The 57,671-nt window shown below is 32.4% G+C and carries 59 protein-coding genes and 2 tRNA genes (2 of these 61 running past the window's edge); 23 read left to right on the forward strand and 38 right to left on the reverse strand.

The features are described from left to right. Together K6T82_RS21085 and K6T82_RS21090 are read right to left on the reverse strand one after the other, a co-directional pair. On the reverse strand, nucleotides 1–310 hold the 5' portion of the coding sequence (locus K6T82_RS21085) for a hypothetical protein (protein WP_223710345.1). The gene continues 110 nt to the left of window position 1, outside the view; only the first 310 of its 420 coding nucleotides appear in the window; the start codon lies at nucleotides 308–310; the stop codon falls past the left edge of the window. A 27-nt stretch (nucleotides 311–337) separates the two neighbouring features. Beyond that, a complete protein-coding gene (locus K6T82_RS21090) occupies nucleotides 338–928 on the reverse strand; it encodes a thymidine kinase (RefSeq protein ID WP_095928508.1) in 591 nt (196 codons plus the stop codon). A 236-nt stretch (nucleotides 929–1,164) separates the two neighbouring features. Between K6T82_RS21090 and K6T82_RS21095 the strand changes: the two genes are divergently transcribed. The 9 genes from K6T82_RS21095 to K6T82_RS21135 all read left to right on the forward strand — a co-directional run bounded on the left by K6T82_RS21095 (nucleotide 1,165) and on the right by K6T82_RS21135 (nucleotide 10,254). Next, nucleotides 1,165–2,259, forward strand: a complete 1,095-nt coding sequence (locus tag K6T82_RS21095) for a hypothetical protein (protein ID WP_223710347.1) — start codon at nucleotides 1,165–1,167, stop codon at nucleotides 2,257–2,259. Between the two features lie 130 nt (nucleotides 2,260–2,389). After that, the gene (rsmI, locus tag K6T82_RS21100; protein WP_223710349.1) at nucleotides 2,390–3,112 is read left to right on the forward strand and encodes a 16S rRNA (cytidine(1402)-2'-O)-methyltransferase; all 723 of its coding nucleotides are present in this window, start codon (nucleotides 2,390–2,392) and stop codon (nucleotides 3,110–3,112) included. Between the two features lie 90 nt (nucleotides 3,113–3,202). After that, nucleotides 3,203–3,547 (forward strand): HopJ type III effector protein, encoded by a 345-nt coding sequence (locus K6T82_RS21105; RefSeq protein WP_008465164.1) that lies wholly within the window; start codon nucleotides 3,203–3,205, stop codon nucleotides 3,545–3,547. Between the two features lie 276 nt (nucleotides 3,548–3,823). Next, nucleotides 3,824–5,527 carry a single-stranded-DNA-specific exonuclease RecJ gene (recJ, locus tag K6T82_RS21110; protein WP_223710351.1) on the forward strand — a complete coding sequence of 568 codons (1,704 nt, stop codon included), beginning with the start codon at nucleotides 3,824–3,826 and terminating at the stop codon, nucleotides 5,525–5,527. Beyond that, nucleotides 5,514–6,797 carry an MFS transporter gene (locus K6T82_RS21115; protein WP_223710353.1) on the forward strand — a complete coding sequence of 428 codons (1,284 nt, stop codon included), beginning with the start codon at nucleotides 5,514–5,516 and terminating at the stop codon, nucleotides 6,795–6,797. Before recJ ends, K6T82_RS21115 begins: the two co-directional genes overlap by 14 nt. A 231-nt stretch (nucleotides 6,798–7,028) precedes the next feature. After that, complete coding sequence (locus tag K6T82_RS21120) at nucleotides 7,029–7,943, forward strand: alpha/beta fold hydrolase (protein WP_223710355.1); 915 nt, start codon at nucleotides 7,029–7,031, stop codon at nucleotides 7,941–7,943. A gap of 151 nt (nucleotides 7,944–8,094) precedes the next feature. Continuing rightward, on the forward strand, nucleotides 8,095–8,451 hold the full coding sequence (locus tag K6T82_RS21125) for a hypothetical protein (RefSeq protein WP_223710357.1): 357 nt from the start codon (nucleotides 8,095–8,097) through the stop codon (nucleotides 8,449–8,451). A 151-nt stretch (nucleotides 8,452–8,602) separates the two neighbouring features. Beyond that, nucleotides 8,603–8,959, forward strand: a complete 357-nt coding sequence (locus tag K6T82_RS21130; protein ID WP_095928324.1) for a hypothetical protein — start codon at nucleotides 8,603–8,605, stop codon at nucleotides 8,957–8,959. 83 nt (nucleotides 8,960–9,042) lie between these two features. After that, nucleotides 9,043–10,254: a cytochrome c3 family protein gene (locus K6T82_RS21135; RefSeq protein ID WP_223710359.1), complete on the forward strand. Its 1,212-nt coding sequence runs from the start codon at nucleotides 9,043–9,045 to the stop codon at nucleotides 10,252–10,254. Here the strand turns inward: K6T82_RS21135 and K6T82_RS21140 are convergent, their stop codons facing one another. The 4 genes from K6T82_RS21140 to K6T82_RS21155 form a co-directional block, all read right to left on the reverse strand. After that, nucleotides 10,255–10,998, reverse strand: a complete 744-nt coding sequence (locus K6T82_RS21140; protein ID WP_223710361.1) for a UDP-2,3-diacylglucosamine diphosphatase — start codon at nucleotides 10,996–10,998, stop codon at nucleotides 10,255–10,257. It abuts the gene before it with no gap. A 72-nt stretch (nucleotides 10,999–11,070) separates the two neighbouring features. Further along, nucleotides 11,071–11,523 carry a 6-pyruvoyl trahydropterin synthase family protein gene (locus K6T82_RS21145; RefSeq protein ID WP_223710363.1) on the reverse strand — a complete coding sequence of 151 codons (453 nt, stop codon included), beginning with the start codon at nucleotides 11,521–11,523 and terminating at the stop codon, nucleotides 11,071–11,073. A gap of 33 nt (nucleotides 11,524–11,556) precedes the next feature. Beyond that, on the reverse strand, nucleotides 11,557–11,733 hold the full coding sequence (locus K6T82_RS21150; RefSeq protein WP_223710365.1) for a hypothetical protein: 177 nt from the start codon (nucleotides 11,731–11,733) through the stop codon (nucleotides 11,557–11,559). A 155-nt stretch (nucleotides 11,734–11,888) separates the two neighbouring features. After that, nucleotides 11,889–12,653: an enoyl-CoA hydratase/isomerase family protein gene (locus tag K6T82_RS21155; protein ID WP_223710368.1), complete on the reverse strand. Its 765-nt coding sequence runs from the start codon at nucleotides 12,651–12,653 to the stop codon at nucleotides 11,889–11,891. 105 nt (nucleotides 12,654–12,758) lie between these two features. Here K6T82_RS21155 and K6T82_RS21160 point away from each other — a divergent pair. After that, nucleotides 12,759–12,832: transfer RNA gene (locus K6T82_RS21160), tRNA-Ala, on the forward strand. 126 nt (nucleotides 12,833–12,958) lie between these two features. On the opposite strand, the gene K6T82_RS21165 is transcribed toward K6T82_RS21160, so the two are convergent. Then, on the reverse strand, nucleotides 12,959–13,135 hold the full coding sequence (locus tag K6T82_RS21165) for a hypothetical protein (protein WP_223710370.1): 177 nt from the start codon (nucleotides 13,133–13,135) through the stop codon (nucleotides 12,959–12,961). A gap of 153 nt (nucleotides 13,136–13,288) precedes the next feature. Between K6T82_RS21165 and K6T82_RS21170 the strand changes: the two genes are divergently transcribed. Continuing rightward, on the forward strand, nucleotides 13,289–13,849 hold the full coding sequence (locus tag K6T82_RS21170) for a hypothetical protein (protein ID WP_223710372.1): 561 nt from the start codon (nucleotides 13,289–13,291) through the stop codon (nucleotides 13,847–13,849). A 15-nt stretch (nucleotides 13,850–13,864) separates the two neighbouring features. Here K6T82_RS21170 and K6T82_RS21175 read toward each other — a convergent pair whose 3' ends face one another. From K6T82_RS21175 to K6T82_RS21185, 3 genes are read right to left on the reverse strand one after another with little or no spacing between them, the layout of a single operon-like run. Further along, nucleotides 13,865–14,833 carry a lipid A deacylase LpxR family protein gene (locus tag K6T82_RS21175; RefSeq protein ID WP_223710374.1) on the reverse strand — a complete coding sequence of 323 codons (969 nt, stop codon included), beginning with the start codon at nucleotides 14,831–14,833 and terminating at the stop codon, nucleotides 13,865–13,867. Next, entirely contained in the window at nucleotides 14,811–15,599 is a 789-nt protein-coding gene (gene mtgA / locus K6T82_RS21180) for a monofunctional biosynthetic peptidoglycan transglycosylase (RefSeq protein ID WP_223710376.1), read from the reverse strand. The genes K6T82_RS21175 and mtgA overlap by 23 nt, the downstream gene beginning before the upstream one ends. Further along, the gene (locus K6T82_RS21185; protein ID WP_223710678.1) at nucleotides 15,599–16,711 is read right to left on the reverse strand and encodes an NAD(P)/FAD-dependent oxidoreductase; all 1,113 of its coding nucleotides are present in this window, start codon (nucleotides 16,709–16,711) and stop codon (nucleotides 15,599–15,601) included. Before K6T82_RS21185 ends, mtgA begins: the two co-directional genes overlap by 1 nt. 288 nt (nucleotides 16,712–16,999) lie before the next feature. On the opposite strand from K6T82_RS21185, the gene K6T82_RS21190 reads away from it, so the two are divergent. Continuing rightward, nucleotides 17,000–18,901: a S9 family peptidase gene (locus tag K6T82_RS21190; RefSeq protein WP_223710378.1), complete on the forward strand. Its 1,902-nt coding sequence runs from the start codon at nucleotides 17,000–17,002 to the stop codon at nucleotides 18,899–18,901. A 176-nt stretch (nucleotides 18,902–19,077) separates the two neighbouring features. Then, a complete protein-coding gene (locus tag K6T82_RS21195; protein ID WP_223710380.1) occupies nucleotides 19,078–21,510 on the forward strand; it encodes a hybrid sensor histidine kinase/response regulator in 2,433 nt (810 codons plus the stop codon). Between the two features lie 31 nt (nucleotides 21,511–21,541). Here the strand turns inward: K6T82_RS21195 and K6T82_RS21200 are convergent, their stop codons facing one another. From K6T82_RS21200 to pdxA, 13 genes are all read right to left on the reverse strand, one after another. Beyond that, nucleotides 21,542–22,894: a sigma-54-dependent transcriptional regulator gene (locus K6T82_RS21200; RefSeq protein ID WP_223710382.1), complete on the reverse strand. Its 1,353-nt coding sequence runs from the start codon at nucleotides 22,892–22,894 to the stop codon at nucleotides 21,542–21,544. A gap of 132 nt (nucleotides 22,895–23,026) precedes the next feature. Continuing rightward, a complete protein-coding gene (locus K6T82_RS21205; RefSeq protein WP_223710384.1) occupies nucleotides 23,027–23,323 on the reverse strand; it encodes a hypothetical protein in 297 nt (98 codons plus the stop codon). Nucleotides 23,324–23,339: 16 nt separating this feature from the next. Beyond that, complete coding sequence (locus tag K6T82_RS21210) at nucleotides 23,340–23,633, reverse strand: PepSY-like domain-containing protein (protein WP_223710386.1); 294 nt, start codon at nucleotides 23,631–23,633, stop codon at nucleotides 23,340–23,342. Between the two features lie 17 nt (nucleotides 23,634–23,650). After that, the gene (locus K6T82_RS21215) at nucleotides 23,651–23,941 is read right to left on the reverse strand and encodes a hypothetical protein (RefSeq protein ID WP_223710389.1); all 291 of its coding nucleotides are present in this window, start codon (nucleotides 23,939–23,941) and stop codon (nucleotides 23,651–23,653) included. 27 nt (nucleotides 23,942–23,968) lie between these two features. Next, nucleotides 23,969–24,265: a hypothetical protein gene (locus tag K6T82_RS21220; RefSeq protein ID WP_223710391.1), complete on the reverse strand. Its 297-nt coding sequence runs from the start codon at nucleotides 24,263–24,265 to the stop codon at nucleotides 23,969–23,971. Between the two features lie 74 nt (nucleotides 24,266–24,339). Then, complete coding sequence (locus tag K6T82_RS21225) at nucleotides 24,340–24,636, reverse strand: hypothetical protein (RefSeq protein WP_223710393.1); 297 nt, start codon at nucleotides 24,634–24,636, stop codon at nucleotides 24,340–24,342. A 47-nt stretch (nucleotides 24,637–24,683) separates the two neighbouring features. Beyond that, entirely contained in the window at nucleotides 24,684–24,980 is a 297-nt protein-coding gene (locus tag K6T82_RS21230) for a hypothetical protein (RefSeq protein WP_223710396.1), read from the reverse strand. 302 nt (nucleotides 24,981–25,282) lie between these two features. Next, entirely contained in the window at nucleotides 25,283–26,629 is a 1,347-nt protein-coding gene (gene accC / locus K6T82_RS21235) for an acetyl-CoA carboxylase biotin carboxylase subunit (RefSeq protein ID WP_184159444.1), read from the reverse strand. A 114-nt stretch (nucleotides 26,630–26,743) separates the two neighbouring features. Continuing rightward, a complete protein-coding gene (gene accB, locus K6T82_RS21240) occupies nucleotides 26,744–27,229 on the reverse strand; it encodes an acetyl-CoA carboxylase biotin carboxyl carrier protein (protein WP_223710398.1) in 486 nt (161 codons plus the stop codon). 23 nt (nucleotides 27,230–27,252) lie between these two features. After that, nucleotides 27,253–28,251, reverse strand: coding sequence for a beta-ketoacyl-ACP synthase III (locus tag K6T82_RS21245; RefSeq protein WP_223710400.1), 999 nt, complete (start codon nucleotides 28,249–28,251; stop codon nucleotides 27,253–27,255). 173 nt (nucleotides 28,252–28,424) lie between these two features. Continuing rightward, complete coding sequence (rpmF, locus tag K6T82_RS21250; protein ID WP_008465217.1) at nucleotides 28,425–28,619, reverse strand: 50S ribosomal protein L32; 195 nt, start codon at nucleotides 28,617–28,619, stop codon at nucleotides 28,425–28,427. 9 nt (nucleotides 28,620–28,628) lie between these two features. Further along, on the reverse strand, nucleotides 28,629–29,171 hold the full coding sequence (locus K6T82_RS21255) for a YceD family protein (protein WP_223710402.1): 543 nt from the start codon (nucleotides 29,169–29,171) through the stop codon (nucleotides 28,629–28,631). Nucleotides 29,172–29,276: 105 nt separating this feature from the next. Further along, on the reverse strand, nucleotides 29,277–30,326 hold the full coding sequence (pdxA, locus tag K6T82_RS21260) for a 4-hydroxythreonine-4-phosphate dehydrogenase PdxA (protein WP_223710404.1): 1,050 nt from the start codon (nucleotides 30,324–30,326) through the stop codon (nucleotides 29,277–29,279). Nucleotides 30,327–30,383: 57 nt separating this feature from the next. Between pdxA and K6T82_RS21265 the strand changes: the two genes are divergently transcribed. Further along, nucleotides 30,384–30,974 (forward strand): riboflavin synthase, encoded by a 591-nt coding sequence (locus K6T82_RS21265; RefSeq protein ID WP_223710406.1) that lies wholly within the window; start codon nucleotides 30,384–30,386, stop codon nucleotides 30,972–30,974. A 34-nt stretch (nucleotides 30,975–31,008) separates the two neighbouring features. Here the strand turns inward: K6T82_RS21265 and K6T82_RS21270 are convergent, their stop codons facing one another. Continuing rightward, nucleotides 31,009–31,266 carry a hypothetical protein gene (locus tag K6T82_RS21270; RefSeq protein ID WP_223710408.1) on the reverse strand — a complete coding sequence of 86 codons (258 nt, stop codon included), beginning with the start codon at nucleotides 31,264–31,266 and terminating at the stop codon, nucleotides 31,009–31,011. A 640-nt stretch (nucleotides 31,267–31,906) separates the two neighbouring features. Between K6T82_RS21270 and K6T82_RS21275 the strand changes: the two genes are divergently transcribed. Continuing rightward, a complete protein-coding gene (locus tag K6T82_RS21275) occupies nucleotides 31,907–33,130 on the forward strand; it encodes a site-specific integrase (RefSeq protein WP_223710410.1) in 1,224 nt (407 codons plus the stop codon). A gap of 57 nt (nucleotides 33,131–33,187) precedes the next feature. On the opposite strand, the gene K6T82_RS21280 is transcribed toward K6T82_RS21275, so the two are convergent. After that, nucleotides 33,188–33,517, reverse strand: coding sequence for a hypothetical protein (locus K6T82_RS21280; RefSeq protein WP_223710413.1), 330 nt, complete (start codon nucleotides 33,515–33,517; stop codon nucleotides 33,188–33,190). 159 nt (nucleotides 33,518–33,676) lie between these two features. Here K6T82_RS21280 and K6T82_RS21285 point away from each other — a divergent pair, with 159 nt between their 5' ends. After that, nucleotides 33,677–34,444: a hypothetical protein gene (locus tag K6T82_RS21285; RefSeq protein ID WP_223710415.1), complete on the forward strand. Its 768-nt coding sequence runs from the start codon at nucleotides 33,677–33,679 to the stop codon at nucleotides 34,442–34,444. A 160-nt stretch (nucleotides 34,445–34,604) separates the two neighbouring features. Next, entirely contained in the window at nucleotides 34,605–35,363 is a 759-nt protein-coding gene (locus K6T82_RS21290) for a hypothetical protein (RefSeq protein ID WP_223710417.1), read from the forward strand. 69 nt (nucleotides 35,364–35,432) lie between these two features. Here the strand turns inward: K6T82_RS21290 and K6T82_RS21295 are convergent, their stop codons facing one another. The 3 genes from K6T82_RS21295 to K6T82_RS21305 form a co-directional block, all read right to left on the reverse strand. Further along, entirely contained in the window at nucleotides 35,433–36,098 is a 666-nt protein-coding gene (locus K6T82_RS21295; protein ID WP_223710419.1) for an STM2766 family helicase-associated protein, read from the reverse strand. Nucleotides 36,099–36,100: 2 nt separating this feature from the next. Then, nucleotides 36,101–38,095, reverse strand: coding sequence for an STM2767 family DEAD/DEAH box helicase (locus K6T82_RS21300; RefSeq protein WP_223710421.1), 1,995 nt, complete (start codon nucleotides 38,093–38,095; stop codon nucleotides 36,101–36,103). 87 nt (nucleotides 38,096–38,182) lie between these two features. Beyond that, nucleotides 38,183–40,234, reverse strand: coding sequence for an ATP-binding protein (locus tag K6T82_RS21305; protein ID WP_223710424.1), 2,052 nt, complete (start codon nucleotides 40,232–40,234; stop codon nucleotides 38,183–38,185). A 381-nt stretch (nucleotides 40,235–40,615) separates the two neighbouring features. Between K6T82_RS21305 and K6T82_RS21310 the strand changes: the two genes are divergently transcribed. Genes K6T82_RS21310 through K6T82_RS21320 form a run of 3 tightly spaced genes read left to right on the forward strand, consistent with a single transcriptional unit; the run spans nucleotide 40,616 to nucleotide 43,383 of the window. Beyond that, complete coding sequence (locus tag K6T82_RS21310; protein ID WP_223710426.1) at nucleotides 40,616–40,993, forward strand: helix-turn-helix domain-containing protein; 378 nt, start codon at nucleotides 40,616–40,618, stop codon at nucleotides 40,991–40,993. Beyond that, a complete protein-coding gene (locus K6T82_RS21315; RefSeq protein WP_223710429.1) occupies nucleotides 40,971–42,488 on the forward strand; it encodes a DNA primase family protein in 1,518 nt (505 codons plus the stop codon). Before K6T82_RS21310 ends, K6T82_RS21315 begins: the two co-directional genes overlap by 23 nt. Before the next feature lie 4 nt (nucleotides 42,489–42,492). Continuing rightward, complete coding sequence (locus K6T82_RS21320; RefSeq protein ID WP_223710431.1) at nucleotides 42,493–43,383, forward strand: BT4734/BF3469 family protein; 891 nt, start codon at nucleotides 42,493–42,495, stop codon at nucleotides 43,381–43,383. 129 nt (nucleotides 43,384–43,512) lie between these two features. Here the strand turns inward: K6T82_RS21320 and K6T82_RS21325 are convergent, their stop codons facing one another. The 6 genes from K6T82_RS21325 to K6T82_RS21350 form a co-directional block, all read right to left on the reverse strand. Further along, entirely contained in the window at nucleotides 43,513–44,664 is a 1,152-nt protein-coding gene (locus K6T82_RS21325; protein WP_223710433.1) for an IS3 family transposase, read from the reverse strand. A 46-nt stretch (nucleotides 44,665–44,710) separates the two neighbouring features. Beyond that, the gene (locus tag K6T82_RS21330; protein WP_223710435.1) at nucleotides 44,711–45,805 is read right to left on the reverse strand and encodes an IS3 family transposase; all 1,095 of its coding nucleotides are present in this window, start codon (nucleotides 45,803–45,805) and stop codon (nucleotides 44,711–44,713) included. 301 nt (nucleotides 45,806–46,106) lie between these two features. After that, nucleotides 46,107–46,180 (reverse strand) — tRNA-Ile (locus K6T82_RS21335). A gap of 146 nt (nucleotides 46,181–46,326) precedes the next feature. Then, nucleotides 46,327–46,731 (reverse strand): methylmalonyl-CoA epimerase, encoded by a 405-nt coding sequence (gene mce / locus K6T82_RS21340; protein ID WP_223710437.1) that lies wholly within the window; start codon nucleotides 46,729–46,731, stop codon nucleotides 46,327–46,329. A 9-nt stretch (nucleotides 46,732–46,740) separates the two neighbouring features. Further along, nucleotides 46,741–49,098 (reverse strand): hypothetical protein, encoded by a 2,358-nt coding sequence (locus K6T82_RS21345; RefSeq protein WP_223710439.1) that lies wholly within the window; start codon nucleotides 49,096–49,098, stop codon nucleotides 46,741–46,743. Further along, nucleotides 49,058–49,933, reverse strand: coding sequence for a hypothetical protein (locus K6T82_RS21350; RefSeq protein ID WP_223710441.1), 876 nt, complete (start codon nucleotides 49,931–49,933; stop codon nucleotides 49,058–49,060). The genes K6T82_RS21345 and K6T82_RS21350 overlap by 41 nt, the downstream gene beginning before the upstream one ends. A gap of 300 nt (nucleotides 49,934–50,233) precedes the next feature. On the opposite strand from K6T82_RS21350, the gene K6T82_RS21355 reads away from it, so the two are divergent. After that, complete coding sequence (locus K6T82_RS21355; protein WP_223710443.1) at nucleotides 50,234–51,922, forward strand: Ig-like domain-containing domain; 1,689 nt, start codon at nucleotides 50,234–50,236, stop codon at nucleotides 51,920–51,922. 5 nt (nucleotides 51,923–51,927) lie between these two features. Beyond that, nucleotides 51,928–52,368, forward strand: a complete 441-nt coding sequence (locus K6T82_RS21360) for a cytochrome c oxidase assembly factor Coa1 family protein (protein WP_223710445.1) — start codon at nucleotides 51,928–51,930, stop codon at nucleotides 52,366–52,368. Between the two features lie 5 nt (nucleotides 52,369–52,373). On the opposite strand, the gene K6T82_RS21365 is transcribed toward K6T82_RS21360, so the two are convergent. Together K6T82_RS21365 and K6T82_RS21370 are read right to left on the reverse strand one after the other, a co-directional pair. Beyond that, entirely contained in the window at nucleotides 52,374–53,141 is a 768-nt protein-coding gene (locus tag K6T82_RS21365) for an amidohydrolase (protein WP_223710447.1), read from the reverse strand. Between the two features lie 22 nt (nucleotides 53,142–53,163). Then, complete coding sequence (locus tag K6T82_RS21370; RefSeq protein WP_223710449.1) at nucleotides 53,164–53,940, reverse strand: DeoR/GlpR family DNA-binding transcription regulator; 777 nt, start codon at nucleotides 53,938–53,940, stop codon at nucleotides 53,164–53,166. Between the two features lie 158 nt (nucleotides 53,941–54,098). On the opposite strand from K6T82_RS21370, the gene K6T82_RS21375 reads away from it, so the two are divergent. Continuing rightward, nucleotides 54,099–56,390: a family 20 glycosylhydrolase gene (locus K6T82_RS21375; RefSeq protein ID WP_223710451.1), complete on the forward strand. Its 2,292-nt coding sequence runs from the start codon at nucleotides 54,099–54,101 to the stop codon at nucleotides 56,388–56,390. Nucleotides 56,391–56,442: 52 nt separating this feature from the next. On the opposite strand, the gene K6T82_RS21380 is transcribed toward K6T82_RS21375, so the two are convergent. After that, entirely contained in the window at nucleotides 56,443–57,468 is a 1,026-nt protein-coding gene (locus tag K6T82_RS21380) for a DUF2931 family protein (protein ID WP_223710453.1), read from the reverse strand. A gap of 80 nt (nucleotides 57,469–57,548) precedes the next feature. Then, nucleotides 57,549–57,671, reverse strand: the 3' portion of a protein-coding gene (locus tag K6T82_RS21385; RefSeq protein WP_223710455.1) for a DUF2931 family protein. Its footprint extends 906 nt past the window's final position; 123 of the gene's 1,029 nt are visible here — the last part of the coding sequence; its start codon lies beyond the right edge, outside the window; its stop codon occupies nucleotides 57,549–57,551.

Consider the following 57,671-nt stretch of genomic DNA (forward strand, 5'->3'; position numbering starts at 1 on the left):
GATTTGCTTTTGCTGTGCTGATCAAGCTTTTTTCAATTTCTTCTTTAATCACATTTACCTCAGCGGTTTCTTTTGCAACATTCAATAAAGTTAAATTATACTGAACCACTCTTGTCTCTGGAAGACTTACACTGTCTAAACGCATTCCTTCTTGGATATTTAATGGACAACTTTTATTGTATTTCGCAACCAATTCTGCCACTTCTGTATTTACTTCTTCGGCATTTTCGTCAAGATAAAACTGAAAATAAGCTACTAAAGCAACTGCAATTCCAATTAATACTAATAATAAAATGGTTGACTTTCTCATATTGAGCTTATAAATTGATTATTGAATTTATTTTTCCTGATTTTTTTTCATGGCATTAAAATACGCTGCACGGCTAAGTGGCTCATATTCTTCGGTTTCTCCAAGCATTACCAATTTATCATTTGCAGTTTTTCTAAAACTATAATTCGCTAGGTTTCCAGTTCTGGTGCAAACGGCATGAACTTTCGTTACATATTCTGCAGTTGCCATTAGTCCGGGCATTGGTCCAAACGGATTTCCTTTAAAATCCATATCCAAACCAGCCACAATTACACGGATTCCCTGATTGGCTAGATCATTACAAACGGTAATAATTTCGTCATCAAAAAACTGAGCTTCGTCAATACCAATTACATCACAACCTTGTGCCAAAATCAAAATATTGGCAGCTGCCGGAACTGGCGTAGAGCGAATTTCGTTGGCATCATGAGACACTACCATTTCGTCATGATAGCGGGTATCAATAGCGGGTTTGAAGATTTCAACTCTTTGTTTGGCAAATTGAGCGCGTTTTAATCTACGAATCAGCTCTTCGGTTTTACCCGAAAACATTGATCCACAAATAACTTCAATCCACCCAAATTGTTCTTTGTGATTTACTGTATTTTCGAGAAACATTTTGTATTTTTCTGCCTTTAAAAATGAATAGTTTTTATTACTTTGTACTGGTAATAAATCGACGTAAAAATGTGTTGTTTTACATTTTTTCAAAAGTAGAAAATTTTTATCAAATCGTAAATTTGCGAAAGCTTATTAACAGAAATAAAAAATTATCTTTTGATTTTCCCTTATAAATAAAGACATTCAGACATTAAATACACTAAAATACCTTATTCACTATAATTTCAACAGTTATGAAAAAAAAATTGGAAGCCGATTTAATCAGCATTGCACATCGAATTTTAAAACTTAAGAACAAATCCGATATCAATCAATTGTACCTTGAAACTCAGAGATTATACGAGAAATTAGCGGTATTAAAATTTGTAGAAGAGAATTTCGACGCTGCAAAACCAACAATTGGTCAAAACGATATTACTTCAGAATTGGAAACGATTTTTGATAAAGAACAAGAAGTAATTCCATCTTTAATCGAAAATGAAGCGCCGACTGCTGAAAATGTAATTGCGCTTGAAGAAACATACGAACCTGAAATTTCAGAAGAAAAACCAGCAGAAGTTGTTGAAACTGCTGAAACAATTGTCGAAGAAATTCCAGAACCAATCGTTGTTGAAGCTGAAGAAGTAGTCGAAGAAACTATTGAACCAATTGCTGCAGAAATAGAAGAACCAGTAATTGAAGAAACTGCCGAACCAATCGTTGCCGAAATTATAGAACCAGAAATCGAAAAAGTTGAAGAACCGAAAAGTGCTCTTGACGAACTTTCGTTCACAACGGTAAATGATTTGAAACCAATTCCAGATTTCAAACCCGCTTTTGAATTGGAAACGGAAGAAATAAAAGAAGAAGTTAAGGAAGAACCAAAAAAGCCAAATTCTTCAATGCCTACAATACAATTTGAAGATTTTGGATTGAATTATGCCGATGCTCAGTTTGTAAAAGTAGACAATTTTGAAGCTATTCCTCCTGTAAAAACACCTTCGATAAATGATTTTGTAGCAGAAAAAAAGGAAGAGAAAACAGAAGTAAAAAAAGTAGAAACTGCTATTCTGGAAACTCCTGCGCAAGTAAAACCAGTAAGTTTAAACGAAAAACTGGCAAGAGGTTTTCATATTGATTTGAATGACAGAATTGCATTCACTAAAAATCTTTTTGGAAATAGCACAGAAGATTACAGCCGTGTTTTAAATCAACTCTTAACTTTTGATTCGTATGCAGAAGCAAAGGAATTTATTGAAAACATGGTAAAACCAGATTACAACAACTGGGAAGGAAAAGACGATTACGCAGAACGTTTTCTTGGAATTATCGAGAAAAAATTCTCTTAAAACAAAACACAGATTAGCACCAATTTTTTCTCTGTACAATTTTTAAAGTTTTAGAATTTGTGCCAATTCGTGCCAATTCGTGCAATTCGTGCAATTCGTGCAATTCGTGTTAAAATTATCAAACTAAATTATGTCCAAATTATATATCGTTCCAACGCCAATTGGCAATCTTGAAGACATGACTTTTAGAGCCATTCGGGTTTTGAAAGAAGTCGATTTGATTTTGGCGGAAGACACACGCACCAGTGGAAAACTGTTGAAGCATTTTGAAATTGGCACGCACATGCACAGCCATCACATGCACAACGAACATAAAACAACCGAGAATTTAATTGCTCGTTTGAAAGCTGGAGAAACTATCGCTTTGATTTCAGACGCTGGAACTCCAGCTATTTCAGATCCTGGATTTTTATTGACTCGCGCTTGCGTTGAAAATAAAATCGAGGTCGAATGTCTTCCTGGAGCAACGGCTTTTGTTCCCGCTCTTGTAAACAGCGGACTCCCAAATGACAAATTTGTTTTTGAAGGTTTTCTTCCTGATAAAAAAGGACGTCAAACTCGTTTTTTGGCTTTAGCCGAAGAAACTCGAACGATGATTTTATACGTTTCACCGCATAAACTCGTTAAAACTTTAAGTGAATTTGTTCAATACTTTGGAGAAGACAGACAAGTTTGCGTTTCTCGTGAATTATCAAAATTGCACGAGGAAAACGTTCGTGGAACTGCCAAAGAAGTTTTAGCTCATTTTGAAAAAACCGCACCAAGAGGAGAAATCGTAGTTGTTGTTGCGGGAAAAACAATCGAGAAAGAAGCCAAAAAAAGTAAATATTCAAAAGACGAAGAAGAAGACTAAATAATTATTTCAGCCACGAATTACACAAATTTCCACGAATTAAATTAGTGTAATTGGTGTAATTCGTGGCAAAAAAATCCAACCATAATCATGAGCATTCAAGCCTTTTTAGAAAAAGTAAAACAAACTCCAACACAAATCACATTTCCTGAAACTATTGCAGTAATTGAAGAAAACTACAACTTTACTCCAACTGCTTTTCAAAACGGAACACAACATAACGCAGCAGGCGAAAATTCTGGTTCTTGCAAATTATTTTCTTTCGCAAAATTGCAGAATTTAAGCAAAGAAGAAACATTAGCTTGTTTTGGAGCTTTTTATTTTGAAGAAGTTTTAGGCGATCCAAACGGAACAAATCACCAAAACATTAGAAATTTCATCAACTTAGGTTGGGATGGAATTCAGTTTGAAGGAAATGCTTTGGAAGCGAAATAATTTTAGATTTCAGATTGTAGATTTTAGATATTTAAATTCTACATCTTGAAACCATCAAACTTTGTCAAAGTTTAAAACTTTGACAAAGTTGAAGGCTAATATTCTGCCACAAATTACACAAATTCTCACAAATTAAATTGGCGAGAATTTGTGTAATTTGTGGTTAAAAAAAACATTGAATTCCTTTTAATCAGTGACAAAACAAAAAAATTACCAGTTGAGATTAAACGATTTCCAAAATCTAAAATCTAAAAATCAAAAATCTACAATTAAAAAATGCGCTGGACATTAAAACCAAAACCATCTGAAGAAAAAGTCAAACATTTGGCACAAGCTCTAAATGTAGAAGATTTTGTAGCAACACTTTTAATTCAGCGAGGAATTGAAACTTTTGATGAAGCGAAGAATTTCTTTCGCCCGTCTTTAGAACATCTGCACGATCCGTATTTAATGAAAGATATGGACAAAGCCGTTGCCAGAATCGAACAAGCCATTGAAAATCAAGAAAACATTTTGGTTTTTGGCGATTATGATGTCGACGGAACAACAGCGGTTTCTTTGGTTTCTTCGTATTTAAAATCGCATTATCCAAATATTGCTACTTATATCCCTGATCGTTATGATGAAGGTTATGGTATTTCGTATAAAGGAATTGACTACGCAGACGACAACGGAATTTCTTTAATTATCGCTCTCGACTGCGGAATCAAATCGATTGATCATATCGCTTACGCGAAAGCAAAAAACATCGGCTTTATTGTTTGTGACCACCACCGTCCGGGAGAATTTCTTCCTGATGCTGTTGCCGTTTTAGATCCAAAAAGAGAAGACTGCTCCTACCCTTACGACGAATTATGCGGTTGCGGAGTTGGATTTAAATTGATTCAAGCTTTAGGGCAGAATAGAAATGAAACGATAGAAGATTTAGTTCCCTATCTGGATTTGGTGGCTACTGCAATTGCCGCCGACATCGTCCCGATTACAGGAGAAAATCGTGTTTTAGCCCATTTCGGATTGAAAGTTATCAATAGCGAACCAAGACCCGGAATTAAAGCTTTAACGCATCAAGTAAAAAAGAAAGTGCTCGACATTACGGATGTCGTTTTTATTATTTCGCCAAGAATTAATGCTGCAGGAAGAATCAAACACGGAAATCATGCTGTAGAATTATTAACCGAATTCAATTTTGAACAAGCACAGCAATTCGCTTCAGAAATTGAACAATATAACGCAGACCGAAAAGATTTAGACAAAAAAATTACCAAAGAAGCTTTTCAGCAAATTATAGAAAACAACGAAGAAGAACGTTTTTCAACCGTTGTTTTTCAAGAAGATTGGCACAAAGGCGTAATCGGAATTGTAGCTTCAAGATTAATTGAAACCTATTATCGTCCGACTTTAGTTTTTACTAAAAGCGGAGACAAATATGCCGCTTCTGCCCGATCTGTAAAAGGATTTGATGTTTATAATGCGCTTGACGCCTGCTCTGAACATTTAGAACAATTTGGAGGTCACATGTACGCTGCCGGAATGACTTTAAAAGCTGAGAATTATAATGCTTTTAAAGCCGCTTTCGAGAAATGCGTAGAATCGACAATATTACCAGAAATGCGTGTTCCAGAAATCGAAATTGATGCCGAAATCAATTTTTCTGATATTACACCAAAATTAATTCGAATCTTAAAACAATTTGAACCATTTGGCCCGCAAAATATGACACCCGTTTTTATGACTTCTGATGCGATTGATACAGGTTATGCTAAAACTTTAGGCGCAGAAGAAGAACATTTAAGGCTTTTTGCAAAACAAAATAACTCCGATGGAATCGCTGCAATTGGTTTCGGATTAGGAAAAAAAATAAATATTGTAAAAAATCAAAATCCGTTTCAACTGGCATTTACAATTGCCGAAAACGAATGGAACGGAACTGTTTCAACACAGCTTATGCTGAAAGACATTAGAACAAATGGAAGAAATTAAATCAACTAAGCGAGATCCGTATCAAGCGCTTCGATACAGAGAATTCAACGTATTTTTATTATTGCGTTTTGCAATGGTTTTTGCCTGGTCGATGCAATTTATTGTAATTGAATGGGAAGTTTACAGCTTAACTAAAAACCCGCTTTCATTAGGAATTATTGGTTTAATGGAAATTATTCCCGCTGTTTCAATGTCATTGTTTGCTGGACATATAGTAGACCAGAGAGAAAAGAAAAGCTTATTGGTAAAATGTATTTTTGGCTTTTCGGTAATTAGTTTTGGGCTTTTCTTATTGACTTGGCCAAAAGTAGTTGGAGGTTGGTCTACGCATCTCATTTTGTATTCCATTTACGCTTTAGTATTTTTTGGCGGAATCGTTCGTTCTTTTATGGGACCTACTATTTTCTCTCTTCTATCCTTAATCATTCCTAAAAAAGTATATCCAAATGCTGCCACTTGGAGTAGTTCGGTTTGGCAAATTGGAGCGGTTATGGGACCAGCTTTGGCGGGTTTCTCTATTAACTGGATTGGTGTTCACTGGTCTATGTGTTTGGTTTTCGGGTTTTCAATTCTTTCTTTGATTGCCTTGTCTCAAATCAGTCAAAAACCAATCATAAATCCGAAAATGGGAGAATCTATGAAAGACAGTCTTATGGAGGGTATAACTTTTGTATTTAAGAATAAAATCGTTCTCGGGGCATTATCGCTTGATATGATTGCAGTACTTTTTGGAGGTGCTGTCGCCTTATTGCCCGTTTTTGCACAAGATATCTTAAAAGTGGGTTCTGAAGGTTTCGGAATTTTGAGAGCTGCTCCTGCTGTGGGTGCTTTTATCACGATGTTGGTTTCGGCTTATGTGCCTTTGTATGAAAATGCAGGAAAGAAACTTTTAATCGCCATTTTTGTTTTCGGATTATCTATCATTCTATTTGGATTATCGACTTATTTCTGGCTTTCTGTTTTCGCGTTATTCTTAAGCGGATTGGCTGATGGAATTTCTGTTGTAATCCGTCAGACTATTTTACAGTTAAAAACTCCAGATCATATGCGTGGACGTGTTGGTGCCGTAAACTCCATTTTTGTTGGATCTTCAAACGAATTAGGCGCTTTTGAAAGTGGTGCAACTGCCAAATTAATGGGCGCGGTTACTTCTGTTGTTTTTGGAGGAAGTGTTACGCTTTTGACAGTAGTTTTCACTGCATTGAAATCTCCAACTTTTAGAAATTTAGATTTGAAAAGAGATATGGATGATCATCAAAAATTAGAGTAAATTAATTTGTTTAAACCATACCCGTTATTTAAACACATAGAAACATAGATTTTTTATTGCTTCTGTTTAAGATTATAGAAAAAGCAAGCTTTAACACATAGCTCTATGTACAATATTCTACGTGAAACACCTTAAATTGATCCCCTAAAAGCCACATTTCTATGTGTTAAAAATAGTTTCACCCAACATCTTAAGACATATAAATTTTTCAAAGAATTTCAATCTCTATAAATGAAATTATTAGCAACCATTTTATTTCTTACTATTTCGCTTTTCGCGAAAGGACAAAACCTTTACGTCAAAACTTACGGAAACGAAAAGAATAAAACCATCATTTTTATTCATGGTGGACCAAGTGGTAATGCGACTTTGTTTGAAGGAACAACGGCTCAAAAACTCGCCGATCAAGGTTTTTATGTAATTGCTTACGATCGAAGAGGCGAAGGAAGATCTGCAGATCCAAATGCAAAATTTACTTATGAAGAAGCTTTTCAGGATTTGAATGCGATTTATAAAAAATATCATTTAAAGAAAGTCGTTATTTTGGGTCATAGTTTTGGCGGTTTGGTGGCGACACTTTATACCAATAAGTATCCGCAAAATGTGAGCGCTTTGGTTTTGGCTGGCGCTTTGTTTTCTCAACAAGAAACGTATGATCATATTTTAAATACGCTGAAGAAAAAATACAGAAACGATTCTGAACAATTGAAGAAAATAAGTATTGTAGAAAACCTAAATAAAAATTCTGCCGAATATAGAAAAGGATGTTACGAACTTGCAGGTGAAAATGGCTTTTTTAAAATGCCAAAGCCAACCGCAGCATCTAAAAAACTATATGCAGATTACGAAGCTGGAAAATTCTATAAAACCAATATTCGAAATAAAAATGCACCTTTAGTTTTTTATCAAAACGAGAAACAAAACAACATTGACAGCAGACCAATTTTAAAAAAAATCAAATCTGCTGGAGTTCCTATTTACGGAATTTACGGAAAAGAGGATGGCGTTTTTTCATCGGATCAAATTAATTCTTTGAAAGCTATAACTGGCGAGAAACACTTTGTTTTCCTTGATAATTGTTCTCATTATTTATTTGTTGACCAACAGGCAGATTTTCTTTCTAACCTAAAAAAGTGGCTAAAATAATGGTCAAGTTTCATTAAAAGAGCGAATTCAAAAGCACCACTTAAACAACTCAAAACCAATTATTAATGATATTTTTTGGCTTTTTTTTATGCTTTTGTTAATCAACTATTAATACAAACTGGTTGTATCTTTGTGGCCTAAAAAAAATGCCATGAAGGACATTGAACAGATATACCGAAACGATTTTGGAATTTCATTTTATTGGAAGGAAGGCAACGAAATTATATCAGATAAAATTCAGCTGCTTTTTAAACAAATGGGATTTTATTTTTCAGTTGAGGAGTTAAATGAATTTCACGATCTAATTGAAGACTGCGTAACAGATCAAAACAATTCTGACACAAGCGGTGTAAAACGCGCTTTCGATAAATTTTTATTGAAGACACCCTATGTTGCTATAGATTTAGAAATATCACCAATTGAATTAAACTCTATAAAAGACTTAGTTGATGGCTCTTTATTCCGACTTCATCTCAACGAATATATTTACGGTTCTGGAATGAACTAAAATAGCTCTTTCTATTATACTTTACAGATTCACACATTTTATACCATTTAGTGATATTGGCTGGATGAAAAGATTTTTCAAACTTTTATGATTTTTTTATTTAGAATTAATTTAAATAATATTTATATTTGTTGAAATAAAAGGATTTACGATGAGAGAAATTGAACAAATATATCATAATAACTTTGGGATAGCTTTTTACTGGAAAGATCACAACACTACGATTTCAGACAAAGTACAATTGGTTTTTAAGGAAACTGGTTTTTATTTTACTGTTCAGGAATTGAATCTTTTCTGCGATTTGATTGAAGATAGTATGATTGAAAATGCTTGTTGTGAAGCCTGCGAAATGAAATATTCTTGCCATAAGTTTTTATTGAAAACTCCATGCAATTCAATAGATTTAGCTGTAAACATGACCGAATTAAAGTCGATTAAAGATTTAGTAGAAGGTTCTTTATTTAAAATCGAGCTAGACGAATATGTTTATGGAGTTGGCATGAATTAAGAAACATTCTAAATATTTTAACAACATTTTTTCATTATTGAAATATATTTTGATTCCATTCAAAAAAAAGTATATTTACAGCAATGAAAAAAACTGTATTTATACTTACGATTATCTTTTTGACAATCTTCGTTGTCAGTTGTACCAATAAATCAGAAGAATATATTGATCCGCGTGGCACTGATTATGCAGGTTCTGAAAGTTGTGTGCAATGTCACAAAACACAGTCGGAAATGGCATTTCAAAGTTCCCATTTCAAAGCAACTGCACCAGCGATCTTAGAAAATGTTTCCGGAGATTTCGATTCTAAAAATCATACTTTTATTTACGACAAAGACACCAAACTGGTCATGGAGAAACATGGCGACAGTTTGTATCAGGTCTTATACAAAAACGGAAAAGAAACTGCCAGATATAAATTTGAAATTGTGTTTGGAGCCAAACATGCACAGACATCTGTTTATTGGAGAGAAAATAATACTTACGAACTACCTGTTTCTTTTTACCATTCTATAAATAATTGGGCCACAAGTCCCGGATTTCCAGCAGACAAACCCTATTTTGATCGTATGGTAGTTAAAGATTGTTATGCTTGTCATAGTTCGAACATTAGTTCTAGAGTTGTGAATCAAAGTTCTGCGGAGAAAAATTTCATGTCTATGGATGTGGAAGATGTTATTAATAAAAAAACAATCGTATACGGAATTGACTGTGAACGCTGCCACGGACCTGCAAAAAAACACGTTGAGTTTCATTTAAAAAATCCGAATGTAAAGGTTGCCAATAGCATAACAAATCTTAAAGCATTAAGCAGACAACAAAGACTCGACGCATGCGCATTATGCCACGCAGGAAATGACGGAATGAAATTAAAATCACGTTTTGACTTTAAACCTGGTGATAATCTATCGGAGTTCTTTCGTGAAACAAGAAGTATCACAGATACTGCAAAATTTGACGTTCATGGAAATCAGTTTCGCTTAATGGCTCAAAGCAAATGTTTTGTTAATAGCGAAAAAATGGATTGCATTACCTGTCATAATCCACATGAAAATGCTTCTAAAAACATGGCCTCTTATTCCAAAATTTGCATGAGTTGTCATCAGAGTTTAAAACACAAGGAAACGACGCTTAAAATAATGCCAGAGAAATTATTAGCCAGCAATTGCGTAGAATGTCATATGCCAAAAAAGGCTTCGAACGCGATTAGTTTTCAGCTTTCAAACAGCAAACAGTTGTCGAATTACATTTTAAGAACGCACAAAATAGGAATTTATCCGAATGCGAAAAAATAATTATTTTTTGAATTCGTGAAGTTCGAATTTATCTCCGTCAAAAACACCGTAAGTAAAATATCCGATCCAATCGCCGAGATTAACATATTCTGAATTCTCTCCAACAGAGCGAATCATAGGTAAATGACGATGCCCGAAAACAAAATAATTATAATGTTTGGTTTCCAACTTTCGTTTTGCGTACAAAATCAGCCATTCTTTTTCTTCGCCTAAAAACTTAATGTCTTCATCTCCAGAAATCAATTTATTTTTTACTGATAAATATTGCGCTAAACTAACGCCAACATCAGGATGTAGCCAACGAAAAAGCCATTTAGAAAACGGATTGGTAAATACCTTTTTCATTCGTTTGTACCCTTTATCGCCAGGACCTTTTCCGTCTCCGTGACCAATTAAAAAAGTTTTTCCGTTAAAAGTAAATTCTTTGTTGTCATGATAAACCGGAATATTCAATTCGGTTTCAAAATAATCATTCATCCAAAGATCATGATTTCCAACAAAAAAGTAAATCGGGATTCCGCTGTCGCGAATTTCGGCCAGTTTTCCTAAGATTCGAACAAAACCTTTAGGAACAACGGTTTTATATTCAAACCAAAAATCAAACAAATCTCCTAAAAGAAAAATAGCTTCTGCATCTTCCTTAATTTCATCTAACCAAGCCACGAATTTCTTTTCGCGTGGCAAACTCAATTCTGGAGTTGGCGCACCAAAATGCTGATCTGAAGCAAAATATATTTTTTTCATTATTGTGAGATGTGAGATGTGAGATGCAAAAACATTTCACTTTTGACTTTCGACTTTCGCCTTTTTGACTAATTAAAGATTATCAGAAGCATACCATTCTGCAAAAGAAGATTCTGTTTCCTGAAGTTTAAGTGAGAAAAGAGAAATTCCTTCTGGAAGTCTTGCTACAATTCTTTCAGCAAAATCAACTACCATATTTTCGCTTGTTGGCTGATAATCTACTAAAATTACGTGATGTCCGCGGTTTTTCAATTCTGCTGCCAATTCAACATGCGGAGTAGTTTGATTGAAAACCGTTGCGTGATCAAATTGATCGACGATTTCTTCTTTTACAATCTTCTTTAGGTCAGAAAAGTCAATTACCATTCCGTATTTCACATTCGATCGGTCTGTAATTGGCGAGCCAATAACCGTTACCGATAATTTATAACTGTGTCCGTGAACGTTCTTGCATTTTCCGTCGTAACCGTACAAAGCGTGGCCAGTTTCGAAGCTAAATTGTTTTGTAATTCTGATATTACTCATCGATGTTTAATTTTAAGCTTGCAAATTTACAAATTAATAACCGTTTTTGTCTCTTTTTTTAGCTCTGTTATACATCCAAAAAGCAATTCCAACCAAAAGCAGAAACGGAATAAAGGTTCCAATTACCACGCCGATTTCATAACTGCTATCTGGCGCGTTCTTGATTTTTTCAGCAACATCTACTTTTTGAAATAGGGAAATAATATTCATCTTAAATTATTTTATGTTTAAACACATAGAAACATAGATTTTTATCGCTTTTAAAAGTTTATGGAAAAAGCTAGCTTTCACACATAGACTATGTGTATGTATGAAAGTGAAACGTCTTTAGCATAATGAAAACTATGTTTCTATGTGTTAAAATTTTATTTTTTAAATTGATGCAAAGCCGATTTTGTAAAATCGGACAAGACCAATCTTCCTGTAATTGCGGCACGTTCAAAAAGTAAAGATTCCCAAGTTTCTGTTCCTTCCCAGATAATTTTTTTCATTTCGTACAACGCTTCAGGATTGTACGAACTTAATTTTAAAGCAAAACTTTCTACCTCAGCATCTAAATTTTCAGCTTCAGATAAAACAGAAAAAAGTCCTTTTTGAAAAGCCCAATCTGCCGATTTCCATTCATGCCCTGACAATGTCATTTCGGTCATTGCTGTTTTTCCGATTTTTCTCGAAACAGCTGGTTCTATTACAAAAGGGCCAATTCCGATTGCCAATTCTGATAATTTAATATCGCTCTGCGGAGTAGCAAAAACATAATCGCAGGCCGAAATAATTCCAACTCCGCCTCCTACTGCTTTTCCTTGTACACGACCAATAATAAGTTTACTGCAATTTCGCATGGCATTTAGCAAATGTGCAAAACCAGAAAAAAATTCCAAACCTTGTTCTTCGTTTTCTACTTTTAATAATTCGTCAAAAGAAGCACCAGAACAAAAGGTTTTGTTTCCTTCACTTTTCAAAACAATAACCGAAACATCTTCTTTTCTGCTCAAAGAATTAATTTCGGAAGTCAAACGATCCAATAAATCACGCGGAAAAGAATTACTTGCAGGATGTCCAAATTGCACTGTTGCTATTTTATTTTGAAAGGAAGTTTCTAAGCTTCCATTTGCATTTTCTAAACTCATAAAAAAAGATTTAAAGGTAAAGTTACGCTTTTGAAAAATTATATTCCTGAAACTCGCCGAAATTTGTTTTTTGAAAATTATTTGACTTTATTTGTTTAAACATTTGGGGGATTAGCTCATTTGGCTAGAGTACTTGCCTGGCAGGCAAGGGGTGACCGGTTCGAATCCGGTATTCTCCACGAATAATTCAAAAATACCCAAACAGATATCGATTCTGCTTGGGTATTTTTTTTACGGCATTCTCCACAAAACAATAAACCCGACAGGTTTTTAAAACCTGTCGGGTTTATTATAAATTACCAAGCTTATTTCTCATTTGCAGAATCTTCTGCATTTACATCGTCTTTCTCTTTCTTTTTGAAATCGTTATTCAATAAGTTTTCCAATTTCTTTTTTTCTTTTAGGTTTTTTCTAATTGTTAAGATTATCAAAATCACAACCAAGACTAGCACACCTCCTATTATGTTCCAATTAACATCCATAATTTAAATTTTAATTAAATATAAAAATTTAAAGTATTTAGCGTATTATCAAAAGGTTAAGTGTTATCTTTTGAAATATTTTTCGTTTCAAAAACTAAACTTTCTGAAAAGTCGTTTAAAAAATATCCCTCAATTACAAACACATTAAAAATCATGTCTGAACTAAGCTCATTATATTGTAAAGTAAAAATTTCAAAAAATCAATTAGAGAAATTTCTAAACAGTCATCCGGAGAAACCAGAATTAAATCAAAACTGGCTTAATTGGTGGGACAGTCGTAACATGTATTCTAAAATGGAATTGACTCCCGAATTACTTCGTTCTTATAATGACAAAACCAACAAAGAAATTATTGATGGTTGGATTAAATATCCTCAAGCAATGGCTTTTTCAGATTATGATGAAGCTACCGAAGAATGGAATTGGGGAATGCTATTTTTTAGTGAAAATTTTGTAGAAATGCTTCCAATGTTTGCTTTTATCATCAGTTTGGAAAACTACATTAACGAAAGTCTAGAAAACCAAGCGATAGTTTTTCCTTTCTTCTGGGGAGATAATGTCGTGGACGCTTACCTTTATTTTGAAAACGGAAAGGCTATTTTAAGTCCAAAAGTTCAGATTTTAGAAGATATCGAATCTAATTTTGAAGAACAATCCAAAGCGTATTTAAACCAAAAATGGGAAGAGATGGCAAAAGACATGGATTTGGATTAATTGATTTAATAAAAATTATCTCAACAAAAATCCCATCCTGATAGACCCATAAAAATATCCTTTGTTTGTATCAATTCCTGGATCTTTTAATTCTCTTCCGCGATAAATAAAAGAATACGAAATATTGAAGTTATTGTAACGATATTTTAAACCCGCTTCTGCATTAAAGCGAAGTGGCTCCAAATCAAAAGTAATTGGACTTGTGTCGTTGAACATACTTCCTTCAATCGTCGCGTCGTAAAATTGGTAATTGAAGCTTGGCATTGCATAGAAATAAAATTCTCGAATATTCGGCTTTGCTTCTGCACTGACCGAAGCATGATGCATATTAGAATCGTAAATCGGAAGCAGGTTTTTAAATCCGATTCTAGCCATAAATCCAGTTGAAACTCCGGTAAAAATGGTTCCTAAATTGGCTTCTGACTGCCAGTGAAGATCTACGAAATCATTATGTTTAGACGGAAATAGTTTCTTAGAATACATCACATGTGCCTGTAATCCTAACGCATTGTGAATTTGATTTTCCCAGCCAAAAACTTTTTTATAACCGATAATTTTATGAAATCCTTCTTGTAATTCCTGTCCTAAACCATTTGGACCAAGAAAACCAATTTGAAAATCGGTCTGTAAAACCGATTCGCTTTGATAAAAAAAGCTTTTTCCAGCTTCAGCAAAAAGATAGCCCGCAAAAGGTCTGTCGTTTATATCAACCGCTTCTGCATTTATAAATCTCGGATTGTAGAGATATTGCCCGATTCTAAATTCGGTAATTTCTTTGTTGATTTTCGGATTTTCATTTTTAGATAAAAACCGGTAAAAAATCTCCAATCCGTTGGTATAATACATATCATTTTTAGACGATGTATACAAATCATTATCCGAGATAAATCCTATTTCTGTTTTTTTTCCTTGTCCAAAAGTCAGCGTCGCTGTCAATATTAGAAAAGCAAAAAGTGTCTTTTTACTTCTCTTTGTCTTTGCCATCGTAATTGATTTTTCCAACGTAACGCATTTCACGAACAATTCTTTCTTTTCTTCGATTGATATAACTTGAAGAACCTGTTGCTTTAAATTTTCTCGGGTTTGGCAAAATGGCTGCAATTCCAGCGGCCTGCATTGGTGTCAAACTTGAAGCATCTCTTCTGTACCAATGTTCTGTTGCGGCGTAAGCGCCATAAACACCGTCACCCATTTCAATACTATTCAGGTAAACTTCCATGATGCGCTCTTTGCCCCAGATAATTTCAATTAAAACCGTAAAATAAGCTTCTAGACCTTTTCGGAAATAACTTTTTCCTTGCCATAAAAAGACATTTTTGGCCGTTTGCTGCGAAATGGTACTTCCACCGCGAATTCGGCGTCCGCGTTCGTTGCTTTTATATGCTTTTTGAAGTGCTTTAAAATCAAAACCATTATGTGTCAGGAAAGTTCCGTCTTCACTGGCAATTACGGCTTTTTGTAAGTTCATTGAGATTTTTTCAATTGGCTCCCAATCGTGATCAAAGTATACTTCTTTTCCTGCCATTTTATTTTCTATAGCACGAATTAACATTAATGGAGTAAACGGAACTGGAACATATTTGAAAAAGATAACCGACCCGATTGATATTCCAAAAAACCATAAAGAGGCTTTGATAAAAAACCATTTGATTTTCTCTCCAAGAGAACGATTCTTTTTTTTGGGAGAAGCTTTTGGTTTTGGCTTGCTAGCCGTTGTTGTTTTTGGTGCTGGTTTTTTGGGTGCTGCCATTATAATAAATCTGCTAATTCGGTTCCTATTAAACTGCCTATTGCTACTCCCATTCCGCCTAAACGCACTCCACAAAACACGTTTTCAGACAGTTGAGAAACAACAGGATTTTTACTGTTTCCGATTCCCATAATGCCGCTCCAACGGTGCGCAATTTGGAAATCCTGATTTGGTAAAATTACATTTTTCAGTAAATCTTCCAATTTATTTTGAATAATTTTCGTCTGACCAAATTCGGTTGTGGTTTCTCCTTCAAAATCAAGATTTCGTCCTCCGCCTAATAATATTCGATCGCCAATATTTCTAAAATAATAATAACCACGATCTAAATGAAACGTTCCTTTTAAATCTAAATTGTGAATGGGTTCGGTAATTAAAACTTGTGCTCTTGCTGGTTTTACCGCTCCATTTGTCAAAGATCCGGCAAAACCATTTGTTGCAAAAAGCAGTTTTAGGGTTTTAAAACTAAAATCTTTTAAAACTACTTCTACATGATTTCCTGCATCCAGATAAGAAGTTACCGTTTGTTGATTCAAAATTAAAATATCTGAAGAAACAGCTTGCTTCAACAATTCCTGCATCATATTTCCAGTATCGATTTGCCCTTCAAACGGATTAAAAATCAAATATTCCTGAATATTTTCAAAGCCGAATCGGTCTACTTCTTTTGAAAAAACATCGGCTTTAAAAAGTGGTTTTAAAACCTCATTGATAAACGGAATTTTAGCAAGACATTCATTAAATCCGAATTCGTCGTCTTTCAAGAATAATTCATATCCACCGTGAGGCTTAAAATCAATTGCCTGATCTCCTAATCTTTTTCGAAGTAACTGAAGTCCTTTCCAACGCTTTTCGATCAATGCTACAACATCGTCTTCGGAATGTGTTTTTAAGTCATCCAAAATTTCAGACAAACTTCCGAAACAAGCAAAACCAGCATTTTTGGTACTTGCGCCTTGTGGCAACATTCCGCGTTCTAAAACCAGAATTTTAGCAGCCGGAAATCTTTCGCGCAAGCGTAATGCTGTATGCAAGCCGACAATTCCGCTTCCTACAATTGTATAGTCAACATTCGTAAACCAGTTTTTAAGTTCCCAGTAGCTTAGTTCCATCATTTTGATAAATTCCAATATTTAAAAATCCAAATTCCAAACTTGGGTTAAATTACAAAACTAAATGAAATTACAACTTTTAAATTCCAAAACTTCGTAAATTGAAATTGCATTTGCGCTGTCAGGCTGAGCGGAGTCGAAGCGTTTTTACGTTGCGCCCTTCGACTTCGCTCAGAGTGACAATTGGGATTTTATCTTTAAACTTTAACAGTTTTTGGGATTTGGGATTTAACAATTTGGGATTTAAAAGTTGTATTTTTAGCGCACAAAAAATAGAATAAACAGATTATGAAAAAAGTATTATTAACAACCTTAATAATGATGAATTTAAACGCGATCGGGCAGAATGTGATGTCTCCGGAATTGTTATGGAAATTAGGACGAGTAACTCCGCTTGGAATTTCTAAAGATGCAAAAAATATAGTTTTTAAGGTTTCTACACCTTCGGTTGAAGAAAACAAATCCAATTCTAAAATTTATACCATTCCTGTAAATGGCGGAACTGCAGTTGAAATTAAAGACACAAAAGAGATTTTGGCTGATAAAAATATTTCGCCTGACGGAAAATATGTAGTTTATAATGAAGAAGTAAAAATCGACAAAGTTTTAGGAAAAGATTTTTATCCAAGTTTAGGAAAATCTGATGCTCAAATTTATGACGGATTAGATTATCGTCATTGGGATACTTGGAATGAAGGAAAATTTAATCATGTTTTTTATAAAGAAAACAAGGACGGTGCAAAAGGAATTGACATTTTAAAAGGTGAAACTTTTGATTCTCCTCAAAAACCTTTTGGTGGTGACGAAGATTATATCTGGTCTCCAGACAGTAAAAGTATTTTTTACGTTTGCAAGAAAAAAGCAGGAACTGCTTACGCGATTTCTACCAACACAGATATTTATGAGTACAATTTAGAAACTCAAAAAACAACTAACAAAACTGAAGGTAATTTAGGTTACGACACGGCTCCGCAATTTTCTCCGACAGGAAATTTATCTTGGCTGCAAATGAAACGCGACGGTTACGAATCTGATAAAAACGATATTATTGTTGAATTTAAAGGAATCAAAACCAACTTAACGGCAAACTGGGACGGAACTGTAGATAATTTTATCTGGAGTAAAGACGGAAAAACAGTATTTTTTGTTGCACCAATTGATGGAACAAAACAACTTTTCTCTGTTAATTTTCCGGGGTTGACTAAAATCGCAATTAACGTTCGCCAGATTACAAATGGAGATTTTGATATTAACGACTTAGTTGGTTTTTCTGGCGATGATATTATTGTTACAAGGACAGACATGAATCATGCAGGAGAAATTTATTCTTTCAATTTGAAGAAAAATACTTGGAAACAAATTTCTAATGTAAATACAGATACTTATAAAACATTGACGTTGAGCAAAACTGAAAGACGTTATGTTACGACAACTGATGGCAAAAAAATGTTGGTTTGGGTAATTCTTCCACCAAATTTTGATGCTTCAAAAAAATATCCAACTTTATTATATTGCCAAGGCGGACCACAAAGTGCCTTGACACAATCTTATTCTTATCGTTGGAATTTCTCTTTAATGGCTGCAAAAGGTTATGTAGTTGTTGCACCAAACCGCCGCGGAATGCCAGGACACGGAGTTGAGTGGAACGAACAAATTAGTAAAGATTGGGGCGGACAAGTTATGGACGATTACCTTTCTGCAATTGACGATGTGGCAAAAGAAAATTATGTTGACAAAACACGTTTAGGATGTGTTGGTGCTAGTTACGGAGGATATTCTGTATTTTATTTAGCTGGAATCCACAAAAATCGTTTCAAAACTTTCATCGCACATGACGGAGTATTCAATACCGTTTCGATGCTTGGAACAACTGAAGAAGTTTTCTTCAACAACTGGGATTTTGGCGGACCATATTGGGAGAAAGATAATGCTGTAGCTCAAAAAGCGTATACAACTTTTAATCCTGCAACTTTGGTTCAAAATTGGAATAAACCAATTTTGATTTTCCAAGGAGGAAAAGATTTCCGCGTGCCAATCGGACAAGGTCAAGAAGCTTTTCAAGCGGCGCAATTAAGAGGAATTAAAAGTAGATTTGTTTATTTCCCAGACGAAAATCACTGGGTTTTAAAACCTCAAAATGCTCAAGTTTGGCAAGGAGAATTCTTCAAATGGTTAGATGAAACATTGTAATCATTAAAAAACAATATTTGGACAGCCGTAGATTTTACATAATCTACGGCTGTTTTATTTTACAAACATGACAATTATATAACAAACAGACCGGTTTTACTCTTCCGAAAACAGATTTTTTTAGATAAATTGCAATGTTTTAATAATCCCAAATTTCCCAAAACCATCAGTAAAATATGGAGACTAAAAAAAGTTACACCGCAATCAAAGTTTTATTCAGCTATGTTGCCTTATTAGCTTTGGTTGTCACGGTTGGATGGTTTCTATATTCAGAAAATGTCGTCTACAATCAGCTTGAAGATAAAATTGCTTTAGAAAAAAATAAAATTCTTAGAGTAAGTCGGTTGTATTCTAACGTTTATAAAACAGAAAGTTTAGCCAGACAAACCATTCAAAATAATTCTGAAAAAGATTTTAGAAATTATCTTTCAGAAACGGATTCGCTCAAATGTCGTATTGATACTTTGAAACAAATTGTCACGACAGAATATCAAAAAACCCTTTTAGATAGTGTAACCTATTTTTTGGCTGAAAAGACAGAAAACATCAAGCAGTTACGTGAAATAAAAAATAAAGCAGACGACGAAACTTCTGTAAATAATGCGATTGATGAAATCACTAAAATGGAGTTTAACCTTAGAAAGCTCGAGCTTCAGGATTTCACTAAAAATCCAAATCAGCTAGGAAGTTATCAGCGCGGAGTATTGCAACGATATGTAGATTATATGAATTCTAACATACCGGATGATAGTACCAATACTTTAAGTAAAAAAGCTTCCGACTCGATTTTGGCAAATTCTAAAAAACTATTAAGTTCTGTAAAACAAAAAGCCGAAAAGAAAAAAGAATCCTTAAATTTTGAGGAAAATAAACTGCTTCAAAACGAAATCGCCATTTCTGATCAGCTTCGAAAAATACTTCGAATAATTGAACGAGAAATCATCAATAATTCTATTAAAAGTAATTCATTAAAAGAAAAATCATTAAAAAGAGTCAACGAAATTGTTACAGCTTCGGCAGTTATCGGTCTCTTATTGACTTTATTTTTCTCCATTTTGATTGTAAGCGATTATTCGAAATCTCAAGTTTATAAGAAACAGCTGGAAATTGCCAATTTCAAAACCAAAAATCTGTTAAAAAGCCGCGAACAGTTAATTTCGACTGTAAGTCATGATTTAAAAACACCTTTAAGTACCATTGTCGGTTACTCTGAGCTTTTGGGCAACTCAGATGTCAACACCAAGCAGTCTTATTTCATTAAAAACATCAAAAATTCGTCTGAATATATTACACAACTCGTTCAGGATTTATTGGATTTCTCAAAAATTGAAGCCGGAAAAATTACCATTGAAAAAGTACCTTTTTTTCTTCCTGAAACTATTGAAGATATTGCCAGAAACATTCAAACCGTTTATAAACATAAAAACATTGACCTGATCATTAATATCGATGAGAAGTTTCAGAAACGCATTGTTGGCGATCCGTTTCGATTGAAACAGATTCTGACCAATATTATTGGAAATGCTTATAAATTCACAGAAGAAGGTCATATTAGAATAGCCGCTTTCGCGAATGACGACCAGTTTTTTACCATTTCGATTCAAGACACCGGAATCGGAATTGAAAAAGCCAACCAGAAATTAGTTTTCGAAGAATTTGCACAGGCAAATGAAAACATCGAAAAAGAATATGGTGGTACTGGTTTAGGATTGTCAATCTGCCAAAAAATAGTTGCTATTTTAGGAGGATCTCTTGGTCTGGAAAGCATCTACGGCAAAGGAAGTACCTTTAAAATTCAGCTGCCTTTATTATTTGACAATAGTCAAAATAATCCGAGCGAAGAAGTCAAATCTAAAATTGCAAAAAACACTAAAAAGCAAACTTTTATCGTAGTTGATGACGACATCAATCTTTTAAATTTGACTAGTGGCGTTTTAAAACAAGAACAGCATCAGGTTTATTCATTTAGTAATCCTGTAAAAGCTCTGGAAACAATTGAAAACACTTCTTTTGATTTTGTCATAACAGACATTCAAATGCCGCAGATTGATGGATTCCAATTATTAGAAAAGCTTCGTGAATTTCCTAATTTCAAAAATCAGCCTGTAATCGCATTAACAGGACAAACAAATCTGGAGCTTTCTGTTTACAAAAATGCAGGCTTTACAACAGTCGTTAAAAAGCCCTATTCTCCAAAAATTTTACTGGAGACCATTCAGCATATTTTAGACCATGAAGAGATTCCTGAAACAGAAACAGCTGAAGCTGAAAACGGCGATTCCTCACAAATGTATTCTTTAGAAACACTGAAAGATTTTTTAGGGCATGATGCATCTGCCTTGAAGGAAGTTCTGCATTCTTTTATAGAAACCAGTATTGAAAATTTAGGTCTTTTGGAAACTGCTATAAATGAAAATAATCATGAGGAAATAAAATCTATTGCCCATCGTATTGCACCGATGTTCAAACAAATTCAGGCAAATGCAATTGGAGAACTTCTTAAAGATTTAGAAAAAGAAGATTTAAATACAATTGACATTCAAGCTACTTACAACGACTTAAAAGAAAAAGTAAAAATCCTTTTTGAAGTTTTAAAACAAGAAATCTAAAAAAAGTAAAGCACTAATTAAAAAATGTGCTTTACTCAATATTATAATGCTTCAACTTGTTGTAAAGCGTTTTTCTCGTAATTTTTAAAAGCTTTGCAGCTTCTGATTTATTATTCTGCGCTTTTGATAGAGCATGAATAATGGCTTCTTTTTCATTATTTGATAAAGAAAAACTTTCGCTTGTTCCAGATTGCTGTTTTTGGATTTGAAAGAATTCTGCAGGAAGCACTTCACTTTCTATAAAATCGCCTCGGGTTAAAAGAGTAGCACGTTTGACACAATTTTGTAATTCACGTAAATTTCCTGGCCAATTGTAATTTTGAAAAATAGAAATCACTTCTGGAGAAAATCCGATAACATCTTTATTTAATTGCTGATTGGCTTTTTCTAAGAAATAATCAGCGAAAAGCATCAAATCTTCGTCACGATCTTTTAAAGATGGAGATTCGATAGAGAACTCATTGATTCTATGATATAAATCTTCTCTAAAATCACCGTTTTTTACCGCTTCACGTAAATCTTCATTTGTAGCCGTAATAATGCGAATATCGACGTTTATTTCCTTATTGCTCCCAACAGGTTTAATTTTTCTTTCCTGAAGCGCTCTCAATAACTGAATTTGATTTTCGTACGAAAGATTTCCGATTTCATCCAAAAATATAGTTCCGCCATTTGCCGCTTCAAAATATCCCATTTTATCACTGATTGCACCGGTAAAAGAACCTTTTAAATGACCAAAGAATTCACTTGCTGCCAATTCTTTCGGAATTGCACCACAATCTACTGCAATAAAATTGTTGTTTTTTCTCTGACTTTGCTGATGAATACTTTTGGCGATGATTTCTTTTCCCGTTCCACTTTCACCAATAATCAAAACAGACATATCAGTCGGACTTACCAATTGAATATGATCTAAAAGTTTTTTTGAAGCAACTGATATTCCTCTTACAAATTCACTTTCGCCAAAAGTTTGTTTTTTTGGCGCTTTCTTTTCTTTAACAGGAACTTGCTCTTCTTCGACTTGGGGAGTTTGTAATGCATTTGTAATTACAAGCAAAACCTCATCGGGATTGAAAGGTTTTGAGATATAATCTGCTGCTCCGTTTTTGATAGCTTTTACGGCAGTATTTACATCGGAGTAACCTGTCATTAAAATAATGGGAATATGCGGATGGGAGTTTTTAAATTCAGACATTAGTGCAATACCGTCAAAATCAGGCAAACGAAGATCTGTCAAAATCAAATCAAACGATTCGTTTTTGATTGCTATTCGGGCTTCTGCTGCTGAGAAGGCAATGGTGACATCAAATGCTTTTTTTATTAGAAATTTTTCCAATAATTTACAAAACGCGATGTCGTCTTCTATCAATAATATCTTCGGCATTTGCTTTTAGGGAGTTTTCTGCTAAAATAACACTATTAAACTTGTAATTTCATAAAATTAATGTAAAAAAAAAAAAGAGATTGCACGTCGCAATCTCTTTTTCACCAAAAACATAAATCTAAATTCACCTAATTATATTTTCAACCAGTTACCATTGACATCTGAGTAAACAGTAGCCTTTTGGTCTCCAACTGATATTTCTAGTTTGTATTCTTTTTTTTCGTTTAAAAATGCTTTCTCCAGTTTTGCTCCTGGATAAGCGGTCTGCAAAGCTGTTTTAACAGCGGCAGGCACAGCATCTGCAGCAACTTCTGTATATTCTGACTGAACATTTACAGCTGTTTTAGTATTTTCAGAAACAGGCAATACATTTGCTTGAATTGACATTGTTCCTAAAAGAACTACTGCTGATAAGATTAACTTTTTCATAATGCTGATTTTTTAATTATTTCTTGATGATGTTACCTGAAGCATCTGTAAAAATAGTGTACTTCTTGTCTCCACTTGAAATTTCAAGTTTGTACTCGTTTTTCTCGTTTTTATAAGCCTTTTCAAGCTTAGTATTCGGAAAAGATTTTTCAATAGTAGACTTCACTGCTGCTGGTACGGCATCTAAAGTTACTTCAGTAAATCCATCTTGAATAAGTACTGATTGAGTGATCGAAATCGCTGGAAGCACTGCGGCATTTACCGATAAACTTCCTAATACAATCGCTGCTGATAAAACTAACTTTTTCATAATATTGTGGTTTAAAATTATTTTTTAAGAATGTTACCAGAAGCATCTGTATAAACGGTCGATTTTTCTCCTCGAACTGTTATCTCAATTTTGTACTCCTTTTTTTCATTTACCCATGCTTTTTCAAGCACTACACCAGGATAAGCATCATCCAGACCTTTTTTTACAGCTGCCGGAACTCCGTCTACTTCTTTATATCCATCCTGATCATTTACTGTTTGTACCATTTGATTAGTTACAACAGGGGTTTCTGCGTGCATCGACAAACTGCCTAAAACAATTGCTGCCGATAAGATTAACTTTTTCATAGTAATAGTTTTTAAGGGTTAGTTTAATTATTTTTTAATCCATGTCCCATCTGCGTTAGCAAAAAGATTTCCTGTTCTTTCTCCAACAGTCACTTCAAGCTTGTACTCAGATTTTGTGTTTTTAAATGCTTTAGTAAGTACAGCATCTGGATACGCTTTTTTAAGTGCATCTGTTACTGCTGCTGGCACCTCTTCCAATTTAATTTCTGTATAATCATCTTGGATAGAGATTGTTTTTACTACTGTATTTGAAATTGGCGAAGTTGAAGCAAATGATGTTAAACCTCCCAAAACGATTGCGGCTGATAAAAATAAATTTTTCATGATAGTCGTGTTTTAATATAGTTAATTTGATCTTAGTATTCTTGATCCGGATTTTCACGAAACCTTAAATTAGGTTATTGTTTGATCCAAGTTCCATCTGCATTTGCGAAAAGGTTTCCAACTTTGTCGCCAACAGTCACATCAAGTTTATACTGAGCTTTTTCGTTTTTGTATGCTTTTGTAATTACTGCCTCTGGATACGCTTTTTTCAAAGACTCCGTGATAGGCGCCGGTAATTCTTCTAATTTGATTTCAGTGTATTCGTCTTCAACAGAAATCGTTTTTACGATTGTATTTTTTACTGGTGATGTTGAAGCGAATGAAGTTAAACTTCCTAAAACTATTGCGGCTGATAAAAATAAATTTTTCATAGTGTGTATATTTTAATGTAATTAATAAATTTTAAAACGGTTACGGATTATTGTTTAATCCAAGTTCCGTCTGCATTTGCGAAAAGGTTTCCAACTTTGTCACCTACAGTAACATCAAGTTTGTACTCTGATTTTTCGTTTTTATATGCTTTTGTAATTACTGCCTCAGGATATGCTTTTTTCAAAGCGTCTGTAATTGCGGCTGGCAATTCTTCTAATTTGATTTCAGTATAATCGTCTTCAATTGAAATCACTTTTACAGTTGTATTTGTAACTGGTGAAGTTGAAGCGAATGAAGTTAAACTTCCTAAGACTATTGCGGCTGATAAAAATAGATTTTTCATAACGTGTATATTTAATATTAATAGTTGTTTACGCTTTAGTTAATGAAATTATTATGCCGTAAAAGAAAAGAACTGTGCCAAACGCTATAAAACATTATTTTTAAAGGGTTTACTTCAATATGCCAAAAAATGAAAAATTTAAAAAAGTGTGTAAAAGGAAAAAAAGGTGTGTAATAAGTAAACACTTAAAGTGTAACCTGATCTAAAATTTCTAGTTTCAGGTTTAAAGTTTCAGGTTGATCTTAAGAACTAATCAAACTTATAAATGAAAAAAGGCTGTCAAAAATTGACAGCCTTTATAATTATTCCGGATTATTCATTTTAAATGTATCCATAAATGCAGTTGTATAATCTCCTGCAATATATTTTGGATCATCCATTAATTGTCTGTGGAAAGGTATTGTAGTTTTCACACCTTCAATTACGAACTCATCCAAAGCTCTTCGCATTTTGCTAATAGCTTCTTCACGAGATTGTGCAGTTGTAATCAACTTAGCAATCATAGAATCGTAATTTGGTGGAATGCTATAACCTGAATATACGTGAGTATCTAAACGTACTCCATGTCCTCCTGGCATATGAAGCGTAGTAATCTTTCCTGGTGAAGGGCGAAAATCGTTATAAGGATCTTCAGCATTAATACGGCATTCGATAGCGTGTAATTCAGGAAGGTAGTTTTTACCAGAAATCGGAATTCCTGCAGCAACCATAATCTGCTCACGGATCAAATCATAATCAATAACTTGTTCTGTAATTGGGTGCTCAACTTGAATACGAGTATTCATTTCCATGAAATAGAAGTTTCTGTGTTTGTCAACCAAAAACTCTACAGTTCCAGCTCCTTCATATTTAATGAATTCAGCAGCTTTTACAGCAGCTTCTCCCATTCTTGCACGAAGTTCGTCTGTCATGAAAGGCGAAGGTGTTTCTTCAGTAAGTTTTTGGTGACGACGTTGAACTGAACAGTCTCTTTCAGAAAGGTGACATGCTTTTCCGTAAGCATCTCCCACAACTTGAATTTCGATATGACGTGGTTCTTCAATAAGTTTCTCCATGTACATTCCGTCATTTCCAAACGCTGCAGCAGCTTCTTGACGTGCACTTTCCCAAGCTTTTAAAAGCTCTTCTTCTTTCCAGATGGCACGCATTCCTTTTCCACCACCACCAGCAGTAGCTTTCATCATTACTGGGTAACCAATTTCTGCTGCTGTTTTTTGTGCATGTTCGTAAGATTCTAATAATCCGTCTGAACCTGGTACACAAGGTACTCCTGCTGCTTTCATTGTAGCTTTTGCAGAAGCTTTATCTCCCATACGGTCGATCATTTCAGGAGCCGCACCAATAAATTTGATTCCGTGCTCTTGACAAATTTTAGAGAATTTAGCATTCTCAGAAAGAAATCCATAACCTGGATGTATTGCATCTGCATTTGTAATTTCTGCAGCCGCAATAATATTTGACATTTTCAAATACGATAAGTTACTCGGAGGAGGGCCAATACAAACCGCTTCGTCAGCAAATTTAACGTGTAAACTTTCTGCGTCGGCTGTAGAGTAAACTGCGACAGTTTTGATTCCCATTTCCTTACATGTACGAATTACACGTAGTGCAATTTCTCCTCTATTCGCAATTAATATTTTTTTAAACATCTTATTTTAATTAGATAATTAGACAATTTGAGAATTAGATAATTTTAGATGATTAATAGAAATCGCTTTTAATTTAAATCAATCTAAAATCTAAAATCTAAAATCTAAATTTATTTATGATGGATCTACTAAGAATAAAGGTTGGTCAAATTCTACTGGAGACATATCGTCAACTAGAATTTTTACAATTTTACCAGAAACTTCAGATTCGATTTCGTTGAATAATTTCATTGCTTCAATTACACAAAGAACATCTCCTTTAGCAATAGTGCTTCCTACTTCAGTAAAAACTGGTTTGTCTGGAGATGGTTTTCTATAGAATGTTCCGATAATTGGAGATTTTATAGTAACATATTTAGAATCGTTTGCAGCTGGTGCTTCTGGAGTTACGTTTACAACTACAGGAGCAGTCACTTGTGGAGTTGCCACTTGTGGTAAAGCTTGCTGAGTTGGCAATTGTTGTACGTAAGTTGCTTCAGTTACATTTGTTTCTAAAGTTGTTCTGATCGTGATTTTCACGTCATCCATTTCCAACTTCACTTCTGCAACGCCCGAATTTGCAACAAATTTGATTAGGTTTTGAATTTCTTTTAAATCCATAATGATTCGTTTTTAGTTTTAATTTATTTTGTATCGTAAGCCCATTTTAAATAGATAGATCCCCAAGTGAATCCTCCACCAAAAGCGGCAAAGATAACATTATCTCCTTTTTTAAGCTTATCTTCAAAATCAGCTAATACTAATGGTAAAGTTCCAGAAGTAGTATTACCATATCTTTCGATATTTACCAAAACTTTAGAATCGTCCAATTCTAATCTTCCGGCAGTAGCATCAATGATACGTTTGTTAGCCTGGTGTGGTACCAACCAGTCAACATCCTGATTTGTTAAATTATTTCTTTGTAAAATCAATTCGCTGGCATCTGCCATATTGGTAACAGCATATTTGAAAACAGTTTTTCCGTCTTGCATGATATTATGCTGTCTGTTTTTTACAGTTTCTTCGCTAGGCGGAATCAAAGATCCTCCTGCAGGAATTTTAAGAAAATCGCGTCCTACACCATCACTTCTTAGATATTCATCCTGCAAACCTAAACCTTCATAATTTGGTTCAAAAAGAACTGCACCAGCTCCATCGCCAAAAATAATACAAGTTGCTCTATCTGTATAATCTACAATTGATGACATTTTATCCGCACCAATTAAAAGTACTTTTTTGTAACGTCCTGATTGCACATAAGCCGCAGCAGTTGACATTCCGTATAAGAAACTTGAACATGCAGCCTGCAAATCGTATGCAAAAGCATTTGTTGCTCCAATTTCTGTTGCAACGTAAACTCCTGTAGAAGCCACCATCATATCTGGTGTTGCTGTTGCCATTATAATCATATCAATCTCTAAAGGATCAATATTTGCTTTTGCAATTAAATCTTGTGCTGCTTTTATAGCAAGGTAAGATGTTCCTTTGTCAGCATCTTTAAGAATTCTTCTTTCTTTAATTCCTGTACGAGTAGTAATCCACTCGTCATTGGTTTCAACCATAGTTTCCAAAACTTTGTTCGTAAGTACAAAGTCAGGAACGTATCCTCCAACAGCGGTAATTGCGGCTGTGATTGTATTCATTATATTCTATTATTTCCTTTCAAATACGAAATATTTGAAAAATTTTTAAAAGACTTGAAAATTACAAAAAAAAACGAAACGATTTTGTGTATATTTTCCTAAAAAACGAAAATTATAACCAACAAAAAAAACTCTCACTATGTGAGAGTTCCAGTATAATTTACAAAAACGTATTAAGCAACCGCTTCAGATTTATCGATAACAACTTGCCCTCTGTAGTACATTTTACCTTCATGCCAGTAAGCTCTGTGGTATAAATGCGCCTCACCTGTAATAGGACATGTAGCGATTTGAGCTACAGTAGCTTTATAATGCGTTCTTCTTTTATCTCTTCTTGTTTTCGAGGTCTTTCTCTTAGGATGTGCCATTTTACTATATTATTTATCCGTTAATAGTTTCTTTAATTTTTCCCAACGCGGGTCAATATCTTCTTCTTTGTTACTCTCTTCCTTTTGTTCTTTTACACTTAATTCATTCAGTTTTGTCAAAGCTTCTGTCTGTAGACTTCCATCTTTAACTCCCGGATGAATTCTTTTGTGAGGTACAGAAAGCGCAATCATTTCATAAATATATTGCGACACATCTATCTCATGTTCACCATGTGGTAAAATCAACAATTCTTCATTATCATCATTGAATTCATCTCCAAAACGAACAATCAGCTTCATTTTCCCTTTTATAGGTAAATCAAAATCCTCGCCTGTTAGATCACAAGGCACATTTACAGTTCCTTTGTGTTTGAATTCCAATTCTAACATGGTGCTTTTCTTTTCAAAAAGCAAATTGACTTTTATATCAGAACTTTGAAACTCATCGTATTCAAAATTCTTAAAAAACTCATTATTAATCTGATACTCAAAATGGTGTTTTCCTAGTTTTAATCCTACGAAAGGAATTAAAAATTCTTTTGTTTTGCTCATTTCAACATCAATTTGATCCCTTCAGCTCTAAAACTAGATATCTGAATTGGGGTGCAAAGATATAAAATTATTACAAATCTAATAATCTTATTCACCTTTTTTTGTTTATAACTGTTTTTCTTTTATTTTAAGAGGTTTTTGGCTAATCTCCTCATACTGATTACGCGAGCGAAAAATATCTATTGCAAGATAGACTGCTTCTTTAAACGAATTGTAATCTGCCATGTCTTTTCCGGCAATATCGTAAGCTGTACCGTGATCTGGAGAAGTTCTAACCTTATTTAAACCCGCTGTATAATTAACTCCTTTTCCAAAAGACAGAGTTTTGAACGGAATTAATCCTTGATCGTGATACATAGCCACAATCGCATCATATTTTTCATATTGGCCACTTCCAAAGAAACCATCTGCTGGAAAAGGTCCAAAAACCATTGTTCCAGATTCAAATAATTTCTTCAAAACTGGTTTTAAAACCAAATCATCTTCTTTTCCGATTACTCCACCATCACCTGCATGCGGATTTAAACCTAAAACAGCGATTTTTGGTTTTACTATACTAAAATCCTGAACCAAAGACTTCCTGATGGTTTCGATCTTTTTAGTAATTAATTCTTCTGTTAAATGAGATGCCACTTCATTTAAAGGAACATGATCGGTAATCAACCCTACCCTCAAATTATCCTGAACCATCATCATGAGTGCATTTCCTTCCAATTCCTGATCCAGATAATCGGTATGTCCTGGAAATTTAAAATCTTCTGATTGGATATTATACTTATTAATAGGTGCTGTTACCAAAACATCAATACTTCCGTCTTTCAAAGCTTTTGTTGCGGCGGCAAATGATTTGATGGCATATTCTCCAATTTTTTCATCGTTTACCCCGAAATTTATATCTACGCCTTCTCTCCAAAGATTAAAAACGTTCACTTTCCCTGGAATAATCTGCTCCAATTTATCAACTCCATGAAACTGAACAGTCGATGTAAAACTTTTTTTAACGAATGACAGAATTTTAGCATTTGCAAAAATAACTGGCGTACACATTTCCAACATACGAGAATCTTCGAATGTTTTTAGTATAACTTCGCTTCCAATACCGTTTAAATCTCCTACTGAAATTCCAACAATTATATTTTCTGCTTTTTTATTCATGAGCTCAGTTTATTTATTACTAATTTTGATGTGCAAATTTAGTAAAATAAAACTACAATGTTCACAGGAATTATAGAAACACTCGGCAGGATTCACGAAATCCAGAAAGACCAAAACAATCTTCATATAACAGTTGACTCTTCCATAACAAATGAATTAAAAATTGACCAAAGCGTTTCGCACAACGGAATATGCCTTACGGTTGTGGCAATTAAAGACTCTTTTTATACCGTAACAGCAATTGACGAAACGATTCTAAAAACCAATATCGGCGACTGGAAGGCTGGAGATATCGTAAATCTAGAAAGAGGAATGAAACTTGGAGATCGTCTAGACGGTCATATTGTGCAAGGCCACGTAGACCAAACCGGAACTTGCATTAAAATTGAAGAAGCTAACGGAAGCTGGAATTACACTTTTGAATACGACAAAAATCTGAACAACATCACCATAGAAAAAGGATCCATTACCGTAAACGGCGTCAGCCTTACAGTTGTAAATTCTAAAACAAATGAATTTAGTGTATCTATCATTCCCTATACTTTTGAACACACTAATTTTAAGGATTTCAAAGTTGGAACAAAAATAAACCTAGAATTTGATGTAGTCGGAAAGTACATCTCAAGACTTTATTCAATAAATAAGTAAAACACTTCTTGTGTTCGCATAAAAAAAGCTTCAGTTAAACTGAAGCTTTTTTTATTTTATTTTTATATATCACGGTTGCCCCTAAAGCCAAGCCACAAATTGCTAAAAGCATAATATGATCATCAATTGGAACCTGATCTCCTCCTTGACAAATTGGCTCACAATCTTCATCAACATTCATCGTACCCATACCTTTTGCTGTTGGCTTAGGCGGAGTCGGCGTAGCTAATGCGATCGTGACATTGAATAACATTATAATAACTGCTAAAAATGGGGCTTTTAGTTTTCTCATAAATTCAAGCTGTTTAAATCAACAAGCTGTAATTATTAAACAAATTATTCTTTTATAGAAATCTCGCACAAATTACGGTTTTCCTCAAAACTTGGACAAAAGTATAAGTTTTTTGCTTAAAAGCAACTTTTAAAACAAAAAACATAACACAAATTTTAACAGTTTTTTGAAGACACCTCCGCATACCTTTTCAGAAAACGATGTAGAGCATAAAAAGCTCATTTTCATTACCGTTATCTATTTTTTTAAGCTTATAAGAATTTCCTGATTTTAAAAAATCTTCTCTGATTTCTATTCAAAATCATGTACGTAAAAACAAAACGATTGGTTTGCAAGGTTTATTATCAAGATTTCGTCATTTTTTTATTTTTGAAAATGGAGAAAACAAAAAAGCCCTAACATTTCTGAAAGGGCTTTGTAATTTCTAAATGAAGTGGTCCCACCTGGGCTCGAACCAGGGACCACCTGATTATGAGTCGTAACCACCCTATTTTCGTTTCTTTTTATAATTTTTCAAACATTTGCAAAACCCTTATAAATAAAGGGCTAATATAAAATAAATTTTCTTTTTTTTTCATCCATTTTCAGTTTTATGCTATTTTTGTGTGCAAATTGTGTGTGCAACAAAAATTAAAAAAAAATGTTTAGTTACTCTAAAGACGGAATAACCGTAGCTTCAATGCTTGATAATAGAAAGGAAAATAAAAACAAATCCTATCCAATTAAAATACGCGTTACACATAAAAGAATACGAAAATACTATTCCACAGGTATAAGTTTAAAATTAGAAGAGTGGGAATTACTTCCAAAAAGCAGAAATAAAGAACTACGAACAGTAAAAGAAAGTATTGAAAATAGTTTTGGTCTAGTAAAAATAAACGTAGAAGCCTTAGCAGAAAAAGGCGGATTTTCATTTGACTCGCTCAACTTAAGACTTAGTAAAGCAACAGGAGATACAGTTAATACAGCTTTTCGCGCAAAAATTGCGAATTTAAAACGAGAAGATCGAATTGGTTCAATGGACATGTCAGTTACAGTTCTGAATAATTTAGAAAAATTTGCTGGTAAAAAACTTTCATTTGAAAGTATATCCGTCGATTGGCTCAAAAAATTTGAAAAGCACTTATTGATTGATAAAAGTCACTCAACAGTCGGAATGCATATGCGAGAGATACGAACAATAATGAATGAAGCTAAAAAAGCAGGAGTTATTAAAGACACACAATATCCATTTGGCAAAGATAAATACGAAATAAAAACTGCAGAAGGTCAAAAGAAAGCATTAACATTACAACAGATTGGTCAAGTTGTACAATTTTCAGATGGAAATGAAACAACTCAAAGATATCGCGATCTTTGGTTTTTTATATATTTATGTAATGGTATAAATGTTGCCGATCTTGTAAAATTAAAATATAAAAACATTAAAGATGGTGAAATTTGTTTTATCCGTCAAAAAACTGAAAAAACAACAAAAACAAGAAAAGAAATTCGAGCAACGGTTACAATGGAAATAAAAAACATAATAGATCGATGGGGAAATCAACCCAATCCAGAAAACTATATTTTTCCTTATATTGACGGAAAAGAAGATGCCGAAAAACGTAAAAGAATTACAAAAGACCTAACAAAACGTATCAACAAACGCATGAAATTAATTGCTAATGAAATTGGAATTGATAACATTACTACATATACAGCAAGACATAGCTTTGCTACTGTATTAAAAAGGAGTGGTGCAAATATTGCATATATTTCTGAAAGTTTAGGTCACAATGACTTAAAAACGACTGAAAGTTATCTAGCTAGTTTCGAAAAAGAAGAACGTCAGAAAAATGCAGGGTTATTAACCAATTTTGGTTGAAATATTATAAATCGTTTAAAAAAAATGATCTGATTTAATTATGGGATTAACATACTTCTAGTTTTTTATCTTCTTTAGGATATGATTATACTCTTCTAGTAACTTTAAATATTTATTTTTCCAATATTCTGGATTTAATTCATCATTGTTATAATCAACAGCAGATTCGTCAACTGTATTTTTATAAATCTTAAATTCTTTGATTTCGTCTTTGAAATCATAATGAATTATTTTACCAATTTGCAATATCATATCTAATGATAAATTGGAATTTTCAAACATAAGATAAACCCACCTTCTACTTTTTGACAATTTTTTAGCTAATTCAGTAATAGGATATCCGCTTTTGTAAACTGCTTTTTTTACTATATCTCCTCTGTGTTCCATATTTCAAATATGAACACATTAGTGAGAAAATATTTTTACAAATAATACACACATATGTGTATTATTTGGTATTTTTACATGATTATCAGTAACATCATATTCACTTATGTGAATTATGTGTGTACAAAATTAAGTTTACAAAACATAATCAACACCAACATGACAAAAAATTTATTGTTCATCGCATTCATCTTCACTTTAACATGTCAATCTCAAACATCTACAGACAAAATCAAATGGAATTACACAGACTACACCCCAAAAACATTTACTTTCAACAAAGCGATTGTTAATTATTTTGTTGAGGAAAACAAAGATTCTCCTAGACTCTCTATGGATATAGTTTCTGACTCTACTGCATCAACCAAAGTAGGCTCAATAAAACTTAGCGAAATATTGCCAACAGAAGTTTTTGACGTCTCTGCATATAGTTATTCCGATAAACTTTATTTAATCAAATCAAATAAGGATGAAAAAATATACATGTTACATGAAGATGTGATGTACTATCAAAATTGGAGTAAGTCAAATGGAACAACATTAACTAAAGAATACACAAAGCCACAAACACTTGCAAAAGAAAAATTAATCTTAGAAAATTATCGATTAAAATTAAAAAACGCATTGTCAACTGTTAGTAAAATAGAAGCTATTAACAACAAACATTTAGTAAACATGGTTAATTCATTTGGCGTAATTGTAGAGCAAAAATACGACCCAGCAAAATTCACAAAAGAAGAAAAAGTCATCTATAAGCAACTAGTCCAAAAATTGAAAATACAGCATGAAGAAATAAAAACAGAGTTAGAGAAAAAAATTGATTCCAAAAAAACACTAACAGAATTAATAAGTATTCCTGACATTAATAAACAGCTTCAAATTGAACACGCCTATAATGATTATTCCTATACAGCATCAAATTGGTAATAAACAGCCCCACACTTATTTTGTGGGGTATTTTTTTTACAATTACACGTTGACTCATTGACTAGCCTATTATTCCTAGAATTACAACTAAAAAATTTCCAACATTATTTGAAGAAATATAAAAATGATAATTTTACATTACTAATATAAATTTGGAAATATGAATATTGGAAAATGTAAATTATGTTTAGAAGAAAACACAGAATTACTTAATGAGTCACATATCATTCCAGATTTTTTCCATGACGGTTTAAAGAATGAAAAAGGGCGTTATAGTCTAATTTTACCAGATGCATATGTAAAAGGAAGAAATCAACATTTAAAAAATCCTTTTGGAGCAATGTATGAATCAGATTTGCTTTGTAAAAAATGTGACAACAATATTATTAGTGGATATGAGACGGCACTTCGTCATATACTAACTCAGAATCGAAATACAAAATATGATTTCAAATATGGAGATAAAAACTATAGATTGTATAAGGATATTGATTATACAAAATTTAAATTAGCTTTACTATCTATTCTCTGGCGTGCTTCAATTGCTAAAAACAAAATGTTTGAACAAGTAAACATTAGCCCTAAACATTTTGAAAACATAAGAAAAATGATACTAAATAATGACGCAAAAAATGTGGAAGATTACCCAGTACTTATGTACTTATTTCATGAGAATGATGAAAAACTAATTACAAATCCTAGATTTCTAGATGAAAAACCAAATCAAAAGGCTCAATTTATCCTAAATGGTTATATGCTTATATTTATTATAGGTACAGACTCAACATTTCAAACATCTTTGCTAGTTCCAAACAATTCCAGAGAACTAGTTTTGGAAATTAAAGAAGACAATTATTTAAAAAACCATATGTGGAACCTAATCGCAATAACAAAAGAAAAACTAAAAAAAAGATCTTAATTGGACATCTAGGAGCGGGAGTTCAACCTATCTTTTTTCAAGCTCGTTAAATCCAATTTTTTGCTATCTCTAATTGATACTTCGCAAGAATTTGCAATTTGTACTAGAGTCGAGTATATCAATTAAGTCATTATCTAAAATCGATTTTTCAAGCCCTAACTTAAAAGTTGCGCCATTAGTGTAGAAAACGTCAATATGATGTAAAGGGTGTCTGTGCTGTTGTTGTTTTTCACTAGCTTCCTTAAACCCCTTTTCATCCATATCATATCTAAGATAACCATCTTCTAGCATTATTAAATCCTTTAATACAGGCCAATAATTACTATTACTTTCGTTTTCTAAATCAATAACTGGATCAATAAAATCAAGACAGTTATCACTGTTAATTAATGGATTCTTTAAAAGAATTATTAAACTTGAAATAGCATAAGAATCTATCTCAATAAGATTTTTAAAATTTAAAGTAACCTCACCTTCCTCACCTATTATTAAATTAAAAGGAAATGTTATCGAATAAATTTTATCTTCACTTACAAAGAAAACTCGATTCATTTTCTCTCTAAAAAAAACAATTTTATTTACTGATTTTACTTTTTCTTCTCTCTTTCCATGTATTATGTATCTGGCAGATTCTAATAATATATCAAGTATTTGGAATTTATCCTTAAGTCGATATTTTGGAAAAAATATTGACAAAGAACTTGGGTCTATTTCTATTTCAAAACTAGTTTTCATTATTAATAAAATTCTTTATTAGCTTGAATAAATTTGATAGTTTTCTCTTTGTCAAATAAGTCAATATCAGTATCAACAATTGCGTTGGAAATTCTACTCCTTATTTTTTTATCAATTTTTAATTCATCGAAAATTTCATTTATGAAATCCGAATAAGAAATATTTTCATTTTCGTTAAATTTTAAGACTTCGCTTTGTATCTTTTCTTTTTCATCTTCAGTAGGCTCGATAGTCTTTATATACCTTTCCTTATTGATGATTTTTAATCCTTCAAGATTGTTTTCAAGACCAAGATTTTTAGTTACTAGTAAATAAGATTGGATAAAAGATCTTGTTAGCATTGTATATAATATATTTCTATATCTATAAGTATTCTGAATACCAGAAGAAAGACAAATAACAAATGGGAATTCTAGTCCTTTTATGTTATTAGTATTTGAAAGGTAAATAGTATTTTCAATTTTGTTTTTATTTTCATAAGCCCTATTTACTGCCCAGCCAATTTCTTTTCCGATTTTAAGAGTTAAACCATCAATATAATTATAAATATCTTTACGATTTTCTTCCATTAAAATAATTGCAATATCATCTGGTCTTAATTCTTTATGTTCGCTTTGTAATTCTTTAATTATTTTTATTACTTCACTTCCATGCGTTGTGTTTTGAAAAATTACACTATCATACCCATCTATATTTAAATTTTCAAACCTCCTAACTGGTTCCCTAAAAAAATGAATTTCTCTATTATCAAATCTTTCTATTTTATAACCAATTGATTTCCAGTATTCATCAGAAAACCAATTTAATTTAACTTCATCAAATAAACCTAAACCAATCGCATGCGCAAACATTAGAGTTCGTGGATCAGTTCGATAACATCTATTTAAAACTATATCAACTTTTAATTCTGTTTTCTTTGTGTTTTCGAAAATATCCTGAAAAATATCACCAGCTATATATACTTTTTTGCGTGCTATCTTGTCACATAATGCAAAAAGAACATCTGGAAAATCTTGCCTCTCATCGATAAGGATATAATCCAAAGCATATTCAAATTCATCATCAGCTAAAGAATTTATATGATTTAAAAGATGACTGAATATTTTTTCATAATCAGTATTTAATTTATTAAATTTAAAAAAAGGTGCCTTGTAAAAATGACATAAATAACTGTAAAATCCAGAATTAGGAAAATTTTTTGATCCCCAAGCATGGGAAACCCATAATTTAGAATTCCATTCAATTTGTTTTTCAACTTTCATGAAATTAAAAAAAGACGGTACTCGTTCTCTCAGTATATTTGATAATGCAATGCTGTGACACATGAAGTAAATCTTTGCATTATCTTCCTTCAAATATATCTCTTTCAATTTATGTAAAAGCAATTCTGTTTTTCCAGTACCTGACAAACCTTGAATCGTTACTATCTTTGTATCGTAGTTTTTATAAATAAATCTCGTTTGCTCACCATCGAACAATATTATATTCTTTTTTACTTTCTCTAATAATGTTTGTGGAACGTCTGTCCCAACCTTATCAATATCATTAATACTTCCAATTAAAAGAGAAATCAACAACTCACTAATTCTCTGTAACTCTAAGGATAATAGATTATCATCCATGATTTTTTGGAAATTAGAAAATTGATTATTTTGAATTTGAACAGTATTATTTTTTTTCCACTCTCTGGATCTGCCAATATATTCTTTGTAATTATATTTATCTGATATAGAACTTAAATCTTCAATAAAATCTCCATAAAACTCATTAAATTGCTCCACATCACCTTCCACATCAATGAAAATAATTTTGTGCTTCGGAGATAGAATAACTATACATTTATTCTGATAAGGATAGGAATATTTTCCACCTAATGGTGCATTAAGTACATAAATCTGTTCACTTGGTCTTTCTTGAATATAATCTTGTAGTTGGTTTAAAAAATCTATATTAAAATCATTTTCTTCTATATCTTTAAAATATAAACTATTTTCCATAAATATAATATAACATTAATCTTGGTTAGACACCCAAATATAAGAAAAACCTTTAATTTGAAAGTCGTTTTTTTAATTGCTTAAGAATTAAAATGGTAAATCATCATCAGCGAAACCATCTACAAGAATTGTTTTATCTTTTGAAAGAGCAATTTGTGTAAGTATGTCTGATCCACTCTTGTCTAAATTTATACCCTTTAATTGCAATTCTTCGATAACAATAGTTTTGAATTCCAATTTATCTATAAGGTGCTTATGTTTAATTGTAAAAATTCTAAATAAATCATCCCATGTCATTGCATATATTTCATAATTTCTAATAGATTGAATTAAGTATTTTTTCCCCTTCTCTTTTTGGCTAACATGTAGATCCCTAATATAATCATCCACTTTTGTTCCTACCAGTATAAATTTCCAAGTTCTAGTAACACTATTAAATCTATCATCTTCAATTATAAATCGAAGATATCGCTCTACTTGTTGAAATTGATCATTTCCTATTATAACACTGGGCCTTTTAAGTTCAACAATAATATTTTCTTCAACTGTAGAATCTGAATCATTAGTGTCAATAATCTCAGACTTCCTCGCAATGAATATATCAGGTCTTTTTAACTTATTTACATGATCAATTTTTTCATTTTTTTTCTTATTATTTTCAAGGTGTGAATAATAGTTATTCAAAAGAATTTCAAAATTCTTATCTGCAGAAACTAAATGGTATTGTTCTCCGAAAATCCAATAGTTTTCCTCTATAATTTTTTGAATATGATTTCTTTCATCGGTAAACTTCTTTAGATCAAAAACTAGTAATTTTAAAATATTAACTATTGTATATCTGTTTTCTAAGAATCTAACCAAATGCGTAATCTGAGAAAGTTTTGTTGATTTTAAAACTGATGAAAGCTCTCTTCTTTCTTCGTCCGTTAACTTAACAACATTATCAATTATACTTAAAACATGCTCTCTTTGGTCTGTATCAAGCAATAGATTTAAAAAGCCAACTATAGTTTTACTCTGTGGAATACTTAAATTTTGAAAAATTTTTGGTTGAACGCTATACAGTTCTTTAACAACATTCTCAAGATCGTCTTTTCTCAACTGTTCATATTTGTTACTTCCAAATATTGGGAAAATATTTCGTTGATTATAACTTTCAATTAGCTCGCCAGCTTTTAAATCTCGTATAAAAGCTTTCTCTTTTTGACCGACTAATTCATTTAGATTCTCCACTAAAAGCTTAAAAACAGGATCACTTTGATTAAACGTTTGATCAAGCACTGGATGATCTAATTTTGTAGGTTTGAAACTATCAAAATAACTAGATTCTATATATACAGAATGGTGAAAATCCGCTGTTTTATTATTAAATGATGTATGTTTCCTATAAGCTTCTTTTTTATCAGTATTTAGAAAGTAATAATAATACTTGTCACCAATTTTCTCATTCCATCTTAAAAAGCTGATTTTGAAAACAAAATCACCATAAGTAATATCTCTGTCCTCAGAATCACCAATTACGCTTTCATAATTTAGTGGTCTGCTATTGATAATAATTTTGTAATCTCTATCCTTATTTAAATATAAAAACCATCCAAATTCATTAGCCAAGTACTTCTCAAAATCTTCATTATCTAACAAATCACCTGTTAAATTATAAAAATCTTCAAATATTACTTTCGTACCAGTTTGGGTATTCTTCTTTATTGATGTATCACCAGTTTGAAAATTCTGGATTTCTTCTCTGTTTATCTGTATAATATAATTTAAATAATGACCTTCTTCAGATATAAATGTTGTATCCCATTTTGCTTTACTACAAAAGATAGAAAAAGAATATCTACCCTTTCCTTTTTTACCTTTAATAAATCCTGTATCTGAAAATGAATTTGCTTTTAATGAGACCATAAAGTTCCCAAAGGTATCTGCAATATTAGAAAAGTTTATACCAGTACCATTATCAGCAATGGAAAAACTCTGAATAGCCTGTATTCCATTTGCTCTGAAATTTATTTCAACTATTGAAGCATTTGCATCAAAACTATTCCAAATATATTCAGCTATCGCCTTCTTATAATCAGTTGGCAAACCACTTCCTTCAATACTTTTTGACGTAAGTTGAGTTGTATGTTTTTTCATTTGCTGTGTAATTGGTTATAAATATAAAGTTTTACTTATAATTAATCATATTTATAGTTTTGGAATTTTAAATAATTTACTAATACAAAAATTTTGAAAAACATTTTAACTAAATATTACTTACTAGAGACAGGATAAATTCAATTTTCATAATATGAATTTAAGAGATTTTCATGTGTTTTATTGTCATTTTTTATTCACTTACTTCATTTATTTCACTTAAACCACAATAATTACCTCAACAACAAAGCACTGAAAAAGTATATAAAATACTGATATACAGATAATTAATAGAAATGAATTTTATTCAACCTAACATTGAGATTCTTTTAAAATAATCACAAATCTGAAACACTGAAGTTTCAGATTAAAAAAATTTAAATGAATACAACACTTGAAAACATTTTTGAAAAAATTGATTTCATTATTGATTCTATAACGAAGATTGAATCAAAACTCAAAACAGAACAAATTATCAAACCCCCTCCTAAAAAACTTTCACTTGATCAAGCAGTACTCTTTTTACAAGAAAAGGGGATAAAAATCTCTAAATCGAGTATTTATAAATTAACATCTAATAATTCTATTTCATTTCGTCGATTTGGAAATCGATTAGTGTTTAGTGAGGACGAATTAGAAAAATGGATCTCGCTTCAATTAAAAGAACAAAATGTACACAAATTAGAATCTGTAAGTAAAATTTCAAATTCTGCACAAAATAAAATACATAAAAATAATGGGAGAAATAGATTTAAATAATATCTATCTAAATATAGATAAAAATAATGATGAAATTAAAAGTGACAGTAATTATCAATCTAGAATTACGAAAGCTGTCTATAAAGACCCTGCATTAAAAGAAATTTTAAATTCAATACCTAAGATTTTTACCGAAACAGAAGGAAGCAAAGTTAAATTAGAAGATGGCTGGGCTGTGCTTGTAATCGAAAATTTATTAGAAGTCAGTGATAAACTAGAGACTAGTTTAGGGTATGAAAACTACCAGATTTATATTTATAGAAAGGCATATTGGAAAATTTTAAATGAAACTTTGTTTAGATGTTTTTTAAGCCAAGTAGCTTTTAAATGTGGAATTCCACTACAATTAGCTAAAAAGGCTTCAACTAGTGAGCATTTATTTTCTCAATTTACATTTGATGCATCATTATTTCTCAAAGATCAAAATAGTAAAACTCATAAAATCAACCTTGCAAATGGCACTTTCCACATTGGATTTGGTGAATCTAATGAAGTAAGTGAACTAAAACCACACAATAAAGAAGATAATTTAAAATATCAACTTTCATTTTGTTATGATCCAACAGCCAAGGCTCCACTTTTCACGAAATATCTCAATAGAGTACTACCCGACTTAGACAGTCAAAAAATTCTTGCAGAATACATTGCGTACACATTGACAAAAAAAATGAAATTAGAAAAAATCTTAATTCTTTATGGATCTGGCTCAAATGGAAAATCTGTTTTATTTGAAATAATTATGGCTTTGTTAGGAAAAGAAAATGTAACAAATTTTGCAATGGAAAGTTTGTGCGATGAAAGAGGATACCATAGAGTACATATAGAATCCAAATTACTTAATTATGCATCCGAGTCTGGCGGAAAAATTAATATCCAAAACTTTAAAAAACTTGTCTCTGGGGAACCAATTGAGGCAAGATCACCACACAAGGAACCTATAATCATAGATGATTACTGCAAATTTATGGTTAATGCAAATAAACTTCCAGAAATAGAACATACTGAGGCTTTTTTTAGAAGACAATTAATATTAGGGTTTAATCAAAAAATTTCAGATGAAGAAAAAGATATTCACTTAGCAAGTAAAATTATAAAAGACGAGTTAAGTGGAGTTTTCAATATAGTCCTAGAAGGTTTGAATAGACTCATTTTACAACAGGGATTTTCGAAATCAACTGTAGCTGAACAAGATTTGATAAAATATAAAGGAGAAACTAACAGTGTTTCACTTTTTATAGATGAGGAAAACTGGAAAAAATCAACGAATACCAGAATAAAACTCAAAGAATTATATTTTAACTACAGAACTTACTGCACAGAAAGTGGTCAACGTCCTTTTTCACAAGCTAATTTCAGCAAAAGATTAACAGAGTTAAATTTTGAAGTTCAACATAAAAGTACTAATAATTACACATTTGTTTGGATTGAAAAAATCATTTTTCCAAACGAAAATGATCCTTTTTTAGAACTTGTTGAAAATGCACACAAAAAATAAACCTATGAGAAATACTATAGTAAGCAAATTTAAAAATTTTAAAGATACCAATCCTAAAGACGTAAGTCTTTGGGATTGGTTACATGACACTACATATAAAGATGAAGTTGAATTTATTCGAAATACTACAAATAAAGATGACCGAACTTTTCTCAAAAGTAAATTACCTGCGATAACTCCAAGTGGAGTTTTTTGTAAAAGAAATGCATCATCCCTGATAAAACATAGCGGATTTATATGTATTGATATTGACGCGGGAGATAACCCAAGAATAAGTAATTTCGAACAACTACGAGATGAATTATCAAAAATAAGCAACATTGCATATGCTTCAGTTTCGGTCAGTGGCAATGGAGTGTTCGCATTGATACCTATTCAATTTCCTGAAAAACACAAGGAACACTTCGAAGCATTAAAAAAATGCTTTGAAAAATTATGTATAACATTAGATAAAGCTTGCAGTGACATTACGAGGCTAAGAGGTTATTCTTATGATGTCAATGCCTATATTAACGAAAATGCAGTTGTCTTTAAACATGTTGTAGAAAATAATCGTAAAGAAAAAGCTTCAAAAGAAAAACTAAACAAGAAAAAAAAGACTTTAAAAAATACTAATAGTAAAGTTATCGACACAATAAATAAAGTTATTAATTCAGGAATAGATCTAACTGAAAAATACGAGCAATGGTTTCAGATTGGCTGTGCATTAGCTAGTGAATTTGGTGAGGAGGGTCGTGAAATGTTTGATTTAATTTCGCAAAATCATCCAAAATATAGTTCAGAAAGCTGTGACAGTTTTTATTCAAAATGTATAGAGAATAATTATGGTTACTCTATTGGAACGTTTTTTTATTGGGCAGAACAATACGGTTTTGTTCAAAAAGGAATTGCTTAAAAAACAACCACAATTAATTAAGTTTAGTTGTGGTTTTTCCCTTTTTTTGAGATTTCATTAAGGCTTGTAAAATATGACAACAGAAACATCAAAAAATTCAAAAACTTTAGAAATCACGATATTTTTTTCTTAATTGAATTCATTAAATTCTTCGATTGTCTTATAACCTAAAAATGAATGCCTCCTTTTTTTATTATACCAATTTTCAATATATTCCTGTACCTCAACTCTCATCTGTTTTCTCGGCAGAAGTTTGTTTCGATTAATTAATTCCCTTTTGAAAGACCCAAAAAAGCTTTCAGACACAGAATTATCATTATGATTTTGTTTACGACTCATACTACGTGTTACACACTTATAAGATTCTAATTTACTAGTGAAAATTTTGTTGGCGTATTGAACACCTCTATCAGAATGGAATATTAAATTTTTCGTAATTTTTCTTTTAGTAACAGCCATATCCCATGCAGGTAAAATTGTTGCTTTAGTGCTCATTTTTGTGCTTAAACTCCATCCTATGATTTTCCTATCAAATAAATCCATAATAATGGTAAGATATAAAAAGCCTTTGGTTGTCTGTATATATGTAATGTCTGAAACCCAAGCTACATCAGGCTCACTAACCCTAAATTCTCTATTTAAAACATTTGGAACTACATAGTTATTATGATATGAGTCAGTTGTCACTTTATAATTTCTTTTAGCTATGCTACGCAAACCTAGCATTCTCATGTAAAATTTTACTGAAGAGTTTTTTATCTTAAATCCTCTACTTTGAAGTTCCTTTGTAATTTTAGTGCATCCATAGCCTTTTTCAAATTCATAAAATATGGATGTAATTTCTTGTTTTAATAAAATTACTCTAGCCTCTGTATCTGTAATCTCCTGCTTTTTTCTTCTATAATATGTTGTTTCCGATACTTCTAACACGGCACATATTTTTTGAATCGAATATTGTGATTTATTGTTTTCAATGAAATTTTTAGTCATTATTTTTCCTTTCGAAACATATCTGGTTCCTTTTTTTAAAATTTCCAGCGTAATTTTTGAATCTTTGATTTTTTTTTCAAGACTGGTAATGACGGCTTGTTGAGGAGTCATTTTTGGATGACCACATCCGCAGAAACTGCCTGTTCCATATTTTTCAAAGTCTTGTCTCCATTTGTATAGGTAATCAGGAGCTATTCCCAGCTCTCTTGCAAAACCTGCAATCTGCCCTTTTCCTCGCTCATAACTTAATTTAACTGCATTCTCTTTGAAAGTACGTTCATAGTGTTTCATATCTCATAGATTGAAGTTTGATATTTATCGCAGAATTTCTTTATTATTAATTTTCTTTCAGACATTCAGATATTTTCTCTACCATCTGTTCTTTAGTTAAATACACATTTAAATCCGCCAGTTTAGACTTAAGGGAAGTAAAATAGCTTTCGCACACAGAATTGTCAGAATGATTTCCTTTTCGATTCATGCTTCGTCTAATGAACTTATAGGAGTTTAATTTACGAGTAAATATCTTGTTTGCGTATTGAGCCGATCTGTCAGAATGAAATAATAAACCTTCTTTTGTTTTCCTGTTTTTAACTGCCATCGTCCAAGATGGCATTGCGGTTTCTCTGACGGTCAATCCATTACTCAAGCTCCAGCCTATAATTTTCCTGTCAAACAAATCCATAATAATAGTTAAAAACAAAAGTCCGTCCATCGTTTGGATACGACTTATTCCTGAAACCCAAGTTTTAGAAGGTTCTTCAACTGTGAATTGTTGATCTAAAATATTAGGAAAAATATAAGGATTGTAACGCGAAACATTTTTGACCTTATAAGTTCCTCTCAGCTTGCTGACCAGACCTAGTTCTCTCATATGACTACAAACTTGCCGTGCTGAAATCGTAAAACCTCGACTTCGTAATTCAGCTGCAATTCTCCTGCTACCATATATTTTTTTGTATTCAAAAAAAATTGAAGTTATTTCTTTCTTTAATAAATTTGTTCTACTCTCTGTCGGAGAAATCACCTGACTTTTCCATCTAATATATGCATTTCTGCTAACTCCAAAAACTTTGCATATTTTTTTGAGCGTATACTTTTCTACATTATTTTCAATAAAATGATAGGTCATTGATCTCCCTTGAGAAACATACTTATGCCCACTTTTAAAAATCTCAATTTTAAGTAATGATTCTTTAAGCTCTCTTTTTAGTTTTCTTTGTTTTTCAGAAAATAGTTTTTCTTCAGGCGTAAGTCTGGACTTTCCTGTTCCGCAAAAACTTGACTCTCCATATTTCAGAAACTCTCTTCGCCATCTACTTATATGTGATGATGCTATACCAAGTTCTCTTGAAGCTTTTCTCACGCCCAATTCAGAACCCAATTGAATTGCTTTAAATTTGAAATTTCTATCGTAAATTTTACATTCCATTTCTTAAATTTCAAGTACTATTCTCATGTGAATTTAAGAAATATTATGATGCCGATATATAAATAATTCAATATCAGCTTAATGTAAGTATTTTCTATTTAACTAATTGAAGAATTATTTGGGATGATAAATAATAATACAAATAAATATCTTTTATTATTAAATCACAGATTTCACTAGATATATTTTTATCATAAATTATCCAAATTTAGTAATTGCAGAAAGTTGTGTGCAAATTGTGTGCAACAAGCAAAAAAAAAGCACTTACAAATTTCTTCGTAAGTGCTTGGCTTTCAACCAGTGGTCCCACCTGGGCTCGAACCAGGGACCACCTGATTATGAGTCAGGTGCTCTAACCAGCTGAGCTATAGGACCGGTTTAGAGGATGCAATATTACTACTATTTTTCATTCACTCCAAATATTTTAAGACATCATTTGAATTTAATTTTAAATCTTTCTTCGAATCTTAAAAACGAAATTGATTTTCAACACCTTATTTAAAAACTAAAAAGAGATTTTTTTATTTAATTTCCTGACAAAGCTCTACCAAAACGCCATTTGTGTTCTTTGGATGCAAAAAAACAACCCATTTATTGTCTGCGCCTTTCTTCGGAACTTCATTAATTAAAACAAAACCTTCGTTTTTTAAACGTATAATTTCAGCTTCGATATTATCAACATCAAAAGCGATGTGGTGAATCCCCTCTCCCTTTTTTTCCAAAAATTTCGCAATCGGACTTTCCGGATTGGTTGCAACTAGAAGTTCTATTTTATTATTTCCTGTTTGAAAAAAGGACGTTAGAACACCTTCGCTTTCTACCGCTTCCATTTTATAGGATGGAACACCCAACATTTTTTCAAACAAAACATTGGCATCATCCATATTTTTCACCGCAATTCCGATATGTTCAATTTTGTTTACCATGTCTGCAATTTATTGGTTGATATAAGTATTGAAATAACCGCATTCTGCAATTACATCCTGATAATATTTGGTATCAGAATAGTCTTTTCTTAAAGTTTTAAATGAATTCCAAGCAATAAAATTAACTTTGTCATCCTGAATATCCCAATAGTTGTTTATAGCACTGTATTTTTTATTGTAATATTCGTTTCGCTCGCATTTCGAAATCAGATACAAACATTTTGCTTTTTGTTCTTTGTTTGATGCCGCTTCAAAAGCTTTCTGATAATACATTTTAGAAACCGAATTATTGGTAATCATTTCTTTCATCGCATTTCTAAATGAATAAGGACTCGAACCGTAACCTACAATACTAATTTCGTAAAAAGTTCTTCCGTTTCCAAAATGAGAAATATTATAAAACGCATTTCCAAGCAAAAGACTATTTGTGTAAACATCTTCTTTTTTTGTTAGCTTATCCTGCATTTCTTTTATAGTTGTCAAGAAATCCATGTACGTATACTTTCTTTTTTGATACGCAACGTGATCACAATCGTGACAGTCTTTTATACTTCCATTAAACGGATTTCCTAAAAATTTATAATATTGAACAGAATCCGCCTGTTTCAGAAACTCAATCGCCTCCGGAATTTTATTTTTGAAAGTCGCCTGAACTGCCTGGAAATTATTAATATCCTTTAATTTCAAACTGTAAATTCCAGCACCAATTTTTTCGATTTCAGATTTATTCGATTTCTCCAAAAAGCTTTTCATTTCCAGCAAACTCTTTTCGTTATCATAAAATGAATTCCCATCGTTCCAGTAGCTGTAACGTGATTCATTAAACAATTCTGCCATTACCCAATTTGGTTTTGATTTGTATAAAGAAGACAAATAATTTTTACTCCATTGGGCAGCATTCTGATAACGGAATTCATTGCCTTTATACGTTTTCGGCAATTCGAAATAAAGCCAGTTTAAATCTGCCAAAACAGTTTTCACATTTGTATCGTCTAGCTTTTCAATCTTGCTCAGATTATTTACAAAACGCAACAATCGAATTTGATAATTTGCCAATTCTGTTTTAGGAAGCGTTTTTGCTGCTTTGTTGTAATTTTTATCTGCATTGGCATAATCTCCTTTTAAGGTTTGCAAATATCCGATCGCAATATCCCACAAATACGGTTTTTCTGTATTTCCTGCCGCAGCAATTTTAGCAATTAAATCAACTGCACTGTTGTCAATTTTCGCCTTGTTTTCTGTTTTGTTTTCGGCAACCGTTTGTGATTTTTTCGGCTGATTTTCTCCTCCGTTTTGCTGAAATGAATTGTTCATTTTTTGCTCTAAAGAATTAACCAATCTGGTAGCCAGATAATTCAAATGTTCGCTTTTTGGATCTAATTCGTAGATTTTTTCAATTGCTTGTTTTTCATCTTTATAATATCCATGAATAGCCCAAAGTGCAGCTTTTTCTTTGTTGTTTTTTGCCATCGCTAAAGCTTTTGTCCAGTCTGATTCATTTTTTGGATGAAAACTATAAGCCGTTACCACTCTTAGCTCGGGGCATTTATCAAAAACCTGAGCATACAAATAATTCGAAACTGCGTATTTTTTTTGTTTGAAATTAATTCCGGCAACATAAGCCAACGCACGATAATACAAGGTATTTTTAGCAACTGAACTTTCTGTTTTATTAAAAAAGTCAATTGCTTTTTGTTTGTCATTGCTATAAAAACGTGCTTTCATGGTCAGGAACCAATATCTATTTTTCAAAAACGGATCAGACAAAGTGTTGTAGACATTTTCGATCGACTGAATCATTTTGGCATCATTAAATGTTTTTGCCACCACAGGATCGTAACTCCAATAATCTTCTCCAATAGAAACGGTTTCTATTTTTTGGGCCAAATATAAAAACTCGACAAAGTTTTTAACTTTTTCATCTTTCAAATTCAGCTTTTTACTCCATTTTTGTGTGCTTTTATTTTCTTTTTTTGTTTTATAAAAAACATGCAAATCTGTAATTTCTTCTTTGTTTTTGATTGCATTTTTGTCATCCGAATAATATCTTGGTTTTTCGTCTCCAATCAAAAAATAATTTACCGTTGTCGTATCGACTTTTCCTTTAAGATAATCTGCCCAATCTGACTTTATATTTTTATTGAAACGCGAATTATGCTGCGTATCAAATCCAATTCCGTAAAAAATTCCGCCCGATAAGAATAAAGGCGAATACGACTTGTCGGCAAAAGTTTCTGGCGTAAAATTAGAATTGTAACCAAAAAAATCCCAGTCGTCTCCTCCGGCGCAGGCATATATAATTCCGTATGCAGAAAGCAAAACGGCACTAGAAACAAGAAATAATTTGCTCAAAAGTGTTCTTTTCATAATTATTTAAATTGAATTCGTCTAAATCGTAAAATATAATTTCGTTTGGCTTCCTGATAAGATTATCTTTCAAATCTTTTGCCATTTCTTTCAAATCTTCTGTTTTAATTTCTTCTATTTTCAACAAATCATTCTCTTCATAAAAAACTCCATTTTTATAATTAGATTGTTTTACCCTAAAGAAAATCGGACTTGTTTTTTCAAAATTCGGATCTTTCTCTAATGCTTTCGTATTCATTTTAGAACGAAGACCGATTACTGTATTATTTCTAATATGAACTCCCCAGGAATAAATCGGAAATGCAAAATCGAGATGAAGCGGATATCTCTTTAAACTTTTAAGATATCGCTCTGCCACTTTTTGATCGTAGATAGAATTAAGAGAATCTGGCGCAATCGATCCCATATTATAATACATCAAAACACCTGAATCGACATTTGGAATTTTTGTTTTTTTGAAATATTTGACCTGATGTAATCGAATCGTAGCAGAAAGTTTTTTCTTCGAAACTTTCTTAAAAACTTCAATAAATTTTAAATAATTGTTTTTACTGCTTAAAGTCCAATCGCAGTCAATTTGAATTTGCTCACAGGTAATTTTATTTTTAGAATTTATTTCTTCTATAAAATCAAAGGTTTTTTGAGCCAATTCATTTACATCAAGATTCTTTTCCAACATCACTTTATTCTGGATAAAAACAACAGGAACAATTGTATATTCTCCCGGATTGTCTTGAAAGCGAATCGGACTAATTGGGATTGGAAATTTATTTTCAGGATGCAATCCGATGTCAAAATACCGAATATAAAGTTTGTGAACATTATTCTCTTTCAAAACTTCTTTTTCTGTTTTTGAAAATTTAAATATTGTTTTCCAATAATAAAAAGAGACAATCGGTTTTTCGGTTTTGCTGCAGGACAACAGCAAAAAGATACATAAAATTGAAAAAAAACGTTTTAACAAAACTCAGAAAATTACATTTAGAATCAAAAGTAAGAAATTATGTCTTTTTAAAATATTCAAATTATAAAAAACTGAAGAATTGTAAAAGTTTGAAATCCTAATAAATGGCCAAAAAATTTCAATTAAAGCAAATATAATTGTTATTTTGTGCAATCAAATTGAAAAACACTTATGTTGAAAAACACTCTCAAATATATTTCATTTATTATTCTGATATCAATGATAAGCTGCGCCAAGAGAGGCAGTATTACCGGCGGTTTAAAAGATACTTTAGCTCCTGTTTTAATCTCTAGTTTTCCCGAAAATTACAGCACCAATTTCAAAGGAAACACGATTGTTTTAAATTTTGACGAATATATCAAGCTTAAAAACACCAATAAACAGCTGATTATTTCTCCTCCGATGAAGTTTGAACCAATCATTACACCTACTAACGTTAGTAAGTTTATAAAGATTGAAATCAGAGACACTTTACAACCAAACACCACTTACAGTTTTAATTTCGGGCAAGCTATTACCGATAATAATGAAGGAAATGCACTGAACCAATTTAAGTACGTTTTTTCAACCGGTCCTTATATCGATTCATTAAAATTGAGCGGAAGAATTAAAGATGCAAAAGAAAAATATGTAGACAATTTTGTATCTGTGATGTTGTATGAAGTGAATGAGAAATTTAATGATTCTACCATTTACAAAGAATTTCCAAGATACGTTACCAACACTTTGGACAGTTTAAGAACTTTTCAGTTTGAGAATTTGAAAGAAGGAAAATATCTTTTGGTTGCATTAAAAGACAAAGGCAGTAATAATAAATTCAACCCAAAAGACGACAAGATTGGTTTTTTGAAGGATTACATCACTATTCCGACTGATACGGTTTATGAATTAGAATTATTTAAAGAAGTTTTGCCTTTAAAGGCTTTCAAACCAATTCAGGCTTCAGGAAACAGATTATTGCTTCCTTATGAAGGAAAACAGGATTTCAAAAATTCAAAACCAAAAATTACGCTTAGAAACCATAATGAGGTTTTAGAAACCATTGTCACGCAATTTCCCAAAAAAGATTCCCTACAAATATGGTTTAAACCTTTAAAAACCGATTCACTATCGCTTCAAGTAGAAAAAGAAAAATATAACAAAAAGTTTAATTTAAAGATTAAAGACCAGAAAAAAGATACGCTGAATATAAGAGCAGTACAAAATGGTGTTATTAATTTTAGAGAGCGCTTTACTTTAGAAACAGAAACGCCTTTGGTAAAATTTGATAAATCTAAAATCAATCTGGTAAATAAAGATTCTACAGCGGTTGAATTTACTACTGAATATGATGAGTTTGACCAAAAATTATACGTTGATTTCAAAAAAGAACCTTCTGAAAAATATAATTTTACATTCTTTCCAGGTGCTCTGACCGATTTCTATGAAAAAACAAATGACACCTTATCTTATAAATTAACGACCAAAGAATTAGAAGATTATGGTAATTTAATATTGAATTTGCAAAATGTTAAACGCTTCCCTATAATTGTAGAAATAACAAATAAAAAAGGAGATAACGTTCTTGCAAGTGAATATTCCGAAGGTCAAACCAGAATCGAGTTCAATTTAGTCGTTCCGGAGGAATTTACTATTCGTGTTATTTATGATGACAACAAAAATAAGGTTTACGATACGGGAAGTTTCTTAAACAAAACCTATTCCGAAGAGGTTTTTTATTATCAGAAAGCTGTTGATGTCCGTTCCAATTGGGATGTTGATCAGCCCATCGACTTAAGCATTCCGTTTAATCCGGAAGTCGAGAAAAAACAAGACGACAAAAAGAGAAAAGAAGCCGAAAAGAAACGAAAAGCATTCTAAATTCTATGGATAACAACGAATTAATTGTTGAAAAAAACTGGTTTAGTAAAAACTGGATTTGGTTACTTTTTGGAATTTTGTCAGTAATATTAATTTTAATTGCTGTCTTAAACTCCAATTCCAAAAATGGATTATCTGACACTGTAACTGCATTCAAAGAAAATACTTTGTATGAAAAGGCAATCAATCATGCCAATAAAACGCCAGAAGTCATAGAAACCATGGGAAAAATCTCTCCTGTTGACAAGTTAGCCATTTTAGAAGGAAGTTCTTCTTACACAAACAACAATAATTCTGTCAATTTATCAATCAGAATTAATGGTGATATAAAAAATGGAAAATTAGAAATTCAAGCGGACAGAAATGGTCTACAATGGAATTACAAAAAAATAATTATTCGAATTAAAAATCCAAATAAAGAAATTATAGTCATCAATAAACAATAATTTTTCTAAATTTTAATTTCAAAAGTATCGCGGTCGCCCAAGAAATTTAGCTTTCGTCGGGTTTCCAATATTATATTTTTATCCAATTCAGCCGCAAAAACACCTTCTGTTTCTTGTGGCTTTATTATATAATTTCCCCAAAAATCAATTAATTGGGTATGTCCGTTATGTTCAAAATTATTATCGTCAAAGCCAATTCTGTTTACGCCGGCAACGTAACTCAAGTTTTCTATGGCGCGGGCATTTAGCAAAGTATCCCAAGCACTTGTTCGCACTTTTGGCCAGTTGGCAACATACAAAAGAAGATCGTAGTTTTCGACATTTCTCGAAAAAACTGGAAATCGAAGATCGTAACAAATCTGCAGACAAATTTTCCAATCTAAATATTCTACAATTACTTTTTCGGTTCCAGGAGTATAAAATTCATTTTCTCCCGCCAACGAAAACAAATGTCTTTTGTCGTAATATTGAAAATCTCCTGACGGAAAAACAAAAAACATTCGGTTAAAGAATTCGCCGTTTTCGGTAATAACAACACTTCCTGTTATGGCTGCATTTTTTTGTTTTGCTTTTAATTTCATCCATTCAATGGTTTCTCCGCTCATTGTTTCTGCAACATCTGAAGCATTCATGGTAAAACCGGTAGAAAACATTTCTGGAAGCACAATCAGATTGATTTCCGAATTGATTTGATCTATTTTCGAATCAAAATTTTTTCGGTTCGCCGCGGCATTTTCCCAAATAAGATCGGATTGAATTAAAGCAATTTTCATTTTAAAAAAATTTAGATTAAAATTAAATCACAATCAAACTCGGAACAGCGCTTTTGTATGGTTGTAATTTTTCGTGATTTGGCTCTTCTTCGGTAATTACATAATTCACTTCAGACAAACTAGCAATTTTCATTTTAAGAACGGTATTTAATTTCTCCGTGATCGTTAAAACTGCTGTTTTTTTAGAAGCCTGAATCATTGCCTTTTTTACCTGAACAGTTTCCCAATCAGAATCAGAATAACCTCCATCAACGTCTAAAGCATTTGTTCCTAAAACCAAAAGATCGGCTTTTATATTGGCCAATTGATGAAAAGCTTCTCCGCTCACACACATCTGACTGTAAGAAGAAATGCTTCCGCCAATCATAATCGTTTTGATATTCGGTTTATCTAAAAGCTGAACTGCTGTTAAAGCCGTAATCGTAAAAACCGTCAAATTAAGATCGTTTGGAATTAATCGGATAAACTCACGAATAGTAGTTCCACCATCAACAATCAAAACCATTCCGTCATGAAGAAGTTCAACCGCTTTTTGAGCAATAACTTGTTTGGCTTCGACAGCATAAGTCTGGTTTGATGAAGAATAGTGATATCCTTTGGTCATGGCTCCGCCTTTCACTTTAATTAAAAGCGAATCGGCATCCAATTCATTAATATCACGACGAACAGTATCTTCGGAAACACCCAATTTAGCCGAAAGAGTTTCAAAACTAACACGCGTGTGCAAATTGATCTCTTTTAGAATATGATTTTTACGTTCTTCTTTACTGTAATTTAAAACTTCATTTTCAGTGCTCATGCCGATTGATTTTTTCTATTTACAAAAATAAACATTTCATTACAAAATTCATCGAAACCAAAAAATGGATTGGTAATAAAAATTTTAAATAAGTTAATTTTAAAAGCATTTCAATATCTTTAAAACTGTTTTTCATAAAAATCTAAAGTTTTTCTCCTATGAAAAAATTCCTTTTTTTATTTTTTGTTCTTTCTTTTTTAAATGGAAAAGCGCAAAACTCAAAACAAAACAATTCCATAATTCCCGCTCCAAATTTGTATAAATTGACTGGAGACAGCATTCGAATAAATGGGAAAGTTCAGATTACTTTTAAAAATAAAAATTACAGCGAAAAGGAATTTAAATCGGCTAAAATTTTAGAATCGGCTTTGAATGTTTTCGCTTCTTCAAAAAAATCAAATCTTAAAATTGAATTTGATTCAAGCCAAAATCTTTCTTCAAAAGAAGGGTATAAAATTGAAATCACTTCGAATAAAATTACAATTATTGGTCAAGAAGAAGGACTTTTTTATGCTGTTCAATCTTTGTTGCAATTGCTGCCAAACAAAATTGTTTCAGAAATAAAACTTCCATGCGTAATTATCGAAGATTCACCTCGATATTCTTACCGAGGCTTGCATTTAGACGTCTGCCGTCATTTTTTCTCTGTTGCTGTTATAAAAGATTTTATCGCACAAATGTCTAGCTATAAATTAAACAACTTTCATTGGCATTTAACAGACGATCAAGGCTGGAGAATTGAGATTAAAAAATATCCAAAACTAACAGAAATTGGTTCAAAAAGAAATCAGACTTTAGTGGGAAATAAATTCGAAAGAACTCCATTCTTTTTTGACGGAAATCCGTATGGAGGATTTTATACGCAAGAAGAAATTAAAGAAGTTGTCAAATTTTCGGAAGCTCATTATGTGAATGTAATTCCAGAAATCGAAATGCCCGGACATGCTTCGGCGGCGGTTACAGCTTATCCAAATTTGGCCTGTTTTCCAGATCGAAATTATAAAGTGGTAGAATCTTGGGGCGTTTTTGAAGATGTTTTTTGCGCCGGAAAAGACGAAACTTTTACTTTTCTCGAAGATGTTTTGACAGAAGTTATGGCTTTATTTCCAAGTAAAAATATTCATATTGGCGGAGACGAATGTCCAAAAACAAGATGGAAAGTTTGTCCGAATTGTCAAAAAAGAATCAAAGACTTAGGTTTAAAAGACGAACATGAATTGCAAAGTTATTTCATTAAAAGAATTGAAAAATTCCTAAATGCCAACGGAAGACAGATTTTTGGCTGGGATGAAATTCTAGAAGGCGGATTGGCGCCAAACGCAGCGGTGATGTCTTGGAGAGGAGAATCGGGTGGCATTCACGCAGCAAAAATGAAACATCCCGTTGTCATGACACCAGAAGGAACCGTTTATTTTGATTACAATCAAGGTTATTCTCCAAACGAACCGCTTACGGTTGGAAGATTGAGCACTTTAAAAAAAGTCTACCACTACAATCCAACTCCAATTGACAGTTTATCGGTTGAGGAACAAAAATATATTATTGGAGTTCAGGCGAATCTTTGGTCTGAATATTTGACAAGTCCAGCGAAATTGAATTATATGCTTTATCCAAGAATGTTTGCTTTGGCAGAAATTGCCTGGACGGAACCAAAAAACAAAAATTACAATCATTTTATTCAAAATCAATTGCCGCATCATTTAGAAAAACTAGAATTACAAAATCGATTGTATAAAGTTCCAACACCTTTTGGTGCAGATGAAACGGCTTTAATTGCCTCAAAATATATTTTAGATTTAAAGCCAACCATCAAAAACGGAAAAATATTCTACACCATTGATGGTTATAATCCTGATGAAACGGCTAATTGGTATCAAAATCCAGTAACAATACATATTCCGAACGGAGAATACCGAATTATCAAAACGATTCAAATCAGCGAAAGCGGGAAAAGAAGTTCCATCAATAAAATCATTGTTCGAAATCCTGATTTAAAACCGGCTTTGGCAATTCAACCTACCAAGAATGGTTTGAAGTATGAATATTATATTGGAAATTTTTCACAAGTTCAAGATTTGGAACTTTCAAAACCTTTTTCTTCAGGCATTCTAGAAGGCAAAATCAGTGCTGAAAAATGGAAAACGAAATTAGAGCGTTATATCGGTTTAAAATTCGACGGATACATCTTTATTCCAGAAACAGGAAATTATACTTTTTCGACGCTTTCAGACGATGGATCAAAGCTTTTTATAGATAATGAGCTCATTGTAAATAACGACGGCATACATTGGGCTAATGAAGCTTATGGCGCTGTTAGACTCGAAAAAGGCTTTCACAAACTCCACATCAGCTATTTTGATTTAACTGGCGGAACGATTTTAAACTGTTTTATACAGCAGGAAAGAAAAGAAAAACAAGAAATAAGTGATTTGCAATTGTATTATGAATAGAAACAAAAAACGCATCAACCATTGGCAGATGCGTTTTTTCAAATATACTCAATTATCTATAAGATTCATTAAACACATAATCGCTATTGGGATAAATACGAATGCTGTCCACTTTAAGAACCTGACCATTAAGCAACACTACAATACTTCGGTTGTCTTCTGCAATTTTTATCTGGATTTCATTTTCTGTCAATGCTGCTTTAAAACGCTCAAAAAGTTCATCACGGTTAAAGAAAATTCTCCCTTCAAATTTTTCTTCTTTTGCTGTTTCCCAGAAAAACTGCATCACGCGCGGGAGTGCCCTGTCTCTGATTTTATTTTCTAAAAGCCAATGACGGAGCATCTGGTCTTTTTCGGCATTGTAATATTCTGTATTTACCTCAAAAATCCTGAATGCAGCATTCTCAGAAGTAAAAACAGGCTTCCACTGGTAGCGTACACGGTACATGTCCCATAATTGACAATTCGCATTTGGATTGTATTTTTTGGCTGCCAGTTCATCAAAATATTCTGGAGTAAAACGCCAGGTTCGCAAATGGATCTCTTTTGCCAGCTTTAGTTCTTGCGGATCTGTAACAACCTGCGCTTGATAACGCCCTATTTCGATTACCGTTAAACCGTAATTTGCCCAGACCACAACCATGCCTTTTGGGGCAAAACCAAAAACGATACTTAAAAGGCAATGATAAGATTTGTATGGAGCGTCGGTATCATGAATAAAAATCAAATCAGAATCTCCCTCGTAAATGTATTCTTTAACAAGCTTTCCTTTTATTTCTCTAAAAGCGTAGTTACGCCTCACCAGATCTTTCATCTTTTCTACAGGAAAATCTACTTTAAGCCTGTAAAAAGCGTTATCATAGCTGGCGTAATAGGTTAGATCTGCCCCAATAGGAGTACCGTGCTGTTCCGTCCACATTTTTCCTGAATTCCCCCATTTCCCTGAGGAGCTGCCATACGGCATACCGGCATGAATGCCCTCTAGGGTAAAAATTTCATCTTTTACCATATCTACCATATAGTCATTATTTGGATGACACATTTCGGCATGCCATTCGGGTGTTTTCTCTTTTATCATTTGACAGCTTGTTATTTGTATAGAGGCTAAAAAGAATACTAAAAATTTTATCGCTTTTTTATCCATGCGCTCCAATTTTCTTATTTATAAGACTCATTAAATACATAATCGCTATTGGGATAAATACGAATGCTGTCTACTTTAAGAACCTGACCATTAAACAGCACTTCAATACTTCGGTTGTCTTCGGCAATTTTTATCTG

The sequence above is a fragment of the Flavobacterium potami genome (genome assembly GCF_020026915.1).
Classification (GTDB): Bacteria; Bacteroidota; Bacteroidia; order Flavobacteriales; family Flavobacteriaceae; genus Flavobacterium; species Flavobacterium potami.

Bases quoted from the DNA above. Each gene is read 5' to 3' on its own strand.
- K6T82_RS21090 (WP_095928508.1), bottom strand. From the start codon at position 928: ATGTTTCTCGAAAATACAGTAAATCACAAAGAACAATTTGGGTGGATT.
- K6T82_RS21095 (WP_223710347.1), top strand. From the start codon at position 1,165: ATGAAAAAAAAATTGGAAGCCGATTTAATCAGCATTGCACATCGAATT.
- rsmI (WP_223710349.1), top strand. From the start codon at position 2,390: ATGTCCAAATTATATATCGTTCCAACGCCAATTGGCAATCTTGAAGAC.
- K6T82_RS21105 (WP_008465164.1), top strand. From the start codon at position 3,203: ATGAGCATTCAAGCCTTTTTAGAAAAAGTAAAACAAACTCCAACACAA.
- recJ (WP_223710351.1), top strand. From the start codon at position 3,824: ATGCGCTGGACATTAAAACCAAAACCATCTGAAGAAAAAGTCAAACAT.
- K6T82_RS21115 (WP_223710353.1), top strand. From the start codon at position 5,514: ATGGAAGAAATTAAATCAACTAAGCGAGATCCGTATCAAGCGCTTCGA.
- K6T82_RS21120 (WP_223710355.1), top strand. From the start codon at position 7,029: ATGAAATTATTAGCAACCATTTTATTTCTTACTATTTCGCTTTTCGCG.
- K6T82_RS21125 (WP_223710357.1), top strand. From the start codon at position 8,095: ATGAAGGACATTGAACAGATATACCGAAACGATTTTGGAATTTCATTT.
- K6T82_RS21130 (WP_095928324.1), top strand. From the start codon at position 8,603: ATGAGAGAAATTGAACAAATATATCATAATAACTTTGGGATAGCTTTT.
- K6T82_RS21135 (WP_223710359.1), top strand. From the start codon at position 9,043: ATGAAAAAAACTGTATTTATACTTACGATTATCTTTTTGACAATCTTC.
- K6T82_RS21140 (WP_223710361.1), bottom strand. From the start codon at position 10,998: ATGAAAAAAATATATTTTGCTTCAGATCAGCATTTTGGTGCGCCAACT.
- K6T82_RS21145 (WP_223710363.1), bottom strand. From the start codon at position 11,523: ATGAGTAATATCAGAATTACAAAACAATTTAGCTTCGAAACTGGCCAC.
- K6T82_RS21150 (WP_223710365.1), bottom strand. From the start codon at position 11,733: ATGAATATTATTTCCCTATTTCAAAAAGTAGATGTTGCTGAAAAAATC.
- K6T82_RS21155 (WP_223710368.1), bottom strand. From the start codon at position 12,653: ATGAGTTTAGAAAATGCAAATGGAAGCTTAGAAACTTCCTTTCAAAAT.
- K6T82_RS21165 (WP_223710370.1), bottom strand. From the start codon at position 13,135: ATGGATGTTAATTGGAACATAATAGGAGGTGTGCTAGTCTTGGTTGTG.
- K6T82_RS21170 (WP_223710372.1), top strand. From the start codon at position 13,289: ATGTCTGAACTAAGCTCATTATATTGTAAAGTAAAAATTTCAAAAAAT.
- K6T82_RS21175 (WP_223710374.1), bottom strand. From the start codon at position 14,833: ATGGCAAAGACAAAGAGAAGTAAAAAGACACTTTTTGCTTTTCTAATA.
- mtgA (WP_223710376.1), bottom strand. From the start codon at position 15,599: ATGGCAGCACCCAAAAAACCAGCACCAAAAACAACAACGGCTAGCAAG.
- K6T82_RS21185 (WP_223710678.1), bottom strand. From the start codon at position 16,711: ATGGAACTAAGCTACTGGGAACTTAAAAACTGGTTTACGAATGTTGAC.
- K6T82_RS21190 (WP_223710378.1), top strand. From the start codon at position 17,000: ATGAAAAAAGTATTATTAACAACCTTAATAATGATGAATTTAAACGCG.
- K6T82_RS21195 (WP_223710380.1), top strand. From the start codon at position 19,078: ATGGAGACTAAAAAAAGTTACACCGCAATCAAAGTTTTATTCAGCTAT.
- K6T82_RS21200 (WP_223710382.1), bottom strand. From the start codon at position 22,894: ATGCCGAAGATATTATTGATAGAAGACGACATCGCGTTTTGTAAATTA.
- K6T82_RS21205 (WP_223710384.1), bottom strand. From the start codon at position 23,323: ATGAAAAAGTTAATCTTATCAGCAGTAGTTCTTTTAGGAACAATGTCA.
- K6T82_RS21210 (WP_223710386.1), bottom strand. From the start codon at position 23,633: ATGAAAAAGTTAGTTTTATCAGCAGCGATTGTATTAGGAAGTTTATCG.
- K6T82_RS21215 (WP_223710389.1), bottom strand. From the start codon at position 23,941: ATGAAAAAGTTAATCTTATCGGCAGCAATTGTTTTAGGCAGTTTGTCG.
- K6T82_RS21220 (WP_223710391.1), bottom strand. From the start codon at position 24,265: ATGAAAAATTTATTTTTATCAGCCGCAATCGTTTTGGGAGGTTTAACA.
- K6T82_RS21225 (WP_223710393.1), bottom strand. From the start codon at position 24,636: ATGAAAAATTTATTTTTATCAGCCGCAATAGTTTTAGGAAGTTTAACT.
- K6T82_RS21230 (WP_223710396.1), bottom strand. From the start codon at position 24,980: ATGAAAAATCTATTTTTATCAGCCGCAATAGTCTTAGGAAGTTTAACT.
- accC (WP_184159444.1), bottom strand. From the start codon at position 26,629: ATGTTTAAAAAAATATTAATTGCGAATAGAGGAGAAATTGCACTACGT.
- accB (WP_223710398.1), bottom strand. From the start codon at position 27,229: ATGGATTTAAAAGAAATTCAAAACCTAATCAAATTTGTTGCAAATTCG.
- K6T82_RS21245 (WP_223710400.1), bottom strand. From the start codon at position 28,251: ATGAATACAATCACAGCCGCAATTACCGCTGTTGGAGGATACGTTCCT.
- rpmF (WP_008465217.1), bottom strand. From the start codon at position 28,619: ATGGCACATCCTAAGAGAAAGACCTCGAAAACAAGAAGAGATAAAAGA.
- K6T82_RS21255 (WP_223710402.1), bottom strand. From the start codon at position 29,171: ATGAGCAAAACAAAAGAATTTTTAATTCCTTTCGTAGGATTAAAACTA.
- pdxA (WP_223710404.1), bottom strand. From the start codon at position 30,326: ATGAATAAAAAAGCAGAAAATATAATTGTTGGAATTTCAGTAGGAGAT.
- K6T82_RS21265 (WP_223710406.1), top strand. From the start codon at position 30,384: ATGTTCACAGGAATTATAGAAACACTCGGCAGGATTCACGAAATCCAG.
- K6T82_RS21270 (WP_223710408.1), bottom strand. From the start codon at position 31,266: ATGAGAAAACTAAAAGCCCCATTTTTAGCAGTTATTATAATGTTATTC.
- K6T82_RS21275 (WP_223710410.1), top strand. From the start codon at position 31,907: ATGTTTAGTTACTCTAAAGACGGAATAACCGTAGCTTCAATGCTTGAT.
- K6T82_RS21280 (WP_223710413.1), bottom strand. From the start codon at position 33,517: ATGGAACACAGAGGAGATATAGTAAAAAAAGCAGTTTACAAAAGCGGA.
- K6T82_RS21285 (WP_223710415.1), top strand. From the start codon at position 33,677: ATGACAAAAAATTTATTGTTCATCGCATTCATCTTCACTTTAACATGT.
- K6T82_RS21290 (WP_223710417.1), top strand. From the start codon at position 34,605: ATGAATATTGGAAAATGTAAATTATGTTTAGAAGAAAACACAGAATTA.
- K6T82_RS21295 (WP_223710419.1), bottom strand. From the start codon at position 36,098: ATGAAAACTAGTTTTGAAATAGAAATAGACCCAAGTTCTTTGTCAATA.
- K6T82_RS21300 (WP_223710421.1), bottom strand. From the start codon at position 38,095: ATGGAAAATAGTTTATATTTTAAAGATATAGAAGAAAATGATTTTAAT.
- K6T82_RS21305 (WP_223710424.1), bottom strand. From the start codon at position 40,234: ATGAAAAAACATACAACTCAACTTACGTCAAAAAGTATTGAAGGAAGT.
- K6T82_RS21310 (WP_223710426.1), top strand. From the start codon at position 40,616: ATGAATACAACACTTGAAAACATTTTTGAAAAAATTGATTTCATTATT.
- K6T82_RS21315 (WP_223710429.1), top strand. From the start codon at position 40,971: ATGGGAGAAATAGATTTAAATAATATCTATCTAAATATAGATAAAAAT.
- K6T82_RS21320 (WP_223710431.1), top strand. From the start codon at position 42,493: ATGAGAAATACTATAGTAAGCAAATTTAAAAATTTTAAAGATACCAAT.
- K6T82_RS21325 (WP_223710433.1), bottom strand. From the start codon at position 44,664: ATGAAACACTATGAACGTACTTTCAAAGAGAATGCAGTTAAATTAAGT.
- K6T82_RS21330 (WP_223710435.1), bottom strand. From the start codon at position 45,805: ATGGAATGTAAAATTTACGATAGAAATTTCAAATTTAAAGCAATTCAA.
- mce (WP_223710437.1), bottom strand. From the start codon at position 46,731: ATGGTAAACAAAATTGAACATATCGGAATTGCGGTGAAAAATATGGAT.
- K6T82_RS21345 (WP_223710439.1), bottom strand. From the start codon at position 49,098: ATGAAAAGAACACTTTTGAGCAAATTATTTCTTGTTTCTAGTGCCGTT.
- K6T82_RS21355 (WP_223710443.1), top strand. From the start codon at position 50,234: ATGTTGAAAAACACTCTCAAATATATTTCATTTATTATTCTGATATCA.
- K6T82_RS21360 (WP_223710445.1), top strand. From the start codon at position 51,928: ATGGATAACAACGAATTAATTGTTGAAAAAAACTGGTTTAGTAAAAAC.
- K6T82_RS21365 (WP_223710447.1), bottom strand. From the start codon at position 53,141: ATGAAAATTGCTTTAATTCAATCCGATCTTATTTGGGAAAATGCCGCG.
- K6T82_RS21370 (WP_223710449.1), bottom strand. From the start codon at position 53,940: ATGAGCACTGAAAATGAAGTTTTAAATTACAGTAAAGAAGAACGTAAA.
- K6T82_RS21375 (WP_223710451.1), top strand. From the start codon at position 54,099: ATGAAAAAATTCCTTTTTTTATTTTTTGTTCTTTCTTTTTTAAATGGA.
- K6T82_RS21380 (WP_223710453.1), bottom strand. From the start codon at position 57,468: ATGATAAAAGAGAAAACACCCGAATGGCATGCCGAAATGTGTCATCCA.